General features: G+C 41.7%; 57 protein-coding genes (1 of these 57 running past the window's edge). 45 read left to right on the forward strand and 12 right to left on the reverse strand.

Annotation, left to right across the window (positions count from 1 at the left end):
• The 9 genes from dinG (at position 1) to JSY38_RS00045 (ending at position 9,520) form a co-directional block, all read left to right on the forward strand.
• Entirely contained in the window at positions 1–2,124 is a 2,124-nt protein-coding gene (dinG, locus tag JSY38_RS00005; protein WP_114411959.1) for an ATP-dependent DNA helicase DinG, read from the forward strand.
• A gap of 108 nt (positions 2,125–2,232) precedes the next feature.
• Positions 2,233–3,594, forward strand: coding sequence for a DEAD/DEAH box helicase (locus JSY38_RS00010; RefSeq protein ID WP_205114634.1), 1,362 nt, complete (start codon positions 2,233–2,235; stop codon positions 3,592–3,594).
• Between the two features lie 28 nt (positions 3,595–3,622).
• Positions 3,623–5,044, forward strand: a complete 1,422-nt coding sequence (locus JSY38_RS00015) for a protein adenylyltransferase SelO (RefSeq protein WP_114411961.1) — start codon at positions 3,623–3,625, stop codon at positions 5,042–5,044.
• Positions 5,045–5,081: 37 nt separating this feature from the next.
• A complete protein-coding gene (locus JSY38_RS00020; RefSeq protein ID WP_239544073.1) occupies positions 5,082–6,110 on the forward strand; it encodes an NAD(P)H-dependent glycerol-3-phosphate dehydrogenase in 1,029 nt (342 codons plus the stop codon).
• Positions 6,103–6,387, forward strand: a complete 285-nt coding sequence (locus JSY38_RS00025; protein WP_114411963.1) for a DUF4389 domain-containing protein — start codon at positions 6,103–6,105, stop codon at positions 6,385–6,387. Before JSY38_RS00020 ends, JSY38_RS00025 begins: the two co-directional genes overlap by 8 nt.
• Complete coding sequence (gene sixA / locus JSY38_RS00030; protein ID WP_114411964.1) at positions 6,374–6,853, forward strand: phosphohistidine phosphatase SixA; 480 nt, start codon at positions 6,374–6,376, stop codon at positions 6,851–6,853. The genes JSY38_RS00025 and sixA overlap by 14 nt, the downstream gene beginning before the upstream one ends.
• Before the next feature lie 42 nt (positions 6,854–6,895).
• Complete coding sequence (locus JSY38_RS00035) at positions 6,896–7,759, forward strand: alpha/beta fold hydrolase (protein ID WP_239544076.1); 864 nt, start codon at positions 6,896–6,898, stop codon at positions 7,757–7,759.
• A 39-nt stretch (positions 7,760–7,798) separates the two neighbouring features.
• Positions 7,799–8,593: a DUF4892 domain-containing protein gene (locus tag JSY38_RS00040; RefSeq protein ID WP_205114636.1), complete on the forward strand. Its 795-nt coding sequence runs from the start codon at positions 7,799–7,801 to the stop codon at positions 8,591–8,593.
• 9 nt (positions 8,594–8,602) lie between these two features.
• Positions 8,603–9,520 carry a patatin-like phospholipase family protein gene (locus JSY38_RS00045; RefSeq protein ID WP_114411967.1) on the forward strand — a complete coding sequence of 306 codons (918 nt, stop codon included), beginning with the start codon at positions 8,603–8,605 and terminating at the stop codon, positions 9,518–9,520.
• Here JSY38_RS00045 and JSY38_RS00050 read toward each other — a convergent pair.
• Positions 9,517–10,119 carry a Maf family protein gene (locus tag JSY38_RS00050; protein WP_114411968.1) on the reverse strand — a complete coding sequence of 201 codons (603 nt, stop codon included), beginning with the start codon at positions 10,117–10,119 and terminating at the stop codon, positions 9,517–9,519. The genes JSY38_RS00045 and JSY38_RS00050 overlap by 4 nt on opposite strands.
• A gap of 116 nt (positions 10,120–10,235) precedes the next feature.
• Here JSY38_RS00050 and JSY38_RS00055 point away from each other — a divergent pair, with 116 nt between their 5' ends.
• From JSY38_RS00055 to fabF, 7 genes are all read left to right on the forward strand, one after another.
• Entirely contained in the window at positions 10,236–10,778 is a 543-nt protein-coding gene (locus tag JSY38_RS00055; protein ID WP_239544078.1) for a YceD family protein, read from the forward strand.
• A gap of 18 nt (positions 10,779–10,796) precedes the next feature.
• Positions 10,797–10,976, forward strand: coding sequence for a 50S ribosomal protein L32 (rpmF, locus tag JSY38_RS00060; protein ID WP_072839128.1), 180 nt, complete (start codon positions 10,797–10,799; stop codon positions 10,974–10,976).
• 11 nt (positions 10,977–10,987) lie between these two features.
• Positions 10,988–11,935 (forward strand): fatty acid synthesis protein, encoded by a 948-nt coding sequence (locus tag JSY38_RS00065; protein WP_205114638.1) that lies wholly within the window; start codon positions 10,988–10,990, stop codon positions 11,933–11,935.
• Positions 11,932–12,855, forward strand: a complete 924-nt coding sequence (gene fabD, locus JSY38_RS00070; RefSeq protein WP_114411971.1) for an ACP S-malonyltransferase — start codon at positions 11,932–11,934, stop codon at positions 12,853–12,855. The genes JSY38_RS00065 and fabD overlap by 4 nt, the downstream gene beginning before the upstream one ends.
• Positions 12,856–12,900: 45 nt before the next feature.
• Entirely contained in the window at positions 12,901–13,635 is a 735-nt protein-coding gene (gene fabG / locus JSY38_RS00075; RefSeq protein ID WP_205114640.1) for a 3-oxoacyl-ACP reductase FabG, read from the forward strand.
• 135 nt (positions 13,636–13,770) lie between these two features.
• Positions 13,771–14,004, forward strand: coding sequence for an acyl carrier protein (acpP, locus tag JSY38_RS00080; protein ID WP_012069834.1), 234 nt, complete (start codon positions 13,771–13,773; stop codon positions 14,002–14,004).
• A gap of 104 nt (positions 14,005–14,108) precedes the next feature.
• Positions 14,109–15,350 carry a beta-ketoacyl-ACP synthase II gene (gene fabF / locus JSY38_RS00085; protein ID WP_114411973.1) on the forward strand — a complete coding sequence of 414 codons (1,242 nt, stop codon included), beginning with the start codon at positions 14,109–14,111 and terminating at the stop codon, positions 15,348–15,350.
• A 32-nt stretch (positions 15,351–15,382) separates the two neighbouring features.
• Here fabF and JSY38_RS00090 read toward each other — a convergent pair whose 3' ends face one another.
• Positions 15,383–15,790, reverse strand: coding sequence for a PA2817 family protein (locus JSY38_RS00090; RefSeq protein ID WP_114411974.1), 408 nt, complete (start codon positions 15,788–15,790; stop codon positions 15,383–15,385).
• A gap of 61 nt (positions 15,791–15,851) precedes the next feature.
• Here JSY38_RS00090 and JSY38_RS00095 point away from each other — a divergent pair, with 61 nt between their 5' ends.
• Genes JSY38_RS00095 through queF form a run of 3 tightly spaced genes read left to right on the forward strand, consistent with a single transcriptional unit; the run spans position 15,852 to position 18,371 of the window.
• Positions 15,852–16,766, forward strand: coding sequence for an ABC transporter ATP-binding protein (locus JSY38_RS00095; protein ID WP_114411975.1), 915 nt, complete (start codon positions 15,852–15,854; stop codon positions 16,764–16,766).
• Positions 16,767–16,770: 4 nt separating this feature from the next.
• The gene (locus tag JSY38_RS00100) at positions 16,771–17,544 is read left to right on the forward strand and encodes an ABC transporter permease (RefSeq protein ID WP_114411976.1); all 774 of its coding nucleotides are present in this window, start codon (positions 16,771–16,773) and stop codon (positions 17,542–17,544) included.
• Positions 17,545–17,555: 11 nt separating this feature from the next.
• Positions 17,556–18,371 carry an NADPH-dependent 7-cyano-7-deazaguanine reductase QueF gene (queF, locus tag JSY38_RS00105; protein ID WP_205114642.1) on the forward strand — a complete coding sequence of 272 codons (816 nt, stop codon included), beginning with the start codon at positions 17,556–17,558 and terminating at the stop codon, positions 18,369–18,371.
• A 102-nt stretch (positions 18,372–18,473) separates the two neighbouring features.
• Here the strand turns inward: queF and choX are convergent, their stop codons facing one another.
• Positions 18,474–19,418 carry a choline ABC transporter substrate-binding protein gene (gene choX, locus JSY38_RS00110; protein WP_114411978.1) on the reverse strand — a complete coding sequence of 315 codons (945 nt, stop codon included), beginning with the start codon at positions 19,416–19,418 and terminating at the stop codon, positions 18,474–18,476.
• A gap of 36 nt (positions 19,419–19,454) precedes the next feature.
• On the reverse strand, positions 19,455–20,978 hold the full coding sequence (betC, locus tag JSY38_RS00115; protein ID WP_205114644.1) for a choline-sulfatase: 1,524 nt from the start codon (positions 20,976–20,978) through the stop codon (positions 19,455–19,457).
• A gap of 129 nt (positions 20,979–21,107) precedes the next feature.
• On the opposite strand from betC, the gene JSY38_RS00120 reads away from it, so the two are divergent.
• Positions 21,108–22,001, forward strand: a complete 894-nt coding sequence (locus JSY38_RS00120) for a choline sulfate utilization transcriptional regulator (RefSeq protein ID WP_114411980.1) — start codon at positions 21,108–21,110, stop codon at positions 21,999–22,001.
• A gap of 1 nt (position 22,002) precedes the next feature.
• Here the strand turns inward: JSY38_RS00120 and JSY38_RS00125 are convergent, their stop codons facing one another.
• Both JSY38_RS00125 and JSY38_RS00130 read right to left on the reverse strand, forming a co-directional pair.
• Complete coding sequence (locus tag JSY38_RS00125; protein ID WP_114411981.1) at positions 22,003–22,890, reverse strand: AEC family transporter; 888 nt, start codon at positions 22,888–22,890, stop codon at positions 22,003–22,005.
• 26 nt (positions 22,891–22,916) lie between these two features.
• A complete protein-coding gene (locus tag JSY38_RS00130) occupies positions 22,917–23,822 on the reverse strand; it encodes a LysR family transcriptional regulator (protein WP_114411982.1) in 906 nt (301 codons plus the stop codon).
• Between the two features lie 107 nt (positions 23,823–23,929).
• Here JSY38_RS00130 and JSY38_RS00135 point away from each other — a divergent pair, with 107 nt between their 5' ends.
• The gene (locus tag JSY38_RS00135; protein WP_205114646.1) at positions 23,930–24,910 is read left to right on the forward strand and encodes an aldo/keto reductase; all 981 of its coding nucleotides are present in this window, start codon (positions 23,930–23,932) and stop codon (positions 24,908–24,910) included.
• A 52-nt stretch (positions 24,911–24,962) separates the two neighbouring features.
• Here JSY38_RS00135 and bcp read toward each other — a convergent pair whose 3' ends face one another.
• Entirely contained in the window at positions 24,963–25,412 is a 450-nt protein-coding gene (bcp, locus tag JSY38_RS00140; protein ID WP_114411984.1) for a thioredoxin-dependent thiol peroxidase, read from the reverse strand.
• A gap of 226 nt (positions 25,413–25,638) precedes the next feature.
• On the opposite strand from bcp, the gene dapA reads away from it, so the two are divergent.
• The 5 genes from dapA (at position 25,639) to JSY38_RS00165 (ending at position 30,329) form a co-directional block, all read left to right on the forward strand.
• Entirely contained in the window at positions 25,639–26,520 is an 882-nt protein-coding gene (gene dapA, locus JSY38_RS00145) for a 4-hydroxy-tetrahydrodipicolinate synthase (RefSeq protein WP_114411985.1), read from the forward strand.
• The gene (locus JSY38_RS00150) at positions 26,517–27,581 is read left to right on the forward strand and encodes a hypothetical protein (RefSeq protein ID WP_205114648.1); all 1,065 of its coding nucleotides are present in this window, start codon (positions 26,517–26,519) and stop codon (positions 27,579–27,581) included. Before dapA ends, JSY38_RS00150 begins: the two co-directional genes overlap by 4 nt.
• Before the next feature lie 41 nt (positions 27,582–27,622).
• Complete coding sequence (gene purC / locus JSY38_RS00155; RefSeq protein ID WP_205114650.1) at positions 27,623–28,339, forward strand: phosphoribosylaminoimidazolesuccinocarboxamide synthase; 717 nt, start codon at positions 27,623–27,625, stop codon at positions 28,337–28,339.
• Between the two features lie 66 nt (positions 28,340–28,405).
• Positions 28,406–29,650, forward strand: a complete 1,245-nt coding sequence (locus tag JSY38_RS00160) for a lipoprotein-releasing ABC transporter permease subunit (RefSeq protein ID WP_205114652.1) — start codon at positions 28,406–28,408, stop codon at positions 29,648–29,650.
• Complete coding sequence (locus JSY38_RS00165; protein WP_205114654.1) at positions 29,643–30,329, forward strand: ABC transporter ATP-binding protein; 687 nt, start codon at positions 29,643–29,645, stop codon at positions 30,327–30,329. Before JSY38_RS00160 ends, JSY38_RS00165 begins: the two co-directional genes overlap by 8 nt.
• A 46-nt stretch (positions 30,330–30,375) precedes the next feature.
• On the opposite strand, the gene JSY38_RS00170 is transcribed toward JSY38_RS00165, so the two are convergent.
• Positions 30,376–30,900 (reverse strand): DUF2062 domain-containing protein, encoded by a 525-nt coding sequence (locus tag JSY38_RS00170; protein WP_114411989.1) that lies wholly within the window; start codon positions 30,898–30,900, stop codon positions 30,376–30,378.
• A gap of 571 nt (positions 30,901–31,471) precedes the next feature.
• Between JSY38_RS00170 and JSY38_RS00175 the strand changes: the two genes are divergently transcribed.
• From JSY38_RS00175 to murI, 8 genes are read left to right on the forward strand one after another with little or no spacing between them, the layout of a single operon-like run.
• Complete coding sequence (locus tag JSY38_RS00175) at positions 31,472–32,890, forward strand: ComEC/Rec2 family competence protein (RefSeq protein WP_205114656.1); 1,419 nt, start codon at positions 31,472–31,474, stop codon at positions 32,888–32,890.
• A gap of 13 nt (positions 32,891–32,903) precedes the next feature.
• Positions 32,904–33,530 carry a MotA/TolQ/ExbB proton channel family protein gene (locus JSY38_RS00180; protein WP_114411991.1) on the forward strand — a complete coding sequence of 209 codons (627 nt, stop codon included), beginning with the start codon at positions 32,904–32,906 and terminating at the stop codon, positions 33,528–33,530.
• The gene (locus JSY38_RS00185) at positions 33,527–33,949 is read left to right on the forward strand and encodes an ExbD/TolR family protein (protein ID WP_114411992.1); all 423 of its coding nucleotides are present in this window, start codon (positions 33,527–33,529) and stop codon (positions 33,947–33,949) included. Before JSY38_RS00180 ends, JSY38_RS00185 begins: the two co-directional genes overlap by 4 nt.
• A complete protein-coding gene (gene lpxK, locus JSY38_RS00190; protein ID WP_205114658.1) occupies positions 33,946–34,983 on the forward strand; it encodes a tetraacyldisaccharide 4'-kinase in 1,038 nt (345 codons plus the stop codon). Before JSY38_RS00185 ends, lpxK begins: the two co-directional genes overlap by 4 nt.
• Positions 34,976–35,173: a Trm112 family protein gene (locus tag JSY38_RS00195; RefSeq protein ID WP_114411994.1), complete on the forward strand. Its 198-nt coding sequence runs from the start codon at positions 34,976–34,978 to the stop codon at positions 35,171–35,173. The genes lpxK and JSY38_RS00195 overlap by 8 nt, the downstream gene beginning before the upstream one ends.
• Positions 35,170–35,646, forward strand: a complete 477-nt coding sequence (locus JSY38_RS00200; protein ID WP_205114660.1) for a low molecular weight protein-tyrosine-phosphatase — start codon at positions 35,170–35,172, stop codon at positions 35,644–35,646. The genes JSY38_RS00195 and JSY38_RS00200 overlap by 4 nt, the downstream gene beginning before the upstream one ends.
• An 8-nt stretch (positions 35,647–35,654) precedes the next feature.
• Positions 35,655–36,728 carry a UDP-N-acetylmuramate dehydrogenase gene (gene murB, locus JSY38_RS00205; protein ID WP_114411996.1) on the forward strand — a complete coding sequence of 358 codons (1,074 nt, stop codon included), beginning with the start codon at positions 35,655–35,657 and terminating at the stop codon, positions 36,726–36,728.
• A complete protein-coding gene (gene murI / locus JSY38_RS00210) occupies positions 36,725–37,534 on the forward strand; it encodes a glutamate racemase (RefSeq protein WP_205114662.1) in 810 nt (269 codons plus the stop codon). Before murB ends, murI begins: the two co-directional genes overlap by 4 nt.
• Here the strand turns inward: murI and JSY38_RS00215 are convergent.
• Positions 37,524–38,663 (reverse strand): patatin-like phospholipase family protein, encoded by a 1,140-nt coding sequence (locus tag JSY38_RS00215; protein ID WP_205114663.1) that lies wholly within the window; start codon positions 38,661–38,663, stop codon positions 37,524–37,526. The genes murI and JSY38_RS00215 overlap by 11 nt on opposite strands.
• Before the next feature lie 257 nt (positions 38,664–38,920).
• On the opposite strand from JSY38_RS00215, the gene JSY38_RS00220 reads away from it, so the two are divergent.
• Together JSY38_RS00220 and pgm are read left to right on the forward strand one after the other, a co-directional pair.
• Positions 38,921–40,045, forward strand: coding sequence for a beta-ketoacyl-ACP synthase III (locus tag JSY38_RS00220; protein ID WP_205114665.1), 1,125 nt, complete (start codon positions 38,921–38,923; stop codon positions 40,043–40,045).
• A 115-nt stretch (positions 40,046–40,160) separates the two neighbouring features.
• Positions 40,161–41,804 carry a phosphoglucomutase (alpha-D-glucose-1,6-bisphosphate-dependent) gene (pgm, locus tag JSY38_RS00225; RefSeq protein WP_205114667.1) on the forward strand — a complete coding sequence of 548 codons (1,644 nt, stop codon included), beginning with the start codon at positions 40,161–40,163 and terminating at the stop codon, positions 41,802–41,804.
• A gap of 79 nt (positions 41,805–41,883) precedes the next feature.
• Here pgm and JSY38_RS00230 read toward each other — a convergent pair whose 3' ends face one another.
• The 3 genes from JSY38_RS00230 to JSY38_RS00240 form a co-directional block, all read right to left on the reverse strand.
• On the reverse strand, positions 41,884–42,612 hold the full coding sequence (locus JSY38_RS00230; RefSeq protein ID WP_114412001.1) for a spermidine synthase: 729 nt from the start codon (positions 42,610–42,612) through the stop codon (positions 41,884–41,886).
• Positions 42,613–42,681: 69 nt separating this feature from the next.
• Positions 42,682–45,756: a D-2-hydroxyglutarate dehydrogenase YdiJ gene (ydiJ, locus tag JSY38_RS00235; protein ID WP_205114669.1), complete on the reverse strand. Its 3,075-nt coding sequence runs from the start codon at positions 45,754–45,756 to the stop codon at positions 42,682–42,684.
• 688 nt (positions 45,757–46,444) lie between these two features.
• A complete protein-coding gene (locus JSY38_RS00240; RefSeq protein WP_205114670.1) occupies positions 46,445–47,317 on the reverse strand; it encodes an aldo/keto reductase family oxidoreductase in 873 nt (290 codons plus the stop codon).
• Between the two features lie 117 nt (positions 47,318–47,434).
• Between JSY38_RS00240 and JSY38_RS00245 the strand changes: the two genes are divergently transcribed.
• The 9 genes from JSY38_RS00245 to metH all read left to right on the forward strand — a co-directional run.
• The gene (locus tag JSY38_RS00245; protein ID WP_205114672.1) at positions 47,435–48,328 is read left to right on the forward strand and encodes a LysR family transcriptional regulator; all 894 of its coding nucleotides are present in this window, start codon (positions 47,435–47,437) and stop codon (positions 48,326–48,328) included.
• A gap of 231 nt (positions 48,329–48,559) precedes the next feature.
• Positions 48,560–49,519, forward strand: coding sequence for a 1-aminocyclopropane-1-carboxylate deaminase/D-cysteine desulfhydrase (locus JSY38_RS00250; RefSeq protein WP_420844533.1), 960 nt, complete (start codon positions 48,560–48,562; stop codon positions 49,517–49,519).
• A gap of 132 nt (positions 49,520–49,651) precedes the next feature.
• Positions 49,652–50,533, forward strand: coding sequence for an NAD(+) kinase (locus JSY38_RS00255; RefSeq protein ID WP_205114674.1), 882 nt, complete (start codon positions 49,652–49,654; stop codon positions 50,531–50,533).
• 57 nt (positions 50,534–50,590) lie between these two features.
• Complete coding sequence (locus tag JSY38_RS00260; protein WP_205114682.1) at positions 50,591–51,460, forward strand: rhomboid family intramembrane serine protease; 870 nt, start codon at positions 50,591–50,593, stop codon at positions 51,458–51,460.
• A 66-nt stretch (positions 51,461–51,526) separates the two neighbouring features.
• Positions 51,527–51,808, forward strand: coding sequence for a YeaC family protein (locus JSY38_RS00265; RefSeq protein ID WP_110572475.1), 282 nt, complete (start codon positions 51,527–51,529; stop codon positions 51,806–51,808).
• The gene (locus JSY38_RS00270; RefSeq protein WP_205114684.1) at positions 51,808–52,632 is read left to right on the forward strand and encodes a DUF2797 domain-containing protein; all 825 of its coding nucleotides are present in this window, start codon (positions 51,808–51,810) and stop codon (positions 52,630–52,632) included. Before JSY38_RS00265 ends, JSY38_RS00270 begins: the two co-directional genes overlap by 1 nt.
• Positions 52,633–52,645: 13 nt before the next feature.
• On the forward strand, positions 52,646–55,279 hold the full coding sequence (gene pepN, locus JSY38_RS00275) for an aminopeptidase N (protein WP_205114686.1): 2,634 nt from the start codon (positions 52,646–52,648) through the stop codon (positions 55,277–55,279).
• Between the two features lie 180 nt (positions 55,280–55,459).
• Positions 55,460–56,995, forward strand: a complete 1,536-nt coding sequence (locus JSY38_RS00280; RefSeq protein WP_205114687.1) for a coiled-coil domain-containing protein — start codon at positions 55,460–55,462, stop codon at positions 56,993–56,995.
• 161 nt (positions 56,996–57,156) lie between these two features.
• Positions 57,157–57,671: the 5' portion of a methionine synthase gene (gene metH / locus JSY38_RS00285; protein WP_205114693.1), read on the forward strand. The gene runs 3,223 nt beyond the window's last position; the window shows 515 of its 3,738 coding nt (coding positions 1–515); it begins with the start codon at positions 57,157–57,159; the stop codon falls past the right edge of the window.

A 57,671-nucleotide genomic window follows, 5' to 3' on the forward strand; every position in this document is an offset into this window, starting at 1 on the left:
ATGCTTTCAGATGAACTAAAAACACAAATTCAACTTGCATACCGAGCATCCTTGGATGCGAAGTCCCATAAACCAAGGGCTGGACAGCGCCAAATGATTGGTGCGATTGCTCGTACCTTAGGTAATATAAAACGAGGTTCAGAAGGTGAGCGCCTTGATGAGAAGCATGTTGCTGTAATTGAAGCAGGAACAGGGACAGGCAAAACCTTGTCTTATTGCCTTGCAGCTATCCCCATTGCAAAAGCACGCGGTTTAAAATTGATTATTTCTACTGCCACTGTGGCTTTGCAAGAGCAGATTTTGCATAAAGAGCTGCCAAATCTACTTGAACATACGGATTTGTCATTTAAGTACACACTCGCTAAAGGTCGAGGTCGTTATCTTTGCTTAAATAACCTTGAAGGCTTTTTAGGTGCTGAAGAACAGGCTATCGAAGATATGTTTGCGGGTCTATTTGAGCAGCACCTTCACTCAGATGACGTCAATACTGTTCTTTACCAAGAAATGGATGCTGCGTTATCAAAAGGTGAATGGGATGGTGATAAAGATAATTGGGCTGGCATAGTGCGCGACCAGGATTGGCGGCGTTTAACAACCGATCACCAGCAATGTACCAACCGTAACTGTGCTAATTATTCGGCTTGTCCTTTTTTTAAAGCTCGAGCTGAAATCGAAGTGGCGGATGTTATTGTTGCTAACCATGACTTGGTGCTTGCAGATTTGTCTTTAGGTGGCGGCGCGATTCTTACTCCACCAAAGGAAACGATCTATGTCTTTGATGAAGGGCATCATCTTCCAGACAAAGCCATTGGGCATTTTCGCCATGAGGTTCGTTTGCAACAAAGCATTACTTGGTTGCGACAATTGGAGAAAAATCTTGTTAATCTTAAGCAAGAGCTAACCGATGATGTGAGTCTTACAGGGCAGCTTTTGCTAAAAATCCCACAGCAAATACAAAGTATTGTTAACTTTATTCAATATGCGCAACAAGGCTTGGCTCCTTATATTCAGGGGTTAGGCTTAGACCAAGAAAACAATCAACATCGGTTTGAATTTGGTCAGGTACCTGATGAATTACGTCAGTTGGCATACAGTTTACAAACGTCATACCAAAAATTATTTAATAACATAGAAAGCATTCAAGACGAATGTAAAAAAACCAAACAAAATGAAGGTATGGGTGTGACGACCGAAACAGCAGAAACTTGGCAGCCTATTTTGGGGGTTGTTTTGGGACGTCTGGAGCAATGTGTTGGCTTGTGGCGACTGTATTCAACTGTGGATGATCAAAATTATCCTCCTAATGCGCGTTGGTTAGTTTTGTCGGGGCAAGGCATGGAGCAAGATATTGAACTAGGCGCTTCTCCAATACTCGCAGCTAATACATTGAGGCAGCAGCTTTGGGATAAATGCTTTGGTGCTGTGGTGACATCGGCAACATTAACAGCATTGAATCAATTCCATCGCTTTAATATGCGCTCTGGGGTACCGCGGGAAAGCGAATATCTGCGTGTTTTAAGCCCTTTTGATTTTAAAGAGAATGGCCTTTTGGTTGTGCCTGATATGGAGCATGAACCCAACCGTGTCGAGCAGCATACGGCTGAAATAGTGCGCTATCTTGATGAGCATGTTGATACAAAAAAAGCCAGTTTGGCGCTGTTTTCGTCACGCCGTCAAATGGAGGAGGTGGCAAAATCACTTTCTTCTGACTTGCAGGAAATATTACTAATGCAGGGAGAGCAATCTAAGCGCGTTATTTTAGATTCTCATAAAGCAAAAATAGATGAAGGAAAAGGAAGCCTATTGCTAGGGCTGGCAAGTTTCGCTGAAGGGGTGGACCTTCCAGGAGACTATTTAACCTGTGTTTATATAGCTAAGATTCCATTTGCAGTGCCCGATGACCCAGTTGAAGCGACCTTGGCTGAATGGATAGAAAAGCGTGGTGGTAATCCATTTATGGAAATTACCATTCCTGATGCGTCTTTACGCTTAGTTCAGGCAACAGGGCGGCTATTGAGAAGCGAAAGTGATAAAGGTGAAATTCATATCTTAGATAAACGATTACGCACCAAGCGTTACGGTGCTCAGCTCATTAATAGTTTACCGCCATATCGCTATCAGTAATGTAAATCAACAAACCGTAAGCAAGGGGTGATAAAACCGTATCATTTAGGTACACTCCTTGCACTGATAATTAACCTCAAAACATAATAGAAGCGTATAGATTCCAATATGGAAAACCAAAATCAAGAAGTGCCATCAGAAACCTCTACAAAACCTAAGCGTACTCGTCGTCCTAATAAGCGCCCAAAAAGCAGCAATGATGAATCAAGCCGTTCAAGTCAAGCCAATACAAAAGCAAATAATGTGACAGATACTGCTGAAAAAACAAAAGGCCATATTTGGTCGATTGACGATTTCCCTGTTGCTGAAGTAGAAGGTAAATTGCGTTTCCATGATTTAAACCTTCCAGACCGAGTTATTAAATCTATCTCTGAAATGGGCTTTGAGTATTGCAGTGAAATTCAAGCTGAAACTTTACCTATGACATTGCTAGGCTATGACATTATTGGTCAAGCTCAAACAGGTACAGGTAAGACGGCTGCTTTTTTAATTGCAATGATTAGTGATTTTCTTGATTACCCGCTTGAAGAAAAGCGAGCAAATAACTTTGCCCGGGGTTTGATAATTGCGCCAACTCGTGAATTGGCCATTCAGATCGCTGATGAAGCCATTAAACTAACGTCCAATTGTCACTTAAATGTTGTGACCTTGGTGGGTGGGTTAAGCTACGAGAAGCAAAAGATTGCTCTGGAAACCGAGAATGTAGATATTCTGGTCGCAACGCCAGGTCGCTTATTGGACTTTGCTCGTAGCCGAAAAGTGCAATTAGGCAAAGTAGAGTGTTTGGTTCTTGATGAGGCTGACCGCATGCTCTCTATGGGGTTCATTCCTGATGTGAAAAGCATTATTCGTATGACACCACATAAAGAAACAAGACAGACCATGCTGTTTAGCGCGACTTTCCCCAAGGATATCCAAGCTTTGGCTCAGCAATGGACTTACTTCCCTAAAGAGGTGTCTGTTGTGCCAAAAGAAGCGACTAACAAGAATATAGATCAAGTTATCTATACTGTAGAAGCAGACCAAAAATGGCCAGTGTTACAACAATTGATCGAAAAAAATGGTGGGCAACGTACTATTATATTTGCTAACCGTCGTGATGAAACGCGCGATCTTTATGAACGCCTACGTAAAGCCAATATAAACTGCGCAATTTTATCTGGGGAAGTCGCCCAAGATAAGCGTGTGAAAACTTTGAAAAACTTCAAAGATGGTGTTATTCAAGTGCTTGTTGCAACCGATGTTGCAGGACGCGGTATTCACGTGGATAACGTGGAGTTAGTTGTTAACTACTCACTACCAGAAGATCCAGAAGATTACGTACATCGTATTGGTCGTACTGGCCGTGGCGGTGAAACGGGAAAATCCGTTAGCTTCGCTAGCGAAGACGATGCTTTCATGATTCCTGAAATCGAAAGGGTTGTTGGCGAAAGTATCCGCTGTGAGTATATGGTCGATACATCGCTATAAACATCGCTTAACTTTTAAGTGAGATAAGATGAATTTAGAGCACCACTTTGCAAGTTTGGGAGAGGCGTTTTCTTCGAAAACTCTCATCCAGCCACTCCATGAGCAGCGATTGGTAGAATTTAATCAATCGCTCGCTACATTTCTGTCTATCGATATCAAATCTACTGAAACCAAGCGTATTTTAAGTGGTGAAGAACCATTACCTTCTAGCCTGAGTATGGTTTATGCAGGTCATCAGTTTGGCGGTTTCTCACCTCAACTCGGTGATGGACGAGGCGTTTTGTTAGGTGAGGTTCGTGGTCTAGACGGTCTTTTATATGACTTACATATGAAGGGTGCTGGTCCAACACCATATTCCCGTCGTGGGGACGGGCGTGCAGTTTTACGCTCTTGTATACGAGAGTATTTGGCAAGTGAGGCGATGGTAGCTTTGTCGGTGCCTTCCTCTCGCGCTTTGGCTCTGTACGATAGTCGTGAAGCGGTATATCGAGAAACGCCGGAAGCTGGCGCCATGCTACTTAGAACTTCACAAGGTCATATCCGCTTCGGTCACTTTGAGTACTTTTTTTCACAAGGTAAGCAGGAAGAGCTCGATCAGCTTATAGAATATTGCCTTAAGCATTATTATCCAGACAGCCTAAAGTCAGAGTCTCCATTAGAGGACATGTTAACCGAGGTGGTTAAACGCACGGCAAGAATGGTAGCTAAGTGGCAGTCAGTTGGATTTCAGCATGGTGTGATGAACACGGATAACTTTTCTTTTACTGGCGAGACCATAGATTATGGTCCGTATGGCTTTATGGAAGATTATGAGCCTAATTGGGTGTGCAATCACTCTGATCATGAGGGTCGCTATGCATTTTCTCGTCAGCCAGGTGTAGGGCTATGGAACTTGAACTGCTTGATGCGCTGTTTTTCAAAACACCTTGAGAGAGATCAGCTGATTGCTATCCTTCAGTGTTATGAGCCAGAGCTTCAATCTCATTATGATGTCTTGATGATGCAGAAAATGGGGTTAAGCTCAGTTGAAGTGCTGCATGAATTATTGCCTCCATTGTTATTGATTTTAACAGCTGAAAAAATGGATTATACGATCTTCTTTCGCCTTTTAAGTCATCTTGAGAAAGACAACTTCAACCCCTTGTTGGATGAAGTGGTTGACCGTCAGCGCTTGTCCCAGTGGCTTAAACGTTACCAATCGGCAAGATTGTCTGAATCTACTAATTGGGAACAGGCAGGCCATGAAATGCTGCAGGCAAATCCAAAATTTGTCTTGAGAAACTACTTGGCACATGAGGTCATTTTGGCGGCAGAGCATGGAGATTATTTACCATTCCGACGTTTGTTAAATGTGCTTAATCAGCCATTCAATGAGCATCCAGAGTCAAATGCTTTGGCTCAAAGGGCCCCTGACTGGGGTAAGTCTTTAGAAGTTAGTTGTTCGTCCTAGTATTATTTGACGATTTTCAAAAAGAGAAATAATCATAATGAAGCATTCGGTTTGTGTGTTAGGTGGTGGTAGTTTTGGTACAGCATTGGCGAATATCATGGCGAATAATGGCCATCAGGTTAGTCAGTGGATGCGTAATGAAGAGCAAGTAGAGGAAATCAATTTAACAGGATTAAATAGTCGTTATTTACCTAATGCACCATTGCACAGAGAATTACTAGCGACAAGCAACCTTGAGCAGGCTATTCGAGAAAGTGATACGGTCTTTGTATCAATTCCATCAAAGTCATTTGAACAAGTTGTGCAGCGAATAGAGCCATTATTGACTGCTGATAAAATTTTAATTAGTACTACTAAGGGGTTTAATCCAAATCGTTTTGAACTTATGAGCGATGTTTTGCGTCGAAACCCTATCACGCAAAAAATTGGCGTTTTGAGTGGACCTAATCTTGCTAAGGAAATCGCTGCTGGGCAGATGACTGGATCAGTTATTGCTAGCGCCGATGATTTAGTTCGCCAACGTGTTATAGAGTTGCTGAAGTCCCCAACTTTTCGGGTTTATGAAAATCGCGACTGTAAAGGGGTAGAGTTAGCTGGAGCATTAAAGAATATCTATGCCATTGTTTGCGGACTTGCTAAAGCAATGAACGTTGGTGAAAACACGATGTCGATGATAATGACTCGCAGTCTAGCTGAAATGAGTCGCTTTGCGGTGCACTTTGGTGCAAACCCAATGACTTTCTTAGGGTTAGCTGGAATGGGAGATTTGATCGCAACTTGTACTTCACCACTAAGTCGAAATTATCGAGTCGGCTTTGCTATTGGTTCTGGAGAAAATCTAGAAGAAGCGGTGGGCGGCATTGGTGAGGTGGCCGAAGGTGTAAATACATTGAAAATGGTGGTAGAAGAAGCCCATAAACATGGTTTGTATATGCCACTTGCGGAAGGTCTTTCTAAATTATTGTTTGAGAATGCCAAGCTAGAATCATTGATTGGATCAATGATGACAGGTGAACAAAAATGGGATGTCGAATTTGCGACAAATGAGGAGAGTGACAATGTCTAAGCCAGGTTATGCCGATCAGGGATTTTGGTTTCGTGTTATTTTTATGTTGTTGTACTGGGTTGTATTGAATATTGCTGTGACGGTATTCGGGGTGCTGCTGATAGTGGTGAGCCTGATTAAACTTGGCTCTAAGCACAAGCCAGTTATGCTCTCGTCATGGTTGAGCCGCTTGGCTTCATTTATCCAGCAAATTTTTTCGTTTATGGCTTATAAAACTGAAGAAAAGCCGTATCCGTTTCAACCTTGGCCGTATGTAGAGGCGGATGATGAAGCTTAAGCGCTTATACGTCTTACGTCATGGTAATGCCCAGCCTTATGGCTACGACCTTGATGAGCGTAGGGAGCTAACTGAGCTTGGTGTGGCAGAAGTTAAAATGGCGGCACTTGCTTTTAAATCAAGAGCGGAAACATTAGATGTGGTTTTGGTTAGCCCTTACGTTCGCGCTCAGCAAACGGCTAAAGTGTTTTTATCAAGCCTTGATGTATCGGTCGAACAACAAAACTGCCCTTTGATTACACCGGATGGCCGTTGTATGGATGTAGCGCTTTGGTTGAACGAGCAGCCTTACGAGTCTATTTTATTGGTAACACATCAGCCTTTCGCTCACCAATTTGTTGACTTTTTAGTAGATGAGCCATTGCCGGTTAGTTTTGCTATGACAACAGCGGCTTTGGCTTCTGTTGAAGGTGAGCTATTTGCGAATGCTTGCTGTCAGTTTCGTTGGAGTGAGTCTCCTTCGTAACAATCTTCTCGAATTATTATTATCGGTAAAGATAGAATTTCTATGGGAAATGAAATTGTTTATAAGCTGCCGCATACCGAGTTATCTGGTATGCAATGGTTGCCAAAGAAGACATCTGATCTAAAAATATTATCACTTCATGGGTGGCTGGATAACGCTGCTAGCTTTTCGAATTTATCACCTCATTTATCTGACTTTTCCCATGTGGCATTAGATTTTGCTGGGCATGGTTTATCTTTGCATCGTCCTGCCGGCAGTTTTTATCACCTGTGGGATTATGTGTTAGATGTTGTGTCTATACTGAATCAATCAAAGCAAAGTGTTTGGTTAATCGGTCATAGTATGGGGGGCGCTGTGGCGATGTTGGTGGCAGCTATAGCTCCTGACAAAATTCGCGGTTTAATAATTTTAGATAATATGGGGCCATTAAGTGGCAGCCCTGAAAACCGTGTTGCAACCATGCAGCGTGCTATTAATAAAATGTCCAAATATCGTCATGGCAGAGAAACTAGTTACCCGACAAAAGAGACCATGATAACGGCTCGAATGGAGGGTTTTACCTCTATTTCAAACGGTGCTTCTAGGCTGTTGGTTGAGCGAGGAGCTAAACAATCCGCAGATGGTGCTTGGTCTTGGCGCCATGACGGTAAATTGACTTTTCCGTCTCCTTTGCGAATGGATGAGGCTAGTGTAGAAGCATTCATTCAAGAAATTAAATGCCCAACATTGGCTCTGGTTGCAAAAGGTGGAATTTATCAAAATGACCATCAATTAGTTGAAAAGCGAGCTGCTCAATTTCCATGGATTAAGTTGAAGTGGCTAGAGGGAAATCATCACTTTCACCTTGAACCGGATAGCTGCTTTTCTGTAGCAACTGAAATTCAGCGGTTTATTGACCAAAACTAATACGTTAGTACATCCTGTTTAGGGTGATAGGAAGGTTATATGGTTAAGTTTCGTGGGATTCTTTGTTCTTTATTGTTAGCTAGTAGCGCTTCTTTTGCTGCTTTATTAGATATCGAGCCTTATCGTGATGCTCAACTAGTTAAAAGTTATTCTAAAGCTGAGGAGTTGGTTGAAATACCTCTTAGTAAAATACGCAGGGCAGGCAGTGGCTGGGAGCCTGAGTCGGTTATCCGCCTAAAAGGAGACTATTTTTCTTCTTTGTATAAGGTTAATCGAAACGCGCTTTTACCTGATGTGTATGAACACTACCGGGAACAAATGCTATTAGATGGCCGTACTGTTTTGTTTGAATGTGAAAGTCGCAGTTGCGGTAGCAGTAATGCCTGGGCAAATAACTTTTTCAAGGACTACTTATTGTATGGGGCAGACCAAAGTCAGTACTTATTAGTCGTTCAAAATCAACAGGATATATATCAGGTTTTGTATCTTAATCGCCGAGGCGCTGGTGATGTGATGATTCGCTTAGACGAAGTTAAATCAACAGAGGCACAAGATACAGAGTTGAATATTATTGCTCAGATGGATGTTCGAGATATTCCTCGTATTCGTCGTTTTATTAATGACTTACCGTCCGGACAAAATGTCGTTGGTTTTGTCACCAGCGAAAAGAGTAATATTTTTAGTGCAATAGAGGCTGGTGATAGGCTAATTTCAGAGGTTTCTGCTGGAATTGGCGAGCGTCTACAATCAAGAGTGCGTTTTATTAATCTTGCGGATCTTGGTCGTGAAGCTCTTGGAGTAAACCGAATTTCCTTTGTTTATGTTCGTCGTTAGGTGGTAGTTGTGAGTTCAAAAAAAGGGACAATTGCTCTTGTCTTAGGGAGTGGTGCGGCTCGTGGTCATACGCACATAGGTGTTATTCAGGCTTTTGAAGATCGTGGTTATGAGATAATCAGTATTTCAGGTTGTTCGATAGGGGCTATAGTTGGCGGTGTATATGCGGCAGGGAAGTTGTCCGAATATCGCGAATGGGCAGAGTCATTAGATCGAATTAACGTTCTGCGCTTATTAGATATGTCGCTTTTAAAAGGCGGCTATGTAAAGGGAGATCGCTTTTTTGAAAAGATCCAGGAAATCATAGCTACTCCAACTATAGAATCACTACCCATAGATTACACATCCGTTGCTGTTGACCTCCTGAATCAAAAGGAATTCTGGTTCCAGAGGGGGGATTTAATCAGCGCTATGCGAGCATCCTCAGCAATACCGTCACTTGTTTCCCCTGTCGAGTTTAATGGCAGAATGTATGTTGATGGTGGCGTGTTAAACCCTTTACCCATTATTCCATCCGTACCTGCTGGTGCGGATTATATTGTCGCTGTCGACCTTAATGGTCCTGCGGAAGTTTTACTTGATAAGACGGCAGAGCAGGATTCTACAGGCCCTGCTTGGTGGCTTAGTACAAAGGACTTCTTCGCAAAAGGTAAGGAGCCAGATAAGGCTAAATACTCTCCTGAGAGCTGGGGGCGTCTACAGACAATTAATATGATGTTTGAGACGATGCAAGAATCGTTAACTCAATACAAGTTGGCGGGCTATCCGCCAGACTTGTTAATTTCTATTCCGAAAGACGTTTCTGGATTCTATGAATTTTGGCGAGCAAAAGAGTTAATCGAATTTGGTTATGACGTTGCCTTAAAAGCGATTGATGGACTTGAGTCGCCGATATCAAGCTACCATTCGTTTCCAAAAGGTTATTAAGAAATCGGATTAACCCCGGCTTTCCTTAGAAAGCTAGATAGCATAATAAGTGGGAGGCCTATGAGGCTAGTAGGGTCATTGCCTTCCATCTTTTCAAATAAGCAGACTCCCAATCCCTCACATTTGAAGCTTCCAGCACAGTCTAGCGGCTGTTCAATAGCGACATACCGACTGATTTCCTGATGCGTTAAATGTCTGAAGTAAACATGGAATTCATTCAATTCGTATTGATATGTTTTATTTTCTTGGTCGAAAAGACAAAGCCCTGTTAGAAAACTGACCTTCTGTCCGCTAAATGAAGTGAGTTGCTTTATTGCGTTTGCTTCAGTATGAGGCTTTCCTAGAACTGTTGAATTCAGTACTGCGATTTGATCAGAGGTAATGATTAAGGCGTTTTCAGTTGAATCTAGTGCTAAACGTTCCTCATGAACTGCTTTTGCTTTTGATAGTGTTAGCCGCTGAACTAGGTTTTGGGCTGATTCTTGAGCCAAACGGCTTTCATCTATGTTTGGAGAGTGGCATTCAAAATGTAGGTTTAATCGCTGTAAGAGCTCCTTACGATAAGGAGAGGAAGACCCTAAAATAATTTTTTTGAGCATTGTTTTTCGGCCATTTTGTTCAAGTTTGACGGCATTTTACTTTTTTTTCTCTCGAATAGCTTAAATTTCTAAAAAAAGCCACTTTAAAGTCACTTAGACTTTGACAAAAAGGGTCCTTGGCAATATTATTCCCCGCCATGTTGAATGACTCATTACCTAAATATTTTGACCCTCGAAAGTACGCTCATAATGAGATGTCTTTCGAAGGGAACGTGCCCCTTAATGAATTTAAGGAGCTTTGTGCTATATTAGCCTCTGATGAGGGTAATGCATTTATTCATCTAGACTTTAGAGTTGATGAGGATAGGCGTTATATTGCTACCGGATCATTAACAGCTCAAGTGCAGGTTGTATGTCAGCGTTGCATGGGGGCAGTTTCCCATGATTTGGCTTTAGATTTATCTCTTGGCTTTGTCTATGACGAAGATCATGCGAAGAATCTACCGGAAAGTTACGATCCTGTTGTCATGACCGATGGTGAAGTAATTTTAGCAGATATGGTAGAACAAGAAATTATACTTGCCCTACCAATTGTCGCTTATCACGAAGAAAGTGGTTGCAACCCAACAGCTGTAAAGTATGCCTCGTCTACCGATGACGCACCGGATGACGAAAAACCGAATCCATTTAGTATATTGGCCCAATTAAAGGCCAAGTAAAGTTAGGAGCTCCAAAAAATGGCAGTACAAAAAAGTAAAGTTACTCGTTCACGTCGCGGTCAGCGTCGTTCACACGATGCCTTGACTGGTCCAACTCTTTCTGTAGAAAAGACAACTGGTGAACTTCACCGTCGTCACCATATTTCTGCAGATGGTTTCTACCGTGGCCGTCAAGTTATCACCCCTAAAGGTGAGTAACTAAGATACCCATGATCAGGGTAGCTTTAGATGCTATGGGCGGGGACTTAGGTCCCCGCATTGCATTAGATGGTGCGGTAGAGATACTCTCTCGCCATCATGATGTATTTATTACTGCGTATTATTCTCCTTATTCCGGCCTGGAACTTCCTGCAACCCATGAACGCTTATCTCTGATTTCTTGCTCTGATGTTATTGATGGAGACGAAGAAATAGTCTTGTCTTTATTCAAACGGCGCAATAGCTCACTCTATCAATCATTGAATGCGCTGAGCCAAAAATCATCAGATGTGGTTGTGACGCTTGGGAATACTGGCGCTATGGTTGCTTTAGCTCGACACATATTAGGTGTGCTGCGACCAAAACTGTATCCGGCTTTAATTCGCGAATTGCACTCGAATCCTTTACGCTGCTTAGTGGATTTAGGAGCAAATGTTCATTGCCCTCCCTCAATGTTGGTTGGCTTTGCTGAATTAGGTGCAGCTTACATAGAAGCGTTGAGCGATGAAACGCCTGTAGTGGGTCTATTGAATGTTGGAGTTGAAAGTTCGAAAGGCAGCGCGGTAATACGTGAAACAGATAGGTTACTGATAAGCAATAAATGGTTGACTTATTTGGGCTACGCTGAAGGCACAGAGTTATTTGAAGGCGATAAAAATGTTATCGTGTGTGATGGCATGGTAGGTAATGCTGTTCTAAAGGCATCTGAGGGACTCTTATCCTTTATGATGGGTAAGTTTAAGGAAATTAATGGAGCCTCATCACTGTTTGAGACTTTTTACCAAACTGAACGCAGGCATGGAGCCTGTCTAGTCGGTGTGCGTGGCAATTTGGTAAAAGGTCATGGTCGTTCTGATTTGCAAGCTATGATTGGTGCGATTGAATATGGAATTGATATTGCGCGAGCTGACTTATGTTCTGCTATAGAAGCGCGTCTTTGTAATGAGGAAGTAAAATGAGCAATAAATTAGCTTTTGTTTTTCCTGGGCAGGGTTCTCAGCAGTTGGGGATGTTGGCAGATTTGGCGGAGAAACACGAAATAATAAAGCAAACTTTCGTTGAGGCATCTAATGTACTTGGTTACGATTTATGGGACCTTGTACAAAATGATGCAGATAAACTAAGCCAAACAGACAAAACACAACCGGCTCTTTTAACTGCTAGTGTTGCTTTATGGCGTCTTTGGGGCCAGCAAGGTGGCGCTAAGCCTGCTTATGTTGCTGGACATAGCTTGGGTGAATATTCAGCGCTAGTGTGTTCTGGTGTTATTGCATTTGCTGATGCAGTTGAGCTTGTTAAGTTACGTGGTGAATACATGCAGCAAGCTGTACCAGCGGGTGAAGGTGCAATGGCTGCCATTATTGGTCTTGATGATGATAAAGTGGTTGCCGCTTGCGAAGCGGCGTCTGGTATCGTTAGTGCGGTGAATTTCAACTCTCCTGGACAAGTTGTTATAGCAGGTCATGTTGCAGCTGTTGAGTCGGCAATGGTTAATGCAAAAGAAGCTGGTGCTAAGCGTGCATTACCTTTGCCTGTCAGCGTGCCTTCTCATTGTGAATTGATGATTCCTGCTGGCGAAAAGCTGGCTGGAAAACTAGAATCGATCGTATTCAATAAACCTGACTGTGTTTTAGTTCAAAATGTCAGTGCGCAGGCTGTTTCTGATCCTTCGGTCATTAAGGCGAATTTGGTCTCACAGTTGAGCGAGCCTGTTTTGTGGACTCAATCTGTCATGCATCTTGCTGAATTAGGTGTCACAACTACGATTGAATGTGGGCCAGGCAAAGTGTTGAGCGGACTTAATAAGCGTATAGTAAAAGGTTTGGATGCGTCGTCTTTAGGTGATGCTGCTGGATTCGAAGCAGCGTTGTCTGCTTAATTATCGCTTTATATTTATTTGTATATTAAAAAGTTGGAGACAAGCATGAGTCTTGAAGGAAAAATCGCTCTAGTCACAGGAGCTACTCGTGGTATTGGTAAGGCGATAGCCACCACACTGGTCGAGCAGGGTGCTACTGTAATCGGCACGGCAACCAGTGAATCTGGCGCTCAAAGCATTAGCGACTATTTAGGTGCTAATGGTAAAGGCTGGGTGTTGGATGTATCCTCAAGCGACTCCGTAGACGCTGTGATTAAAGAAATCACTGCAGAATATGGCGCGCCGACAGTATTGGTTAATAATGCAGGCATTACTCGTGACAACCTAATGATGCGCATGAAAGAAGATGAATGGGATCAAGTGATCAACACCAACTTAACTTCCGTTTTTCGCGTAACAAAAGCTTGTCTACGTGGCATGACTAAAGCAAAATTTGGTCGTGTTATTAGTATTAGCTCTGTTGTTGGCTCTATGGGTAATGGTGGCCAAACAAATTATTCAGCAGCTAAAGCTGGCTTAGAAGGCTTTAGCCGCTCTTTGGCTGCTGAGATAGCTTCTCGTGGCATCACAGTAAACTGTGTCGCTCCAGGCTTCATTGAAACAGATATGACTAAGGTGTTACCGGAAGAGCACAAGGCTAAATTGGTCGAAAAAGTGCCTTCTTCGCGTCTTGGTCAACCAGAAGAAATTGCAGCAGCTGTTGCATTTTTGGCGTCAAATGGCGCTGCTTACATCACCGGTGAAACATTACATGTCAATGGCGGTATGTATATGTCGTAATTTGAGTTGAATTTTATGTTTAATTCAACGAAAATACGTCTCCGGTTCATGTCGAGAATCATACCTTTTTTTAGGTGATCGAATTTTTATAATATGCTCACACTGAGCTGTTAATGAGTAGAGTAGGAACTTCTAATGAGTAGCATTGAAGAACGCGTTAAGAAAATCGTTTGTGAACAACTAGGCGTTAAAGAAGAAGATGTTGTTGCTTCAGCATCTTTTGTTGATGACCTAGGTGCAGATTCCCTAGATACAGTTGAGCTAGTAATGGCTCTTGAAGAGGAATTTGATACTGAAATTCCTGATGAAGAAGCTGAAAAAATCACTACCGTACAAGCAGCGAACGACTACATCAACGCTAACTTGTAAGATATTGGTGAACTGAGTTTTCCGAAAAGCCGCTTGTATTCATTACAGCGGCTTTTCTTATTAATAGCTCTTAACGAATAAGAGCGATTTGCTGGAGAAACCTTATGTCTCGTCGTCGGGTAGTAGTCACAGGAATGGGAATGGTGACACCCCTTGGCAATAATGTGAAAGATACGTGGGATAATATCTTGGAAGGCAAGAGTGGTGTGTCAGAAATCACCTCTTTTGATGCTAGCCAGTTTTCCACTCGTTTTGCGGCTCAAGTAAATAATTTTGATGCGACTCAGTATATGAGCGTGAAAGAAGCTCGCAAGATGGACCTTTTCATTCAATATGGCATTGCAGCTGCAGTACAAGCGTTGGACGATGCCAACCTTAATGCTGATACAGCGGATTTAAGCCGCGTAGGGTGTGCTATAGGTTCAGGCATCGGTGGATTACCGATGATTGAAAAAAATCTAGAGCTATTGAATGAATCTGGTCCGAAACGTATTTCTCCTTTTTTTGTGCCAGGCGCGATTATCAATATGATTTCTGGTCATGTGGCGATTCGTTTTGGTTTTAAAGGACCAAATATATCCATCGTTACAGCATGTACGACTGGTACTCATAATATTGGTATGGCAGGTCGGATGATCGCATATGGCGATGCCGATGTAATGATTGCTGGCGGTGCTGAAATGGCGATTACACCTTTAGGCATCGGTGGTTTTGGTGCCGCAAGAGCGCTATCAACACGTAATGATGACCATAAAACAGCAAGTCGTCCGTGGGACAAAAACCGAGATGGTTTTGTTATGGGTGACGGTGCTGGTATTCTGATACTAGAGGAGTATGAGCACGCGGTTGCTCGTGGCGCCACTATTTATGCAGAACTTGCAGGTTTTGGCATGAGCGATGATGCATATCATATGACGGCACCTCCAGAAAATGGTGAAGGTGCAGTTTTAGCTATGAATGCAGCCCTAAAAGATGCGCATCTAACCGCTCTTGATGTAGATTACATTAATGCTCACGGCACCTCTACACCCGCAGGTGATTTGGCAGAAACGCAAGCTGTGAAAACTCTAATGGGTGATGATGCTTCTGATGTGGCTATTAGCTCAACGAAATCGATGATAGGCCATCTATTGGGCGCTTCTGGCGCAGTAGAGTCAATATTTTCAATCTTAGCTATCCGTGATCAGGTTGCACCGCCTACGATTAACCTTGAAGAGCCTAGCGAAGGCTGTGATCTGAATTATGTTTCAGGAACACCGCAAAAACGCAAAATAGACGTTGTTCTTAACAATTCGTTTGGCTTTGGTGGCACTAATGGAACACTAGTCTTTAAGAAAGTTTCTTAAAGACTAGTTAGGTTTTTAGCCCAGCATCACTACTAATGAATCTGGTTAGGTAGACCACGTAAAGTGTTGATCTCTTTTGAAATGTCGTATTGTTTGTTTTGACTGTCGAGCTCGTATAGGTGGTCTTCTAATTGTTGATATAATGCTATCTCCTCGTCACCAAGAAAGTGCAAGCATTCTCCACCTACAAACCACAGTAGCTCGCGTTTTATTAAAGGGACGAGGTTTGCGTAGCAACGAATGAAACGCGATAATATCTCTTGAGCATCAAACGTATAATCATGAGTGTTTTCCTGAATTTTTTTTGTCAGGTCATCCCACTTACCTAAGAAGTCTAATTCTTCTTCTGCCAATTCTGGCTGATTAAAGGGATCATGTTCTGCGATTCTTTGGCGTAAATCTGCAAAGGCGTCAAGTATGTATTGTGTGCGTGATTCCACGTAAAACCCTATTCAAGTAAGTAACTATATTAGTCGGCAATGCCGTATGAGAATTTCAATTATGACATATGCAATCGAAATTAGTGACCTTAAAAAACGTTATGAAGGTGGATTCGAAGCCTTAAAAGGTATTGATTTAAAAGTTGAAAAGGGAGATTTCTTTGCGTTACTAGGTCCTAATGGTGCAGGAAAATCTACCACTATCGGCGTTTTATGCTCCTTGGTTAATAAAACATCTGGCAGTGTGTCCATTTTTGGCAACGATATTGATAAGGATTTTGCAAAAGCTAAGAAGTTTCTTGGAGTCGTACCGCAAGAATTTAATTTTAATGTCTTTGAAACTGTGTTTAATGTCGTTGTAACACAAGCAGGCTTTTACGGCATTACTAGAGCGGTTGCTGAAGAACGTGCCGAAAAATATCTTAAGCAGTTAGATTTGTGGGATAAGAAGGATGCGCAATCTCGCATGCTTTCTGGCGGCATGAAACGCCGCTTGATGATAGCAAGGGCGCTGATACACGAGCCAGAAGTGCTTATTTTAGATGAGCCAACTGCCGGCGTTGATATCGAATTACGCCGCTCTATGTGGGAATTTATTAAAAAACTGAATGAGCAAGGTACGACAATAATCTTAACAACACATTATTTAGAGGAAGCTGAGCAGTTATGTCGAAATATTGCCATCATCAGTGCCGGTGAAATAGTTGAAAACACCAGTGTTAAAGCATTATTGAAAACTCTAAATCAAGAAACCTTTATTTTGGATCTTGATACTAGCTTACCAGCAAATTGGTCTTTGCCTGGCTTTAACGTTGTGGTGAGTAAAGATGCAACGACGCTGGAAGTAGAAGTGGTCAAAGGGCAATCGATTAATGTGATATTTAAAGCACTAGATGACATCTCTATTAATGTCGTTAGTATGCGCAATAAGTCAAACCGACTCGAAGAGCTCTTCGTGAAACTAATTAAAGGCTAACAAGATGAAAAACTCAGAAATTTGGGTCGCATTTTACACCATCATTGTAAGAGAAATACGCCGCTTTACTCGTATATGGCCGCAAACATTACTGCCTCCAGCCATCACTATGTCATTGTATTTTGCTATTTTTGGCAATTTAATAGGTGATCGGATTGGTGAAATGGGTGGATTTAGCTACATGCAATACATTGTTCCAGGTCTAATCATGATGTCCGTGATCACTAACTCCTATTCGAACGTTTCATCATCGTTCTTTTCTGCAAAGTTTCAGCACAGCGTGCAAGAGTTGTTGGTGTCACCGACGCCAAATTGGGTGATTTTATTGGGTTATACCTTGGGTGGTGTTGCGCGTGGCTTATTCGTCGGCCTAATTGTTACCATACTGTCTCTGTTCTTTACGCATTTAGCCTTAGAGAATTTATTTTTAACCATTCTAGTTGTGAGTTTAACCGCTGTAATGTTTTCTCTTGGCGGCTTTGTAAATGCAATATACGCAAGAAGCTTCGATGATGTTTCGATTGTCCCTACTTTCATACTCACGCCATTAACTTATTTGGGCGGCGTGTTTTATTCTATCGATTTATTGCCTGACTTTTGGCAATCTGTTTCGATGTTGAATCCTGTTCTGTATATGGTTAATGCATTTCGATATGGCATCCTTGGCGTTTCTGATATTAACGTGTATTGGGCTTTAGTGATTGTGAGTGTATTTATTGTTGTGTTGTTTGGATTCGGTCTACGTTTGCTCAATCAGGGCAAAGGTATTAGAAGTTGAGGTAGTGTTATATGGGCTTTTTACCCTTAGGTCAGCAAACAGAATATGTTTCTGAGTACGATGCAGGGTTGCTTTATCCCATTGCGAGAGTGGATAAATGGACTGAAATGGGCATTGAGTCCGAACGCCTTCCATTCTATGGGGAAGATGTTTGGAATGCATATGAGCTTTCATGGTTAAACTTGAAAGGCAAGCCTATTGTTGCCTTGGCTGAGTTTCGCTTGCCGTGTGATTCACCCAATATTATCGAGTCTAAATCATTCAAGTTGTATTTAAACTCGTTAAATCAAATGCGTTACGAATCACCAGAAGAAGTTCAGGCCATTCTAGAACGTGATCTTTCTCATGCTGCTGAAGCTGAAGTAACCGTCATTATTCGTGATGTTGATTCTATGTCATCCTTAGTTGTATTAACGCCTGACTACTGTATAGATGATTTAGATGTTGATGTGACGGAGTATCATCCTAATGCTGGACTTTTAGCAATCGATGATTCTATGGGCATTGTTGAAGAGCGATTGGTGAGTCATCTTTTGAAATCAAACTGTCCTGTTACCAATCAACCGGATTGGGGTTCAGTATTTATTGATTACAAAGGGTCCAAAATTGACCATGAAAGCTTACTTAGATATGTAATTTCATTTCGTGAGCATACGGATTTTCATGAGCAATGTGTAGAGCGTATTTTTATTGATATCATGCGCCACTGCCGTCCTGAAAGTTTGACGGTATACGCACGTTACGTGAGACGAGGTGGCTTAGATATTAATCCCTATCGTTCATCAGCCCCAGTTGTCCTGGGAAATGATCGTTTAACTCGCCAATAAGCCCTTTACTACGAGAAGAAAAAAGCCACATGACTATTGAGTCATGTGGCTTTTTTTGTAACTAATCTTACATCTTTAAAAAAAGCAATTTGTGAGACTAAATTACATGGAGCTTAGCTGTTTTTTAACTGTATCTAAAGCTGGTTGACCTGTGAAAGTCGTAACACCTTCTAGCCACTTGTCCAGCACTTCAGGATGTGCCTTTATCCAATCGGCTGCTGCTTTTTCTGGCTTTTCTTCAGAGGCGATTATTTCGTTCTCCATAGTTAAGCCAAATTCGAGGTTGCTAAGCAACTTACCAACGTTCGGGCATTCATCACTATACCCTTTGCGTGTTAATGTTCTAATTGTTGCACCACCATAATTCGGACCAAAATATTTGTCACCGCCACTTAAATATTTCAGATCATAATTCACATTCATTGGGTGTGGTTCCCAAGCAAGAAAAACGATAAAGTTATCGCGCTTTATAGTTCTAGAAACTTGAGAAAGCATGGCTTGTTCACCAGATTCTACAACCTTCCAATCACCAAGGCCGAAGTCATTAGTATCAATCATGTTTTGGAGCTTTTGATTAGCCGGTGCGCCTGCGTCAATGCCATATACACGTTGACGAAACTCTTTTCCAAATTTTGATAAGTCAGCAAAATCTTTTACGCCTGCTTCATAAACGTACTCAGGTACTGCTAGGGTAAATTTTACGCCTTCCAAGTTCGTTCGCACTACATCTAAATCGTTCTTGTATTTATCGATAAATGCAGATTGAGCTGGCATCCAATTTCCCATGAATGCATCAATTTCACCATTCTTAATGCTTTCAAAGCCAACTGGAACACTTAGTAAATACACCTGTGTTTCATATCCCATTGCTTTAAGTAGGGTGGTTGCTACGCCATTAGTTGCACCGATGTCAGTCCAACCTGGATCGCTAAGAGTCACTTTTTGGCATTGCTCTGGCTCTGCAGATAAGGCGAAGCCACTACCAATAAGTAGACTTGCCATGGTGATGGTTTTTAGACCTGTGCTACCGAAAGAAAGTGCTTTCATTTTTTGCTCCTGTTGTGATGATCATTATTAGTATGTTTACTCTGCTTTAGGGAAGCGTGATCGACTCTCCAAATCGTCTAAATCAATATGATTTCTCATGTACATTTCGCTGCTATCAAATATAGGTTGATGATCCCACGGTAGTTTTTTGCCTACATTCATTGCTTTTACTACCAAACGACGGCGACGCTGACTGGTCAAAACATCTTGTGTTAATGCATCTGAGTCCCATCGCTCAAGAGCTTCTTGTCTGAAACTGTGAAGGATTTCTTGGTATTCTGGATTGGTAGCTAGATTGGTAAGTTCATCAGGATCTTTGTCTAGATCAAACAATTGGTCAGGGTCTATGTGGCAATGAACATATTTGTATTGGGCGCGACGTATCATGAATAAAGGCGCTATGGCACCTTCACCAAAATATTCACCAATGACCTCGTTATGGCCACTAGCTTGTCCTTGTATATGAGGCATTAAGCTTCTACCTTGAATGGGCATGGCGTATTTATGATCTGATAAGTTTGTTGCCATTTCAAGAAAGGTTGGCAATAAATCCATAGTAGACACCGATTCTTTAACTCGTTTTGGTGTGAAGCGTTTAGGGGCGTGTACTATCATTGGAACACGCGCAGAGCCTTCAAAGAAAGACATCTTGTACCAGAGGTTTCGCTCACCAAGCATGTCACCATGGTCTCCAGAGAAAATAATAATCGTATTTTCGTCTAAGCCGGTTTCTTTCAGCGCTTTTAAAAGCATACCAACTTTATCGTCTACATAACTTATAGCGCCATAATAAGCACGACGTGCATTACGTACTTGCTGCTCAGTAAGTTCTTGGTCATGATAAGCATACACTTCTTGTAAGCGTGCAGAATGAGGGTCTTGTTGACCTTTAGGGATGTTGATTCTGGGCAGATCTATTTCATCATCACTGTATCTATCCCAATATTCTTGTGGAATCGCATAGGGGTCGTGAGGGTGGGTCATAGAAACGGTTAAGCAGAATGGTCTGTCTTGCTCTCTTCTTACGTAATCGTACAAATAGCGTTGAGCATGGAAAACCACTTCATCATCAAAATCCAATTGATTGCTCCGTACACAGGGTCCGGCCTGGGTAACAGAAGACATATTGTGATACCAGGTGGGGCGTGTAGTTAAATCATCCCAATTTGGGAACCAGCCGTAATCTGCTGGATAAATATCCGTTGTGAGCCTTTCCTCAAAGCCATGAAGTTGATCTGGGCCGCAGAAGTGCATTTTTCCAGAAAGTGCTGTTTTGTAATTTTGAGCACGTAGATAGTGAGCAAATGTTGGGATGTCAGCTGGAAAATCTGCTGCATTATCATAAGCGCCTATTTTACTAGGTAGTTGTCCTGTCATTAATACATATCGTGATGGAGCACAAAGTGGGCTGTTGCAATAAGCAGAGTCAAATACAACACCTTGCTCAGCAAGCGCGTTCAGGTTTGGTGTTTTCACTATGGTGTTGCCATAAATGGGAAGAGCAGAGGTTGTAAGTTGATCTGCCATAATAAATAGGATATTTGGTTGTTTTTCTGACATGATTATCTCTAATGCATAAAAAGTGAATGAGAGGCAAATACAGATAAATTGCCTTGTTTTATAAAGATTGCGCTATCGAAAACTTGTTGTAAACTGACTGAAATTTTATACATGGGATAAGTTAAGATTATGCTAGATGATTCTGACCTTCCGCCTCTGCAGTCACTTGTCGTTTTTGAAGCCTCAGCAAGACTGTTAAGTTTTACTGCGGCGGCACGTGAGCTTGGCACCACTCAGCCAGCAGTAAGTCAACAAATACGGGGGCTAGAAGAGTCTCTTGGGGTTACCTTGTTTGATCGAATATATCGTGGTGTTGTGTTAACCGATGCTGGTTATGTTTTGCTAAAAACGACACAGTCTAGCCTCAGAGATTTACGAGATGTATTGCAAAAAATTAAACAAAAGCCCAAGACACAGCGAATTACAGTTGCTACGGATTTTGCTTTTGCGGCTTTTTGGTTAATGCCGAGACTGCCAGAATTTCGCAGATTACATAAAGATATTGATATTCGAATTCAAACATCGCAATCAGAAGTGGATTTAGTCTCACTGGAGGCGGATGTGGCCATTCTATTTGGAGGAGGGCAATATCAAGGCTATTACAGTGAAAAGTTATTGCCAGAAGTTGTCTATCCAGTGTGTAGTCCAAAACTGTTTAGTGAATTTTCTGGATTTAATAGTCTGGCGGATCTAGTGTCAGCACCACTTTTAAAGCTAAATGCAGATATGGGACAACAGTGGGTGGATTGGGAGCAATTATTTCAACTCAATGATTCCCTCTGGCAGCCTTCAGAGTCAGTGATGGAATTTGATAATTATACCTTGCTGGTACAGGCTGCCATTTCTGGACAAGGGGTTGGTCTGGGTTGGTCTCCCTTGTTAGATGATTATATTCAAAATGGTGTATTGGTTTCATTACCACACTTTACCGTGGAATCTGACAATGGCTATTATATTGTTTTATCAAAACAACACGCCCCAAGTGCTGCTGTTTCAGACTTTCTTGAGTGGCTGAGAACTTGATTTACGATAAATAAAACCACCAGAAGGCACCAGCAAAGCAAAGTGATAAGGGCAGAGAAATTAGTATCATAAGCGCGATTTCATCAGTTGGTCCTTTAAACTTAATAGCTAACATATAACTGATTACGGCAACTGGCATTATGCTTAGTACAATTAACACCGAGCTTTCTAAGTGTGTTAACGGAAATAAACTAACAATCAGAATTGCGCTTAAGCCTCCAATAAAAGGCCGAAATACTGATAAAACAGTTGCTCGGTATACCTTATTACCCTCTTGAATTGAGAGGTTGCTCAGAGACTTACCCAACAGCATTAGCATAATAGGCAAAGTGATGTGGCTGAGCATGTTCAGCGTATTCATTAATGGCGTAGGTAAACTAATGTTGAAGCTTAATAAAAAAGCACCAACTACTAAGGCTATGACAGGGCCATTTTTTAGTAATTGTTTCACACTATAAGAGCCGGACATAAATCCAACACCCAAGGTAAAATGGCTAATTTGAACAACCGATGATATTACTACCGCAATAGCCATTCCTTCTGTACCAAATAATGCATAAGCAATTGGAATGCCTAGATTGCCTGTATTTGGGTTAACTAAAGGGGCGAGATAAAATTGTGTTGGTAGCTTTAGTATTTTTAAAAAAATAAAAGAAATCACCCCAGCTACAACCAATACAGAGGCTGTAGCGCTAATTATTTTGAGCATGCTAAAAACTTGCATTTGCATCGATAAAACAGAGTAAAGCAGTAAAGCAGGCAAGCCTAAATTGGATACCAAAGCACCCAATGACGGACTTTCTAAATAGTCGGTTTTTTTGCCAAGGAAAAATCCTAAACAAATAAGCAACAGAATAGGGGTGAGCGAACTAGCCAATGCCGACAGCATATAAATCCTTACAGACACGTGTTTATCTATGAATTTTTACTGGCGCTCATCTTAAAGCCTTCTATTAAATAGTGCACCAACGCTTTTACTCTGAGGCTGATATTTCTTGACCGAGGGTAAAGTAAAGTGACATCAGAATGAGCTATATGCCAGTCAGGTAGCAGCTCTATCAAGTGGCCAGACTCAATATCTTCTTTTACGTAATACGCTGGCTGTCTAGATATCCCTGCTCCTTCTAGGGTTGCCTGCTTAACAACGTGACCGTTTGAGCATTTCAGCTTTCCTTGAACTGGTAGGTCGTATTTTTCTTTACTAGTAGCGTGGGTGAATAGCCAGCGCTTTACTGATCCATTAATTAATCCATGTTCAAGCAAGTCTTTAGGGCTTTTTGGTTCGGGTCGGGTTTTAAAGTAGGTTGGGCTTGCCACAAGGTGATTTGTATACTGGGTAAGCTTTCGGCCAATTAGGTTTGAATTGATCAAGGCTCCCATTCTTACAACAAGATCATACTGTGATTCGATCAAATCTTCTCGAGTACTAGAGAAGCTAAGCTCAATTTCTATCTTAGGGTTTTCATGCATAAACTGAATCAACATTGGCGCCAGTATTTTTTCTCCAAACATCCCACCCACGGAATTAATTCTGATTTGGCCACCAATACTTGAATGAGCGTTTTGAGCAGACAATACGGCATGCTCTAGTTGGTTAACACCTTGACGCGACAATTGATAAAAGGTTTCACCTGCTGGAGACAAAGAAAGGGAGCGAGTGGAGCGATAAAGAAGCTGAACGCCCATTTCTTTTTCTAAACGGCTGATGATTTGTGAAATGCGTGCTCGGGAAAGGTTAAGCTGCTCCGCTGCTTTTGAAAAGCTCTGTGCCTCTACAACCGTTAAAAACTCACGTATGCCTTCTGGAAAATGTGTATTCATACTGTTAAGCCTTGTTAAACAATGAGTTCAATATATCGATAATTATAAACAGTAAAAAGGCCCGTATAGTAGAGCTATTCACTATAAATTGAACTGTAGGAGTATTTATGAAAACGAGGGCGCTAGGTAAATCTGGATTCGAAGTATCAGAAATTGGTTTGGGCTGCTGGCAGCTTGGTAATGATTTTGGACCAGTGGAAGATGAAGAAGCGACAAAGATACTGCAAACAGCAACGGGTGAAGGTATTCACTTTTTTGACACAGCAGATGTTTACGGTGGCGGCTTAAGTGAGGAAAGAATAGGCCAATGGCGAAAAACATTGAGTAAACCGCCAATAATCGCCACTAAAGTCGGTCGCAATGGTGAACTTTATCCAAATGGTTACAGTAAGGTCAAAGTAAAACAAAGCTTGCAGGCTTCTGCTAAACGTTTGGGAGTCGAAGCAATCGATTTGGCTCAATTGCATTGTGTGCCTCGTGATGTCTTGTTCTCAGGTGATATATTGGCATGGATGGAGGACTTAAAACAGGAAGGTGTTATCAAGCACTTTGGCGCCAGTGTAGAGATGCTAGATGAGGCGATGTTTTGCTGTGAGCATGCTGAACTTGCCAGCTTACAGATTTTGTTTAATGTATTCCGTCAAGACGCAGTTGATTCATTGTTGCCGTTAGCTGAAAAAAATGATGTCGGTATCATTGTGCGTTTACCATTAGCTAGTGGATTGCTGACCGGTAAAATGGGGCTTAACCACACATTTAATGCGCATGATCATCGTTCATATAACAAAGACGGTGCGGCATTTCACGTAGGTGAAACCTTTAATGGTATTCCTTTTGAAAAGGGGGTTGCGTTAGTGGAAGCGCTTAAAGAAAAACTACCTGAAGATCAAAATATACTGGATGTGTCTCTGCGTTGGATTTTAGATCAACCGCAAGTTTCAAGTATTATCGCTGGAGCGAGTCGCTCCTCTCAAGTGATGCGCAACGCTGCAGCATCGAATTTGCCTCCTTTAAGTAAAGAGTTACATAGCTTGTTAGCGGATTTTTACCGTGCAGAAGTTAGAAATGAGATTCGAGGTGGTATTTAACTTTAATATAAAGAATGGCGCGATCATTATTGCGCCATTCTAGTTGTACTGTTTATTTTAGGATTTGCTCAGCGTGAACTTTGGTTTTTACTTTGCTGATAATCTCTGAAATAACGCCATTTTCATCAATAATAAAAGTTGTTCTTACAGTCCCCATTGACTCTCGCCCCATAAACTTTTTTAGCTGCCAAGTACCGTACAGCTCATGTACTTCTTTTTCTGTATCTGCAATTAATGGAAATGGCAGGTCATATTTCTCAATAAAATTTTGATGCTTTTTTTCTGTATCAGTACTAATCCCCAAAACAACAAAACCTTGATCTATTAATGCCTGATAGTTATCTCGCAAATCACATGCTTGAGCCGTACAGCCAGGCGTGTTGTCTCTTGGATAGAAATATAAGACAACTTTCTTACCTTTAAACTGACTAAGTGTAATGGTGTCGCCGTTTTGATCTCTAGCTCTAAAGTCTGGTGCAATTTGTCCAATTTCAATAGTCATATGGCTGCTCTCTGTTTAATTAAATGGAGTTTGTAGATGGTAATTTGTTCATTATTTACTCTATATGTAATAGCTCAATAAATGGTAGCTTAACAAGAGCTTAGTGAAAAATCCCTTTGTCATAAGTTTCTTGCTAATTTACGTCTGCTTTACGTCCCCGAATTATTGTTAAACCATTGTCTGGGCGTTACTATAGGCGCGCTTATAATTTTAACGGAGACTCGAAATGATCACAGGTAGTTTAGTTGCGCTTATCACACCTATGTCACCAGATGGCGCTGTAGATACCCAAAAATTAGATGATCTAATAGAGTTTCACATAAACGAGGGAACTCATGGCATTGTAGCCGTGGGTACAACGGGAGAGTCTTCGACACTGACAACTGAAGAACATGCTAATGTGATTCGTCAGGTGGTTAATACCGTTAAAGGTCGAGTGCCTGTTATTGCAGGAACTGGTGCTAATGCAACACATGAAGCTATCGACCTTACTCGTAGTGCAAAAGAAGCAGGCGCCGATGCTTGTTTGCTGGTGACACCTTATTATAATAAACCAACCCAAGAAGGTTTATTTCAACATTTTAAAGCCATTGCTGAAGCCGTTGATATCCCACAAATTCTATATAACGTACCCGGTCGAACGGCTTGTGACATGCAAAATGAAACGGTTGTACGTCTATCTGCAATTAAAAATATCGTTGGAATTAAAGACGCGACTGGTAATCTAGAGCGAGGAGAAGCCTTAATTAATGCTCTACCGAATGATTTTGCTGTATATTCAGGTGACGACCCAACTGCCGTTTCACTTATGCTGCTTGGTGGTAAAGGGAATATTTCGGTGACAGCGAATGTTGCACCTAAGGCCGTTGCGCAGGCCGCAGAGGCATCTTTAGCGGATAACGCGGATCTAGCACATTCAATTGATACAACCATTTCATCTCTACATAAAAACCTATTTTTAGAATCCAACCCAATTCCTGTTAAATGGGCATGTAGTCAATTGGGTTTATGTGAGGATGGTATTCGTTTACCTCTAACCCCGCTTTCTGAACAGCACCACTCTGCTGTTCGACAGGCAATGATAGAAGCTGGAGTTTTATTAGTATGAGCAAATTAGCTTTACAGATAATCGGTGCAGGCTCAATGACACTTTTGTTGTCTGGTTGTAGCACATTTTTCACTGACCATTCAGATGATTATCAAAAAGAAAAAACGACAAGCACATCCATAGTAATGCCAGATGGATCTCAGCCAGCAAAAGATATTTTGGTTATTCCAAATGAAAACAATATTGCAGATTTGGATGGCGTTACACCTTATGAGACGCCAAGAGCACCGTTTATTTATTATCCCATGGTTGCTGTAGGTGTTGTTGAAAGAACAGAGGCTATTGAATTTTCAGTGCCTGCTAATATAAGTCAATCTAAACGCATTGTGTCTGATTTTTTAACGGCGCTTCATGGCGCAGGCTTACCAATAGCATCACAAACTGAGAGTCAAATTGTTAGTGTTCCATTTGATTTTCACCCACAAGGTTGGTGGTCATCTTTGTGGAGTAATATCACACGCGTACATCCGGCGAACCCAGCATTTTCTTTTGATTTTAGTGAAGCTGATGATAAAACCTTGGTGTCAGTTCGTTTCCGTGATGAGCAAGAAGGTGCTGAGCCAAGCAATTGGATGAGTCCTGTGCAAAATGCAGACGCCTATTCTGTTGCTGTACGCCTTTGGGGGACCATCGGGCGTCAATTAAACCAAACATCCGCTTATCTTTCCAACCGTGAATCGACAACAGCATTCCCTGTTTGGGTCGACCATCAAGGTATTTTCGCTATACATTTGGGAGTTAACTCTTCACCAGCAGAGATTGAAGCAAAACTAAACGCAGCTGGTATGTACTTGATACCAGGTGAAGATAACATGCTTGCGCCTGTTCCTTCTGAAGACGTAGCACGAATTGGTGATGTTGTTGACTTTAATATCCCTGGGAGTGAGCAAAAGCTATTTAACGTATACCGTCGAAATCTTGATGACGTTAGCTGGGAAAACCGAGAATACGCCTACAAGATTTCACGCCAAAAAGCAGGCGACTTTTTAGTGATTGATGTTTCTTCTATGGAATTTCCAGAAGTGACTTCGTTCCACTTAGTTCAACGCTTTGTAAATTAATTAAGATTAACCCCTCATAAAAGAAGACCGGAGACTCTCCAATGGAAAAACGACAAGAGCTGTATGCAGGTAAGGCAAAATCTGTATTTCGCACAGATGATCCTGACAAGATGGTTCTAGTATTTCGTGATGACACCTCTGCATTTGACGGAAAGCGAATAGAGCAGCTTGATCGTAAAGGCATGGTGAACAATAAGTTTAATGCTTTCATCATGAGCAAATTACAAGAAGCTGGTATCCCAACTCACTTTGAGAAGCTTTTAAGTGATACAGAGTCGCTCGTAAAATGTCTTGATATGATGCCGGTTGAGTGTGTCGTTCGAAATGTTGCTGCAGGTAGTCTTTGCCGTCGTTTAGGCGTAGAAGAGGGGGTTGCATTAACACCGCCAACTTTCGAATTATTTTTGAAAAATGATGCTTTGGGTGACCCAATGATCAACGAATCTCACGTTGAATCATTTGGTTGGGCAAACGCTGTAGACTTGGCAAAAGCAAAAGAGCTTACATACAAGGTGAATGATGTACTAAAAGCGATTTTTGCTGAAGGAGGCATGATTCTAGTTGATTACAAATTAGAATTTGGTCTATATAAAGGTGAAGTTTTATTAGGCGATGAGTTCTCTCCAGATGGTTGCCGTTTGTGGGATGCGAAAACCAAAGAAAAACTTGATAAAGATCGTTTCCGTCAAGGATTGGGTGGCGTAATTGAAGCTTACGAAGATGTTGGTCGTCGTATAGGTATCGATTTCGACGCCTAAAGAGATTGGCGAATAAATCCATAATGGAGGGGGTGTTCCCTCCATTTTGCTATGCAAGGATACACATTGATTAATTTCCTCCCTGTTGCCATCGGGCTTCGATATGCCCGTGCTAAGCGCTCTAATCATTTTATTTCGTTCATCAGTTTTTCCTCTATCGCAGGTCTCGCTCTAGGAGTGATGGTTCTTATCACCGTTTTGTCTGTGATGAATGGATTTGATCGTGAATTACGTCAACGTATTTTAGGTATGGTTCCACACGCTACTTTATGGGGTGGCCCAGTTTTAAATGATTGGCGTGAAACCGCCAAGCTTGTTGAAACAATGCCCAATGTTATTGGTGTTGCACCTCATACTCAGGCCCAGGTTATGTTTCAGTCTGGTTCAAGCGTGCATGGAGCTATCCTTAATGGCATTAATCCAGAAATGGAAAAGAAAGTGTCCATCATTGGGGACAACATGGCTTCCGGGTCACTTAGTGCATTAGACGACACAAGCTTTGGTATCGTACTTGGTGCTCAATTAGCCAAAATGTTGAGAGTAGACCTTGGCGATAAGGTGACTGCAATATTACCAAAAGCAAATGTGTCTATTGCTGGTGTAGCACCTGTATTAAAGCGCTTTACCTTAGTGGGTACTTTTGAGGTTGGAGCTGAACTTGACAGCAGCTTAGCTTATATAAATATCAAAGATGCCGCTAAACTTAAGCGATATAAAGCAGATGAAGTTGAAGCGCTAAGAATTTCATTTGATGACTTATTTGTCGCGCCATCGCGTATTTGGGATATCGCTAGAGCAGTGCCTGGGCAGAATAGAGTGAGTGATTGGACTCGTACCCATGGTAGTCTTTTTCAAGCCATAAAGATGGAAAAAACCATGATAGGCTTGTTATTGCTACTTATTGTGGCAGTCGCTGCATTTAATATTGTTTCTACCTTGGTAATGGTGGTAACAGATAAGCGTAATGACATCGCCATCCTTCGCACAATGGGATTAACATCTGGTCAAGTTATGTGGGTGTTTATTGTTCAAGGAATGTTTATTGGAATGCTAGGCACTTTAATCGGTGTGGTGTTAGGTGTTGCATTGGCATTAAACGTCAGCGAACTAATTGCCGCGTTGCAGACATTGCTAAATGTGCAATTCTTAAGTTCAGATGTCTACTTTATTAATTATCTTCCATCTGAACTTCAGTGGTCGGATGTTGAGTTAATTGTTATTTCTGCTTTTATCATGACTGTTACTGCGACAATTTATCCTGCTTGGCGAGCATCTAAAGTAGAACCAGCGGAGGCATTACGCTATGAGTAATAATATTGTTTTGGAATGCCGTCAATTGTCGAAGCAATATCAAGACGGCAAGCAAGTAATCGATGTTTTTCAATCTATTGACCTTGCGTTAAACAAAGGTGAGGCCTGTGCTATCGTGGGAGCATCAGGGTCAGGCAAAACCACCTTACTTAATTTGTTGGCAGGTTTAGATTTGGCTACCACGGGTGATGTCAAGCTGGCGAATATTTCATGGTCCAGCATGAAAGATGCTAAGCGCGCGAAGATGAGAAATAAAGAAATGGGCTTTGTTTACCAGTTCCATCATTTGCTCGCAGAATTTTCTGCATTAGAGAATGTATTAATGCCAATGTGGATTGCTGGGCTTAATACAAAAGAAGCTAACCAACGTGCTAAAGAGTTACTAGGGCAGGTTGGTTTAAAAGATAGGTTGCATCATAAACCATCGCAACTATCTGGCGGCGAAAGGCAGCGTGTTGCTATTGCGCGAGCGTTAGCAAATCGTCCTGCTTGTGTTCTGATGGATGAGCCAACAGGCAACCTTGATGAAACAACTTCGATGGAAATCCAAAGACTTATCAATGAGCTAAAGGCTAGCTATGGTATGGCATTTCTCGTTGTTACACATGATGAAAAAATGCTTGGTTGGATGGATTCAGCTTATCGATTATCAAAAGGAACTTTGCAGCCACTGAAGTAATAATATAGCTAAATCGAGATTAGGAGCTTTGGTTCCTGTTCTCGACTTACTTTTTGTCTATGCTATTACGGAGTTTACGCTCTTTCCAACGCTTGATTACATGTAAACGCCATAGTATGGAAATAACTGCATAACTGATTGCGCCAGCAACAAGCCCTGAAGTAATCGACCCGACATAGAGTGGAACCCATATGTGTTCCATTTTATCCCATATCCACTCAACGGAAAGATGGAAATTTTTCTCGTGATGCGTGTCTAAAATAAGCGAACCAACTTTATAGTTGAAGTAGAACACAAAAGGCATGGTTAGGGGGTTTGTAATCCAAACCAGCGCTATTGATAGAGGTATATTTGCACGTAGTGGAATGGCTAGCAACGCCGAGGCTAGCATTTGAAATGGCATTGGGATAAATGCCCAAAATAGGCCGTTGAAGAATGCTCTAGCAACAGATTTCCTGTTTAAATGCCACAAGTTGGCCTCATAAATTTGAGAACCTAGTAAATTCAGCGCTTTACTTTGTTTGAGCTTTTCAGGATTTGGTATGAATTTTTTTAGACAATTCTTCGGCATAATCAGGTATTAAAAAATTAGCAATTTAAGACAAGGAGGTCTTATGTTACTAAGTAGTTTGTCCATATTGATGGGCGCCATATTGGTGCCGAGCGATTATTTATGGGTGTATTCTACTCATATCATCATGGTGTGTCTCTACTTAATATGGACAAAGCGCTTACTGCCCCTCTTTTTGACACTTGTGTCCTTAATATTTCTTGCATTTCATGAGAGCAAAACCTCACCAATAATCTCGCTCAAATCCAATGATACGGTTTATATTGATTTTCAAAAAAGAACATTGGAACCCACTAGACTAATAACAGCTGAATTATCGGGTAAACCTAGGTATCAATATAGAAATCAAGCAGTTGAAATCATGTACTTCAATCAGAATAATGAACGGAGAACACATAGTGATTTTGTATTGTTAATTGATAATCAGCTAGAGCAACCTAAAAGACCTCCATCACCACAACGCTTTAAAGGCATTGTGACAAATGTGCTGTTATCGGATAAAGAGGGAAGTTGGTGGCAAAAGAAACTATATATCAATAGACACATAGCCCAAATCACGGTCGAGCTGTCAATGGATGATGTTAGATTGTTAGCGTTATCTAGCCCATCGCCAAGAGATCAACTTCTGGACGCATTAGACGCGAGATTATCAACCTATAACTATTGGCGCTTTTCTAAAGCATTATTATTAGGTCAAAATGATCTATGGAGCCAAAAAGATACTTGGGTCATTCGTACACTAGGTTTGGCGCATCTTTTTGTGGTTTCTGGTCTTCATACGGGCTTTATGTTTGTCATCGGAAGCTTAATTAGCCGTGCTGTGTGGCAACTTCTCCCGGGGCATTTGCTGCTATCAGGTTTAACTCGTTGGCACTGTGATGCCATGATTATTGTCCCGCTACTGTTTGCTTATGCTTATTTTACAAACTGGGGAGAACCTGTTGTAAGGGCAGCTATTATGCTCAGTTCGTATTTGTGCGCTCGCATGTTAGCTATGCAGTTTTCTGCTTACAGTATAATAACGTTTGCTCTGTGGGTCGTATTATTAGCTAATCCTAGAACGGTATTAAGTCCTGGATTATGGCTTTCTTTTAGTTTGGTATATTTACTTATTGGCTACTGCCAAACAACCAAACTATCTCGCTTAATTATGGGGCAAGTCATGCTGAGTACAGCATCTATGGTACTGATTCTTGGTTGGCAAGAAGAAATATCCAGCGTATCTGTTTTAGTCAACATGCTTATGATTCCATTTGCTGGCTTTATTTGGTTTCCATTGGGGTTGCTTTCGTGCTTTGAGGTCTTGTTGATTGGTTCAACCTACAGCTATAAATTCTTGGAGCTGCTGCTTTTTTGTGTGGATGAGTTTCTTAATTGGGTAGTCTTTAGCCTGCCATTACTCACATTCGAAACCTTTGCTACCAGCGCCCCTAAAGCTTTGATGCTTTTATTGATCGTTTTTTGGGTTTATCAAAGCCCTCTAAAACGTGGGGTTCTGAGTATATTATGCGTTTGGTGCTTGTTATTTTCCTCCACGTTGTTTTATAGCAGTAAACCTGACTATACGATACTCAATAAAAACAACAAGTTAGTCTTGAAAGATAAGGAGCAAATTTTAATGGTTAACGCATGGGCTGGGAGCGATATTGGGCGCCTGTTGTTTGACCCGAATGTTGATTTCAATCCATCTGGCAGGTATTTGCTATCTCCAGCAAAGCTATCAGATCTTACGCCTAGGCGACTCCTTACTGTAGACACATCTTGGGTGTTTCTACAAAAAATGGAAGCTGATAAAACTATTACTATGCTAGATGCATTAAACGTTAATTGGCTAATTATTTCTGATGGGGAGTTTTTAGAATTTCACTTTCAAGACAAGCAGCTATCACTGCGGCACTCGTCGTGCCTTTATTCGTTTTTTCTCTTAAAATCTGACACTTGCAAGCGTGTTGAAAAGCTAGAGAGTGTGTTAAATTACTTACAAACTTAAATTGGAGTGCAAAGTGTTAGCCTTTATTCAAACTGGTGGTTTTTTCATGTGGCCGTTGCTGGCCTGTTCCATTCTTACTCTGGCTATTATTATTGAGCGTTTTTGGACTCTTCGCCAATCGGGCGTTGCTCCCAAAGGCCTTTTATCCGATGTAATGACACGATTGCGTGACGACAGAATGACTATTGAATACATTCGTTCAATGCAAGGTCAAGCAGGACTTGCTTCAATTTTTGCTGCAGGTTTATTAAATTCAAAGCATGGACGTAGTGCCATGAAGGAAAGTATTCAAGAAGCGGCAAGCCATGTTATCCATGAACTAGAACGTTTTATGAATACATTGGGCACCATTGCTGCAATTTCCCCATTACTTGGTTTGCTCGGTACCGTAGTTGGTATGATTAAAGTGTTCTCTGTTCTAATGGAAAGCGGGGCAGGTAATACAGCATTGTTGGCTGGCGGTATTTCAGAAGCCTTACTGTCGACTGCAGCAGGGCTTGGTGTTGCTATTCCAGCTTTAATATTCCACCGTTTTTTTAGCCGTAAAATTGATGTTCTTGTTGTTACTATGGAGCAGCAGTCTACAAAATTAATAGATTCGTTACATGGTGATAGAGAGAAGACAGGAGTGGCACAGTGAAATTCCGTCGTCAAAAAATAGATGACGTTCAAATCAATTTAACGCCTCTGATCGACGTCGTTTTCTTATTGCTAATATTTTTCATGGTTAGTACAACGTTTAATCAAAGTACAGAGCTAACAATAGATCTTCCAACAGCGACATCTAACGCTCCCACTTCCGATCGAACAAAGAATATTGAACTTGTTATCACGGCTGATGGGCAATACGTCATTAATGGTCAAACACTGATCAATGAGAAAGTCAGCACTTTAATCCAAGGTTTAAAAGAGGTTGGCGAGGGGGATTTAACTCGTCCGCTGATTATTACAGCAGATGCAAAATCATCATATGATATGGTTCTGAGGGTCTACGATGCGGCAGCAAGCCTGGGGATCACTAAGCTAGCTCATACAGCTCAGAAAGAGCCTAACTTGTGAATTTAGAGTCTCTATTTAATCAGTCTTGGTATACCCATTATGGTTGGACGCATATATTTCGACCACTTCAGCCTTTGGTAAAGAAGGTGGTAGCCAATAAACGGCGCACCTTCATTGAACATCCAGAACTATCTTATAAGGCGCCAGTACCCGTTGTAGTTGTAGGTAACATAAGTGTCGGAGGAACCGGAAAATCGCCGATGGTGGTTGCGCTATGCAAGCTATTAATTGAAAACGGATATCGACCGGGAATTGTGTCCCGTGGTCATGGCGCAAAACTTGAAACGCCAACGTCTGTTTATCCAAATAGCCTAGCGAAAGAAGTAGGTGATGAGCCGGTTATGCTTGCAAGGCGTGCTGCTTGTCCTATGGTCGTGTTTCCCAAGAGGGATGAAGCGGTTAAATACTTACTCAACACCACAGATGTTAATATTGTTATAAGTGATGACGGCATGCAGCATTACCAACTTAATCGAGATATTGAAGTTGCGATGATCGATGCTTCTCGTGGGGTTGGCAATGGTTATTTACTTCCTGTTGGCCCATTAAGAGAGCCGATTGAACGACTTAATAACGTCGATTTTATTGTCAGTGTATCTAATAAAACGACACATTCGTTAGACATTTTGAACCAAACTATTACACTGGCGCCGCTTATACCGACTAAATTGGTATCATTGGATGGAACTAAGTCCATGGATTATCAATCCGCTTTTACGCCCGAATCAAAGTGGCATATTATGGCAGGTATAGGAAATCCGGAACGATTTCTGACAACATTAGAAAATCTGGGGTTACAAAGAAAGAACACAACTCACCACTGGTTTTCAGACCATCATGCATTTGAAGAAGCAGATATTCCAGCTAATGGTGCTGTGGTAATGACAGAAAAAGATGCAGTGAAATGCCAGACACTTCTACCAACTAATACTGATGTTTGGTATTTACCCGTATCATTACAATTACCCATAAGCTTTCAGCAAACTTTTTTAGAAAAACTTAATCAAATTAAAACGGACTATTCCAATGAATAAAACTTTACTAGATATCCTTGTGTGTCCAGTTACCAAAGCAGCTTTAACTTTGAGCAAAGATGGAACAGAATTGATAAGCAAAGTCGGTGGTATGGCGTACCCAGTTAGAGATGGAATCCCTGTTTTATTAGAAACAGAGGCGCGCACACTGACAGCTGATGAACGCTTAGATTCTGATTCTTCAAAATGAGAACCTATAAGGTATTAACTGTTTGCTTAGGTAATATTTGCCGATCACCTGCAGCACAAGGCATTTTAGAAAGTACTGCGGATAAACAAAATATATTTCTAGAGCTTGATTCTGCAGGAACGGCAGCTTATCACATTGGAAATTCGCCGGATTCTCGTTCAATTGCTGCTCTTCATCAAATTGGTATCGATATCTCTCGTCAAAAAGCTCGCCAAGTGACTAAAGATGACTTTTGTGACTTTGATTGGATTCTAGCGATGGACAGAGAAAACCTGTCTAACCTTAAAAAAATCCAACCTAAAAACAGCAAAGCAACATTGGTTATGTTTGGTGAGTTTTATGATTCTGTTGCTTTTGGTGAGGTGGCTGATCCATATTATGGTGATGACAAAGGCTTCATTGAGATGAGAGAGCACCTTATTCAAATTGCTGATAAATTTATACATCACTTACACTCCAATAGAGAAGATTAAGTCCGACAATGAAAATGCGATTCAACACCGAAGATGCTTTTGAACAGCGCATTGAACGTTCCATTCAAGAAAATGTTTCCCTCGCCAGTTACAACACCTTCCGCTTTGATTACTCTGCTGAATACTTTGCAATAGCCGAGACTTTAGATGCTTTAAGAGAATTACTCGTTTGGGCAAAGCAGAATCAGAAAATGGTTACTATGATCGGTGGTGGAAGTAATTTACTTATTTCGGCAGATGTAACGGGCCTTGTTATTATTAATCGGTTATCTGGCATTAATGCTCGCGAGCTCCCTGGAAATCTCATAAGCGTAACCGTAGCGGCTGGAGAAAACTGGCATCAAGTAGTGGAATATTCTGTCGAGCAAGAATGGTATGGAATTGAGAACCTTGCCTTAATTCCAGGCACTGCTGGTGCAGCTCCTGTACAGAACATTGGCGCTTATGGTGTTGAGATAAAGGATGTTCTTGCTCGTGTGCAAGTTATTAATAGAAATACAGGTGATGTCTACTGGGTAAACGGTAGAGACTGCGGATTTACTTATCGCGATAGCCATTTTAAAGGTCAATGGAAAGATTTGTTATTCATTACTTCTGTTGAACTGTCACTGAAGAAACAGTCAGAACTTTTATTAAGCTATGGTGGCTTGTCCGAACGAATTGACGGTAAACCCAATTTAAGGTCTGTTTTCAATACGGTATGCAACGTTCGCAATGAAAAGTTACCTTCCCCAGCAGTGTTAGCAAACTCGGGAAGCTTTTTTAAAAACCCGATCGTTAGCCAAAACCAACACACTGAACTGAAACAACACTTTCCTAATCTTGTGTCTTTTCCGTTTAATGGAGGGTTTAAGCTGGCAGCGGGCTGGTTAATAGATCAAGCTGGTTGGAAGGGAGTCCACTATCAAGGTGTTGGTGTATATGAAAAACAGGCTTTGGTGTTAGTGAATTACTCAGAGACTAATGCGATAGCCTTGCTGGACCTAGAAGCTCAGATTAAGCATTCAGTCTTTGAAAAGTATGGTGTTCTATTGGAGCGAGAGCCAGTTCAACTACCTCTTGCTTCGGAGTTAGTGAAGTGAAAATCGGAGTAATGGATTCTGGCGCTGGCGGTTTAACCATTCTTAATGCAATACACCAAAAATACCCAGGTCTTGATTTGGTGTATTTGGCGGATGATGCATTTGCTCCATACGGTAGCAAAAGCATTACTCAGTTACAGGATCGATTAGTCAAAGTGGGTCGTTTCTTTGAAAGGGAAAGTGTTTACGCTATTGTGGTTGCTTGTAACACTGCAACTGTCGCAGCTATTGATACGCTTCGAGCTAGTACCACATTACCTATTATTGGGGTAGAGCCTGCAGTAAAGCCGGCTTTTCGACTTAGCAAAAAACGTCGAGTGGCTGTATTAGCAACGCCTGTTACTGCGCAAAGTCCACGCTTAAATCAGCTTATTGAACTTTGGAAAGCAGACAGTCATGTCGCTATAATGTCTAGTTCCACTTTGGCCTTCGATATTGACGCATGGCCCGAAACAGAAGAGAAAGTGAAGCTTACTATTCAGCAATTGAGCGACAATATGCTGGCTCAAAATATTGACACGTTAGTTCTAGCCTGTACCCATTATCCTTTGGTGAAAAAGCTATTTGAGAAAGCACTAGGTAAGGAGTGTGAAATAATAGAGCCTAGCGAAGGGGTAACAGCGCAATTAATTCGTCGCCTACTAGAGTCTTATCCAATTGAAAGCCAGCATGCATTAGCTGCTAATCAAAGTAATACTGGTCGCATTGATTTGTGCTGCACAAAAGAAACCCATTGCATGCAGCGCCTAACTCAGTGGGTTGATGATTCAGACGCTATTAGTCTAAATAGGGTTATTAGTCTCTAAGAAAAGCGATAATGCGTTCTTTTTCCCACATAGCATCTTGATAACCCAAATCCATAAGCGCCTTGCAGTACTGCGGGGTAAATAACAAATAACTGGCAGCAGAACTTATTTTTTCAGAAGTGGATCCGCCAGCTGCTTTCAGCAGCACTCGGATATTTTTGGGTAACGTCGATAAATGCTGATGGGCGATGGCATTCAGCTCTTGTGACGGTGAAATAATCAAAGTTTCAGTAGGAAGATTCTGGTGTTGTGCTTTTTTTTCTTCTGGAAGATCCCTGATAAGATTGTTCATTATCTCTAATTGATAAATATCGTCTTCTAAATTATCAATAAACGCACTGTTCAACAATTGCCCCAAAATTTGAGCCATACTTGGTGCGCTAGAATCAATGACTGTATCAGGTGCGGACCATTTTTTGGCACTTCGGTTTCCGCTGACTCCGATGATAAAGAGCTTATTTGCTCCTAATTTTAAAGCTGGGTAAATAGCCGATTTTTGTCTAATAGCACCATCACCATAATAATGTTCGTCTATCTTGTGAGCTGGAAAAATTGTTGGTATCGCACTTGAAGCCAAGAGGTGATCAACCCCTAGATTAGCTATGACACCTTTTCGTCGATTGCCTTGCCAAGGATTAATTTCTGGTGTTCCTTGAAAAAAAGTGGTCGACTCCCCAGTGCTGTAACTCATTGCTGTGATGGCGAGTGCTTTTAACTGTTGATTATCTATCGCATGGCTGATCCTAGAGAAGTCGAGGTGATTACGCAGCAACTCCTCTAATGGCGCGTTGTCCATAAGAGCAATGGAACTGTCGTGATTGTGAAGATGGAACAGCGACATTAATGTTTTGGTTAAAGAGCTGGCAACTGGCCAACGCCCAACGTTATAAATCTGATCGGGAGTAAGGTGACGCCAAACAAAAGCAAGAGTAGAGACTGCTTTGGAAAAATTGTCCGCATACGATGCGAGCATGGTTGCATTAAGAGCACCAGCAGAAGTACCGCATAAAATAGAGAAAGGTAAAGGAGAGTGCTTAGGAAGAATACGCCCCATCGCAGACAAAACGCCGACTTGATAGGCTGCGCGAGCCCCTCCGCCGGACAAAATTAGTGCATTGTTATTGTTCATAAAGGCTCACTTTTTCAACCCTGATTAAGCAAAAAAACCTATCTCATTTTGGAACACTTTCTGCTATTAAAACAACTATTCGTTTAAGAAAAAAAGTGTCTAGTGCCCATTAAAAGCGTCAGAAATAGATATTACTAAAACACATAATCAACTCAGTTTGTTATTACATTATGTGGACTGTTCTAACATTGTGGTTCACAATCAAGCATATAGGCTTAATAATCACTTATAGTAAAAATAATAAAAAGGTAAATTCCATGAATTCTTCAGTTGTCATTAGCGGAGTTGGTCTATGGACTCCGGCACACAGCATCAGCAATGAAGAGCTAGTAGAGAGCTACAACGCTTGGGCTGAGCAATTTAATGCCAAAAACTCAGCCTCTATTGAAAAAGGTGAAGTAGAAGCAAAACCTCTTTCAAGTGCTGCTTTTATTGAAAAAGCATCTGGTATCAAAAGTCGTTATATCTATTCAAAAGAGGGCGCGTTAGACATTAACCGTATGCGTCCTGTGCTAGAAGTTCGAACTGACGAGCAAATTTCTCATCAAGCAGAAATGGCGATCGCAGCGGCTAAAAAAGCATTAAAAGCAGCCAATAAAAAAGCCAGTGATATCGATATGGTGATAGTTTCCTGTGCTTATACTCAGCGCTCTTATCCTGCTATTGCAATTGAAGTGCAAGGCGCATTAGGCATCGAAGGCTTTGGTTTCGATATGCTGGTTGCTTGTTCTGCGGCGACTTTTGGCTTGCAGCGAGCCGTTGATGCCATAAAAGCAGGCTCGTCTAAAGGCGTTTTGGTGATCAACCCAGAATTAACGTCTCCCCAAGTAAATTACATGGATCGAGATTCTCACTTTATATTTGGTGATGTCGCAACGGCCATAGTCGTTGAAAGCAGCGAGACATGTCAGTCTGCTCATTCGTTCGATGTTCTAAGTACTAAGTGCATTACGTCCTATTCAAACAATATTCGTTCGAACTTTGGCTATACGACTCGTGTAACAGATGAGGATCCTTACTCTGCGGATATGCTTTTCCATCAAAATGGCCGCAAAGTTTTCAAAGAAGTTTGTCCCATGGCTGCTGAGCATATTGAGAATCACTTGAAGAGCCAAGGCATTCAGGTATCGGAGTTAAAACGTTGGTGGTTACATCAAGCTAATATCAATATGAATTTGTTAATTAGTAAGCGCTTGTTGGGACGTGACGCCACGCTTGAAGAAGCGCCAGTGGTACTTGATGAATACGCTAATACGGCTTCTGCAGGTTCTATTATTGCTTTTGCCAAATACCATGAGGATTTGGCAGTAGGCGATATTGGTGTGATTTGTTCCTTTGGTGCTGGTTACTCGATAGGCAGTTTGATCCTTCGTAAACGTTAATTGCTTATTCTTTTATCATGCTTGAATAAGTTGCTCAGTTAAGTCATTGAAACAGATCTGATTATAAGGGAGACTAATCATATTGGTTTCAATGACTTAATAGGGCATTTAAAATATGGCAATTCATCCTCAAGCAGGGCAGCTTGCTTCTCATGATATTCTTGTAAACCTACCAGAGCTGATGTCAGCTTATTACTTAAAAAAGCCTCGTGTTACAACACATCCAGATGAGCGTGTTAGCTTTGGTACATCAGGTCACCGTGGCAGTGCTTTATTAAGCAGTTTTAATGAAGATCATATTTTAGCTATTGCTCAGGCTATTGCGGAATACCGTTTATCTCAAAATGTGTCCGGCCCATTGTATTTGGGGAAGGATACACACGCTTTGTCTGAAGCGGCTTTTCAAACAACAGTGAGCGTGCTCATTGCCAATGGTGTTCGGGTTCGCACCCAGTTAAATGGTGGTTATACACCAACCCCCGTTATTTCTCATGCAGTGTTAACCCACAATAAAGCAGAGGCTGATGTTAGTGATGGTATTGTTATTACGCCTTCCCACAACCCACCAGAAGACGGCGGCATTAAATACAATTCAAGTAAAGGCGGTCCAGCAGACAAAGACATTACCGACTGGGTAGCGAAAAGAGCGAATGCGTTACTTGAAGCTAACCTTGAAGGTGTAAAACGTTTATCTCCAGATGAAGTGGATGCCAGTGGTTTAATCGAACCGTTTGATTTCATTAATCATTACGTTAATGACCTTGAAAATGTCATTGATATGAAGGCTATCGCGGATAAAAAAATTCGTATTGGCGTGGACCCAATGGGTGGCTCAGGCATTCATTATTGGGAACCTATTGCAAAAAAATACGGTTTAGATATTACCGTCGTTAATGAAGAAGTAGATCCTACTTTCCGCTTTGTGCCGCGTGATAAAGATGGCCGTATTCGTATGGATTGTTCATCACCTTATTCCATGCAGGGATTATTAAAACTCAAAGACGATTTTGATATCGCGGTAGGCAATGATCCAGATTATGACCGCCATGGCATTGTTTGTGCGGGCTTTGGATTGATGAACCCAAATGCGTATTTGGCTGTGGCAATTGAATATTTGTCTCAGCATCGCAAACAGTGGCCACAAGATATTCAATTTGGTAAAACACTTGTTTCAAGCGGCATGATAGATCGTGTTGTAGCGGGTCTTGGTCGAAAGCTTTGTGAAGTGCCGGTTGGCTTCAAATGGTATGTAGAAGGTTTGTACGAAGGCACAATGGCGTTTGGTGGGGAAGAAAGCGCGGGGGCGTCTTTCCTCCGCAAAGATGCAAGCGTTTGGTCGACAGATAAAGACGGTTTTATCATGGCACTTCTTGCCGCTGAAATTTTAGCCGTGACAGGTAAAGATCCACAGAGTCACTATGACGCACAAGTGGCTAAATATGGTAACCCTTATTACAAGCGTATTGATGTTGCCGCAACATCAGCTCAAAAAGCCTTGTTGGGCGCTTTGGATACCAAAGATGTCACGCAAACGGAATTAGCAGGCGAAGCGATTACTTCAGTCTTAACCAATGCACCAGGTAATGGCGCTGCAATTGGCGGCCTAAAAGTGTCAACAGAAAATGGCTGGTTTGCTGCTCGACCATCGGGCACAGAAAACGTTTATAAAATTTACTTAGAAAGCTTTATATCAGAAGCGCATCTTGCTGAGCTTGAAAGTGAGGCGAAAGCCTTGGTGGACAGTGTGCTAGGAAGCTAGTAAAGCAATTTGATCTTTTAAAAAAACGCCGCTTATTGTTAATAAATAAGCGGCGTTTATTTTCGTAAAGTACGTTTTACTAAATATCTGATAATCTAGACAACCATTTTCCTAACTGAAAGCCCATTTTATCGCTGAGCTTTTGCGCGGCGGCTTTTAGTTCTTTGGCATTATTGTTGTTCATTCTTTTGCCTGCGATGATCACCCAGTTACCACTTCCCGTATCTAAGGCTCTAACATCGTTAAAGTGCTGTTTAATCACCGCGGTGAGGTCATGGTTATTCTTTTGATCAATCCAGCAGTTTAAGGCTAACCAACCATCTTCCTTAATGTTTTTGGCGCAGTTTTCAATGAAGCTTGTCTGGAGGACGGCGCGATCCATTCCCTCGGTGTTATAAAGGTCCGTCATTAATAAGTCGACTTTCTTGGGTAAACCTTCTTCCATGTAATCAATGCCATTGGCGACTTCTAAACTAATGCGTTTGCCTCTGGGTAATTTGAAATACATTTCCGCCGCGTCCATGACTTCTTGGCGTAGTTCTACAGCAGTTATATGAATAGCTGGAACCGTATGGTGAAGGGCATTAAGCAAGGTGCCACCTCCAAGCCCTAAAATGCACACTCGTTTTGGTTCACAAAACAACAAGGGAAGCATCATGGCTTGGGTGTATTCGTGTTGCAAAATGTGGGGCGTAGAAAGGCGAATACGACTTTGTTCATCGCCATCGGCAAAAGACAGGATGCGGTATTGGCCATCATCAAATATGCGAATAGGGCCAAGTTCATCGGCGCTGTCATGTATTAACATAGTGTTCCTTGATAAAAATAGATAAGGCTCGAAGGTCGAGCCTTATTGATAAATCTTTAGTATTTTAAATTACTCGACTTTTGCTTCTCGAAGATGTCTCAAGATAGCTTGCACTGGATGAGGTATAGCGACATCATCAAAACGCTTTGCTTGGCTGCGACAAGAGTAGCCAGTTGCCACTAGTTTTCCGACCAGCTCTGGATCAGTAACTTTTTCTTTCCACGACAAATTATAAATGGTTTTCGAGGTTTCTTTATTCGCGGTTTCATGGCCATAGGTCCCCGCCATGCCACAACAACCGACGTTTTCGATTTTTAATTCAAGCCCTAAAATACTATAGACTTTTTGCCAGTCTTGAAGAGATGCTGCGGCATTGGTTTTTTCAGTGCAGTGAGTCATTAAATGGTAAGTGGAGCTATCGCACATTAAAGGTTGTTTAATAAGGTGTGCGCTTTTCTTCATTAGCCATTCTTGCATCAATTGAATGTTAGGGATTTGTCGAGTATCGCTAAAGGCTTTGCTGTATTCCGCTCGATAAGTCAACGTCATGGAAGGATCAATCCCGATAAAAGGCAATCCATAGAAAGCCAAGCTTTGTAGCATATCTAAGTTCTTACGCGCCGTGCGGTTAAATGCTTTCATGAAGCCGTTTACATGCAATGGTTTGCCATTAGGCATATAAGGGGCAAGGTAAGCTTGAAACCCCAATCGACTCAACGTCTCCATCGTATCCAGAACTAATTCTGTTTCAAAATAACTAGTGAAAGCATCTTGTACGACAATAACGGCGCGAGATCTGTCTTTTGGGCTCAAGGCTTCAATCGCCAATGGCGTGGCCAAACGAATACCACGGCGTGACATTTCTTTTTTTAGATTGAGCTTGCTCAGTTTTGGATTGTCGGCCAAACCTATGTATTTGCTACTGAAGTGATTCACCCAACTACGGCTTACCAACCAATTGTATGGCTGCGGAAATATCGCCATGGTTGGCATCATAAATTCTAGCGAGCCAATAAGGTAATCCTTAGCAGGTCGCAAATAGCGACTGTAGTAAAGCTCTAAGAATTTCGCTCTAAAATCTGGAACATCAACTTTTATTGGGCACTGTCCGACACATGATTTACAGGCCAAGCAGCCCATCATGGATTCATGAACTTCATTCGAGAAGTCATATTCCCCACGACGTTTTGCTAGGGTGTTTTTTAGTCTTGGTAAGAAGTTGAAAAAGACATTGCTGTGTTTAGCGTCTTTGCTTGCTTTTACGGTATCCACGCCTTGTTGGCTCATGCCACGAAGCCATTCACGCATTAAAGAAGCACGACCTTTTGGCGAGTGGCGACGATCTCGGGTGCCTTTCCAAGAAGGGCACATGGCATCATTTGGATCGAAGTTGTAACAGGCTCCATTACCATTACAGTACATGCCTTCTTGAAATTGATCACGGTTCTGAAGCGGAATCTGACGGTCAAATTGACCTCGTAATGGAACCGCATCTATCTTTAATAAATCTACACCGAGTTCAAATGGTGTGGCGATTTTGCCAGGGTTTAATTGGTTTCTTGGGTCGAATGCTGCTTTCACTTGCTGGATACTGGGATAGAGCTCACCGAAGAAGGCTGGAGAATATTCCGAACGGACGCCTTTGCCATGTTCACCCCATAATAAACCCTTGTATTTCTGGGTGAGCGCAACTACTTTGTCGGTGATTTCGCGGATCATGGGCTCTTGGGATTCATCTTTAAGATCAAGCGCAGGGCGAACATGCAGAACACCGGCATCCACATGACCAAACATGCCATATTGCACCTTGTAGCTGTCTAGAACTGCACGAAATTCCATAATGAAATCGGCAAGGTTTTCAGGAGGAACGGCGGTGTCTTCAACAAATGGAATAGGGCGTCTTTCTCCCTTAGCGTTCCCAAGCAGACCAACCGACTTTTTACGCATTGCCCAGAGCTTGTTAACGTTTTCATGCCCCATGGCAATAGTGTAACCAAGAGCGCTACTACCGCCTTGTTCAACTAAGGCGTCAAGTTTGCCAGTAAGCACTTTGATTTTGTTGGCAACGTCTTGTTCATCATTGCCAGTGTATTCGACTAGATTAATCCCTTGGATATTTTCTCCCGCTTTTTCTGGGAAAAATTCAGCAACAGAATTCCAAACGATATCGCCTTTTGCAAGACCGAGTACTTTCGAGTCGACGGTTTCGATAGAGGTTGGCTTGGCGGCGAGCAGCTCACGAGCATGACGAAGTGAGCCTTCAAAGCTGTCATAGCGAATATTGACTAAGGCCGCATAAGTAGGAATAGCCAGAAGATTTACCTTGGCTTCGACGATAAAACCTAACGTGCCTTCTGATCCACAAAGCACCGAGTTCATATTGAATTGGCCATTTTCTGTGCGAATATGAGCCAAGTCATAACCAGTTAAACAGCGGTTAAGTTCAGGGAAGGTGTCTTTGATCTCTTGAGCTTTGCTTTTTTGAATGCTATCGACAACACGGTGCGCATGAGCGGAATAGTCACTACCACTTTGTATGTCGGCCAGTGTTTTATCATCAATGGGGGCTGATTCTAGTAGATGTCCGTCTAACAGCACGGTTTTCAATTCAAGAACATGATCGCGTGTTTTCCCATACATTACCGAACCTTGTCCGCTGGCGTCGGTGTTGATCATACCGCCAATAGTCGCTCGGTTGCTGGTCGATAACTCTGGTGCAAAGAATAAGCCGTGAGGTTTAATCGCTTTATTAAGTTGATCTTTTACTACGCCAGCTTCGACACGAGCCCAACCTTCCTCAGCGTTGATTTCCAGAATTCGATTCATGTACTTGGATAAATCAATCACCAAACCATCGGTTAACGACTGGCCGTTAGTACCAGTACCGCCGCCTCGCGGGCTTAACACTACATCGATATATTCTTCTTGGTTGGATAACTGCACCAATAACTGAATGTCTTGGGTGTTTTTAGGAAAGATAACCCCTTGAGGCAAGACTTGATAAATGGAGTTATCAGTTGAAAGAACCACACGGTTGGCATAATCAGGATTGGTGTCTCCTGAGAATCCTGAAGCTTTCAGGCGTTCGATGAAAGAAAGGTATTTGGCCTGAATGGGCGAGACTTCAGAAAGCTTTGGAATCATGTTTCATCTCCACAATTGATGAGTGTGCAGATTTTAACAAACAACTGAGTTCTAAAGGGATATTTTTATGGTTCTTCGTCGTCTCTAAAGATATCTTCTATGAATTAGCTAAACCAACTTGAGGGCTTTCATCTAGCTAAAATACCTACACTGTAATTGGGGACAGAGAAAACTAAATAGTCTCCCTAGCTAATCCCTCTCCATGCTATCCTTTTTTATCTTAAAGTATATGAGAAAGGAGTCTCCATGCCACGCCGTGCGGTTGGCGTAAAAATAGGGATGATGGCTGATTGTAGAAATTTAATTTTACTCTGACCCGAATTATTCCCTGGCTATGCGGGGATATCGTCCAGAGAGCATTTAATAGGTATCCTATCCACACTGTCCATATACACTTCCTGCTTTAAATCCAGCCGATTTCAGAATAACTTTCCTGAAACTGGCTGTTTGTTTGTTCATTTCTTACGATTTTTTTCAGAAAAAATCAGCTCGAAAATAAATACTGGTTAATAATTAATCTGTTTTCCGCTCAAATTATGTGGCTGCTTCTCCAAACGTGTCGAATAATTGTAATGAATAATTGGGGGCAGGTCTTTTTTTGCCTTTTAGTATTGAGCCTGATCATAAAACTACCCATCTAGAGATAGTTGGGTAGTTTTAATTCACCTACAGGCTTAACGCTGATATTTTAGATATTAACGGCAATGTTATTTAATTTGGCTATGGCCTCACTCGGTAAAATCAACTCTGCTGCGGCTAAGTTTTGTTGTAGATGTTTAGTTGAAGATGTTCCTGGTATTAATAGAATATTAGCTGAACGCTGAAGCAACCAAGCCAAAGCGACTTGCATTACTGTCGCGTTTAGCGATATCGCAACTTCTTCTAAAATGGATGATTGTAGTGGTGTGAAGCCGCCAAGTGGAAAGAAAGGTGTATAGGCAATGCCTTCTTTTGCAAGCAGATCAATAAGTGCATCGTCTCTTCTGTGCACTAGATTGTACTGGTTCTGCACGCAAACAATTGGTGCGATACTGCGTGCTTCTTCAATTTGATTTGCAGTAACATTACTGACACCTAAGTGATTTATCAGACCTTCTTTTTGTAACTCGGCAAGTACGGAAAATGGTTCTGCAATAGAGCCTTCGGCTGGGCCATGAGCATCAAACATAGCTCGCAGATTGACTACCTCGATTTGTTCTATGCCAAGGTGGGTTAGATTATCATGTACGGCTTGAATAAGTTCAGGCTTTGAAAAAGCGGGCAACCAATCGCCTTTCTCATTGCGAACAGTACCAACCTTAGTCACCAATGCTAGTTCTTTAGTATAAGGGTGTAATGCCTCACGAATGATTTGGTTCGTTATGTGTGGGCCGTAAAAATCGGAGGTGTCGATATGGTTAATGCCACTTTCTATTGCGGCTTGAAGGACTGCAATGGCTTCTTTTTTATCTTTAGGTAGACCAAAAGCACCGGAGCCAGCCAACTGCATAGCACCGTAACCCATTCGGTTGATTGTTTTATTACCGAGCTTGAATGTACCAGCTTGTTGAATGTTAACCATGATGATTTTCCTATGTGAGATGTTGGTTAGGTGGTCTATTCTAAGTTGCATCACTTTGTGCGACAATCCCATTTAATCAGAACGTGTTGTGCGAGATTTAGAACAATGAAGGCATCTATGAATGACATTTCGGCATTTGTTGCTGTTGCTAGAGCTGGTGGTTTTCGTGAGGCCGCAAGAGTAGAAAATATAAGCGCTTCACGTTTAAGTGATGCCATACGACGCTTAGAAAGGGAGTTGGGAGTACGATTGTTTCATCGTAATACTCGCAGTGTTGTCCTTACGGAAGTCGGTTTGGTTTTGTTAGAACGTATGAATCCTGTTATGAATGAATTTGATTCAGCGTTAGATATGGTCAATCTATATCGTGATAAACCCTCGGGTAAACTTCGTCTTAACGTACCTGTTAGTGCCGTAAAATTAATATTGCCAGCTATTGTCCCTGAATTTTTGGAGGCCTATCCTGATATTGAACTTGAAGTGACGGCGGAGAGCGATGCTATCAATATTATTGATGCAGGTTTCGATGCTGGTATTCGTTATGACGAGCGACTAGAACAGGATATGATTGCTGTGCCTATAGGACCACGTCAACAACGATATGCATTAGCCGCAGCGCCTAAATTATTAGATAGGTTAGGTCGACCAGCTCACCCTCGTGACCTATTGAATTATCCTTGTTTAACGGGTCGGTTTCGATCAGGGTTAGCCAACACTTGGGGATTTGAGAAAGATAATGAAGTTATAGAGATCAAAGTTTCAGGTCCTTTAGTGGTTAATATAGGTAGCGTTCTAGATCTTGCTGTTGATGCAGCTGTTGCTGGCACGGGTGTTGTTTATTTGTTTGAAGAATGGCTACAGCCTTATTTTGACTCAGGGCAACTTGAACCTATTCTTGACAATTGGTGGTTGTCTTTTAGCGGGCCGTATTTGTATTATTCTGGTCGAAGATTAGTGCCAACTCCCTTACGAACATTTATTGATTTTGTAAAAAGTAGGGATATAAATTAAAAATGCGTCTGCATACTCTCCTTCAAAGGCTGCGAACGTATTTACAGAAAAGCCAAACTAGGGCTCGGATAATTATCCGCACGGGTGAATGTAAAGGCGTAAAAATAGTGACAATGGCTGATCGAGATTTAATTTTACTTTGTCCCCAATCAATTCTAGTTGAAAAAGTAAGTGATAACGGGTTTAAAGCTCATGTTAATATGAAAAGCATGTGCATTTTTTCAAATGAGTATGCTTGTGTCTTGCATTCAGTCAATCGTCCTTCCACCAGCCTTTCTTTATTCGTCTGGTGCTCAGCCTTCAGATATTCAATACGAGTTAGACATCTACCGTGGTGACCTCGAACACCCGAATGCGCCGGGAAATAAATGGCATAAGCTCCAACACCACCTTAAAGCCGCCAAGGAACAAAACACCTCTGTCATTGCGACTTTTGGTGGGCCGTTTTCGAATCATCTTCATGCTTTTGGCGCTACGCTCAAAGATTTGCCGTTTAGAGCGGTTGCTGTCGTAAGGGGGGAGCTTCAGCCTACACTCACTCCGACTCTAAAAGATTTGGTGTCTGCTAGTGTTGAGTTATGGCCTTCATCAAGATCGGATTATCGTCTTGGAATGGATGCACAAGTCGTCAGCAAAATAAACCAGCTCTACAGTAATGTTTACTGGATTCCAGAAGGTGGCGGTGGTGAGCTTGGCGCCATGGGTTGTCGTGATTGGGCGGATAATATTAGTGCCATCGATGATGCTTATGATGCGTGGGTGGTATCGTCTGGTACAGGCACAACCGCATCGGGCTTGTTGGCAAATGCCAATACGCCAGATTTGCATGTGTTTAGCGCATTAAAAGGTGAGCCCGCTCAGCGAGATTTGATTTTAGATTTGGCTGATGGATTAACTCTAAAATCTATAACTAAAGAGCGGCTTGATGCCAAGTTTTTCTTCCATTCAGACTGTCATGAAGGTGGGTATGCTAAACAAAGTCCAGTTCTAAAGTCCTTCATATCAGAATTTGCCCGTGCAAACCCCAATCATCCACTTGATCCTGTTTATACCTGTAAAAGCATGTTTGCTGTTTTGAGTGCCATGAAAGAAGGTTCATGGCCATATCGTCGTACATTATTTATTCATACTGGTGGTTTGCAAGGCTGGCGAGGGTTTTCAAAAGATACTAATCCCTTTACGTACTCTTAACGAGATGGCGATAGTCGACGTCTTCATGTTAAAGTTGCCCAACTTATGTAAAACCCACATGAAAATAAAAACCGTTATACATACTTTAGTGGGTTGATTTGTTGACATCGATAAACGGGAAGAGAATGACACATGAGTCTTTTTAGACGTGTTGGTATTATTGCTCGATTAGATAAACCTCAGATTCTTGATACGGTTAAGAAACTGATGGAGTATCTACAAGAAAAAGACATCGCTCCGGTGCTTGAAGACCAATTGGCAACCATGATGCCTGGTGTGAAAGTCGCCTCATCGGCACTAAAAGAGTTAGGTGATCATTGTGACTTGGTCATGGTAGTGGGAGGTGACGGAAGTTTCCTTGGTGCTGCTAGAGCAATCTGTAATTACGACATTCCTGTATTAGGTATCAACCGAGGTACGTTGGGGTTTTTAACCGACATCTCGCCACACAATCTTCAAGAAGAATTAGACCCTATTTTTCGTGGCGAATACCATGAAGAAAAGCGCTTTATGATTGAAGCGAAAATCAAGCGTCAGAATCGTCCTAGCGGCGAAGGTATTGCGCTCAATGATTTGGTTCTTCACCCTGGTAAATCTGCTCGAATGATTCGTTTTGACTTGTTCATAGACGATCAATTTGTCATGAACCAAAAGTCAGATGGTCTTATTGTCGCCACGCCGACAGGATCAACCGCTTATGCGCTGTCTGCTGGTGGTCCAATTATGCTGCCGAAATTAGATGCTTTGGTTCTAGTGCCCATGCACCCACATACGTTAAGTAATAGACCTATAGTAATTGATGCAAATGCCAATATTCGCATTGTTGTATGCGAATCAAATCTAACGTATCCAAGTGTGAGCTGTGATGGCCAGCTTAATATTACCGCGGCACCAGGGGATGAGATCCACATCTCTAAAAAAACGGGTGGAATTCGACTAATACACCCTAAAAACCATGATTTTTACAATGTGTGTCGTGACAAGCTAGGTTGGCAATCCAGTTATCGCGCTTAATATATTGGGTTCTGGTTAAATTTTATTATTTTGTAAACAAATCCTTTTAGGGGCTGCATGTATTTTGTTTATCAGTTCAAAGAAACAGAAGACCCTAAAGGGTTAACCGAAGCTTTGTGGCATCATAAAGTGGCACATCAAATTCTGTTCAAAGATGGCCATAATGAGTTGTGGGTATTGGATCCAAGCCAGCTACCAACCGTTGAGCAGCTTATGACTATTTGGAAGGGTGATCCGGCTTTGTTGCAGCAAGCTCAACCCGCTACGGTGACCAGAATAGCCACTAAAGGTGGAATACTTTCTCAGCTCAAACTCTCGCCAGTAACAACAATCTTATTACTGTTAACCTTATTAGTAGCGGTAATTACTCAACTTGGTGGCGACATCAAAACAGTCGGTTACTTTTCTATTAGTCCATTCGAGATTAGAAATGGTCATATTTATTTTTATGATTTATCTGAAGTGTTATCTAAAGGTGAGTATTGGCGTATTTTCACTCCTACATTATTGCATTTCAGCGTGCTACACATTGTTTTTAATACACTGTGGATTTGGGAAGTTGGCAGTAAATTAGAGCGTATTTTAGGGTCGATTATTTGGAGTGTTGGGGTTGTCATTATTGCGGTATTAAGTAACGTCTTACAGTACGAAATAAGCGGTTACCCATTATTTGGCGGCTTGTCAGGCGTGGTATACGGTTTAATTGGTTTTGCTTGGCTTTTACCTATTTTAAACAAGCGCTGGCCAATCATTATCAGCAAGCAGCTAATGCTGTTTTTTATAATTTGGTTAGGGGTAGGTTATACACCTTTCCCAGAAATGATAGGGCTTGGCAGTATTGCCAATACGGCTCATACCATCGGTTTGTTGTCAGGGTTAGTGCTTGGTGTTGTTTACTGGCTTACGACCAAACACCGTCATAAATAGTTCAATCAGTTTAAATTTTATCTTTTAATTATAGGCTTGGCCTGCTTCAAAGCAGGGAGATACAAAATGAATTTTAAAGAAATGATCGACAATATGTCGCCAGAAGTATATGTCAAACTAAAGCAAGCGGTAGAGCTTGGTAAATGGCCGAACGGTGTGAGATTGACACCTGAGCAAACAGAATTATGTCTACAAGCTGTTATTACTTATGACTACAGCAATAAAGAAGAAAAAGATCGTGTTGGTTACATCGACACCACAGGTCATAAAAACGTCGGTAAAAAAGATCCAGCTAAAGAGCAAGACACCATTAAATGGGTTGGCGATGGTCCTGAGGGACAAGCTTGATGTTGCAGGGTAATCTTAAAAAAATGTCGACAGAGGTTCGTGATGGACAAGTGTATTATCATCTGAATCTAGGCAACGATCGTGTACTGGTTAACGATTTGTTAGGTAAAAAAGTCTCTTTGCATCTTGATGGAACGATTCATTGTGTAAATTGTGGCAAGGTGACCAAAAAATCGTTCAGCCAAGGCTTTTGCTTTAATTGCTTTAGAAAGTTGGCCGCTTGTGACACTTGTATCATGAGTCCAGAAAAGTGCCACTTTCATCTAGGTACTTGCCGAGAACCTGAATGGGCTGAGCAGTATTGCATGCAAAGCCATTATGTATATTTGGCCAATTCATCGGCGTTAAAAGTCGGTATTACCCGTGGTGATCAATTACCCACGCGTTGGATAGATCAGGGTGCCACCCAGGCTAGAGCCTTGTTTAGAGTACAAAACCGAAGAATGTCTGGTTTAGTCGAAACCTTATTTAAAACCCAAGTGGCGGATAAAACCAATTGGCGCAACATGCTCAAAGGGTCGTCTATCGAAATGGATCTTGAGCAAGAGCAAGAGCGTTTAATTGATCGACTTTATGAAGGTCTAGACTCCTTGCAACATGAGTTTGGGTTGCAGTCCATCACCGATTTATCCGATGAAAATGAAACTCATGAATTTACCTACCCAGTTTTAGAATACCCAACCAAAATCACCAGCCTTAACGCAGAAAAAACACCGCACATTGAAGGCACTTTGATGGGCATAAAAGGCCAGTATTGGATGCTAGACACAGGCGTGATTAATATTCGTAAATACACCGGTTACCAAGCGACATTGACATTCTAGGAGATAAGAACAAATGAAAGAGAGTCAGCCATCAGCGATTTATTTAAAAGATTATAAAGTTCCTCCTTTTCTTATTGATAAAACAGAACTCACATTTGATCTAGACGAAGCGACAACCATTGTTACTTCACGCCTACATATGCGTCGCAACCCTGCATTTGGCAAATCAACAGCGCCTTTGGTTTTGGATGGCGGCGAAGACGTTAAATTGATTGGTGTTGCCATGGACGATTATGCCTTGCCACCAGAAGAGTACCGCATCAGTGAAGACAAACTAATTATTACAGCAACGGCGGACGAATTTGTTCTGACTTGTGAAACCTTAATTGAGCCACAAAACAACACACGCCTTGAAGGCTTGTATCGTTCGTCTTCTATGTTTTGTACTCAATGTGAGGCCGAAGGTTTTCGTCATATTACCTACTATCTAGATCGTCCCGATGTCATGTCTGTGTTTACCACGACCATTATTGCTGACGAATCGCGTTACCCTGTAATGTTGTCTAATGGTAATGAAGTTGAACGCGGTAAAACGGATGAAGGTAAAACTGTTGTTGTTTGGCACGACCCATTCCCTAAACCTGCTTATCTTTTTGCTTTGGTTGCGGGTGATCTTGCGGTAAAAAATGACGTATTTACCACGCAAAGTAAGCGCGATATTAAACTGCAAATCTTCACCGAGTCTCACAATATCGACAAAGTCGATTATGCGATGGAAGCACTAAAACGCTCTATGCGTTGGGATGAAGAAACCTATGGACGTGAATACGATTTAGATATTTTCATGATTGTTGCCGTCGATGATTTCAATATGGGTGCCATGGAAAACAAAGGGTTGAATATTTTTAATTCATCTTGTTTGTTGGCTAGTCCGGAAACCACAACGGACGATACGTATTTACGCGTCGAAGCCATTGTTGCGCACGAATATTTTCATAACTGGTCTGGTAATCGTGTTACTTGTCGAGATTGGTTCCAGCTAAGTTTAAAAGAAGGTTTTACTGTTTTCCGTGACCAGACTTTTTCCGCTGATATGCATTCAGAAACCGTAAAACGTGTGGAAGATGTTTCTTTTCTGAAAACCGCTCAATTCGCTGAAGATGCTGGCCCAATGGCGCATCCTGTGCGTCCGGCTTCTTTTATTGAGATATCCAACTTTTACACGCTGACTGTCTATGAAAAGGGATCTGAAATTGTTCGCATGATTCATACCTTGTTAGGCGCAGAGAAATTTCGTGCAGGATCTGATTTGTATTTCGATCGTCACGATGGTCAAGCGGTGACTTGTGATGACTTTGTTGCTGCTATGCAAGAAGCTTCTGGTTTTGATCTTTCTCAATTCAAACGTTGGTACTCTCAAGCGGGTACGCCGATTGTTACAGTGACAGACAGTTTTGATGAAGCAACGGGCACGTATCGTCTAGCGATGAAGCAAGATACGCCAGCCACTCCAGGTCAGCCAACAAAATTACCACTGCACATTCCTGTGCGCGTTGGTTTACTTGACGAGCAGGGTACTGTCGTATCCTCTGAAGTAAACGGTGTTGTGGCAGAAGATCACGTTCTGCACCTTACATCCAGTGAGCAAGAATTTGAGTTTAGTGGTTTGACTTCTAAGCCTGTACCATCTTTGCTAAGAGGCTTTTCGGCACCAGTTAAATTACGTTATGACTATTCTTCGAAAGATCTATTGTTACTACTGTCTTCCGATTCGGATGGTTTTAATCGTTGGAGCGCCTCTCAACAATTGGCAGTTAATGAGCTGACCACGCTGATTAATCAGGCAATTGAAGGGAAAGAATTATCAATAGATTCTCAGTTAGCTAATGGTTTTAAAGGTTTATTAGCTGATAAAACGCTAGACCCAGCTATGGTTGCCTTGATTCTTGCTTTACCGAGCCAGGCGTATTTGTCTGAGCTAGCGAATCCAATTTGCCCTGCGGCAATCAAGCAAGCGCGCCAATATTTAAAAGCTCAATTGGCTAATGCATTGTCAGCCGATTTTGAACGCGTTTACCGCGAACATAAAATCCAAGGTGAGTACCAAGCCACAGCGAAAGATATAGCGCATCGTTCAATTAAGAATATTGCTTTATCTTACTGGGTTGAAACAAACAGTGAGCTTGCTCAGCAAGAGGTAGTGACGCAGTTCCAAGCAGCAAATAACATGACTGATCAATTTTCTGCGCTGTCTATTGCTGTTAACTCACAGCACAAGCAAGCAGAAGAGCTATTGTCTGCATTCTATGAACAGTGGAAAGCGCAACCATTGGTAGTGAATAAATGGCTGATGTTAAGTGCTAGCCAAGATCAAGAAAATGCTTTGGAAACAGTACAAGGACTAATGGAGCATCCAGCTTTCGATCTGAAAAATCCAAATAAAGTGCGCTCTGTTTTAGGGGGCTTTGGTCAAAGTGTTGCGGGGTTCCATAATGCTGACGGCAGCGGTTATCGCTTTTTGGCGGATCAGATTATTGTGCTAAATAAACGTAATCCACAAATTGCTTCTAGGCTCTGTACGCCATTAACTCGCTGGAAAAAAATGCAGCCTGAGCTAAGTGCAAAAATGAAAGCAGAATTAGAGCGCATTTTAGCGGAAGATTTGTCAAAAGATGTTTATGAAGTAATTTCTAAAAGTCTTGCTTAATAGCTAACAGTACTTGTAGGTGTTAACTAAAGCCCTTGCGGAATTTTCCTCAAGGGCTTTTTTGTTGTTTCTTTGATATGGTTTAAATAGCTGTCTTTACTACTTCTTTGCATTCTATACTTAATTCTGGCATAAGAGTGGTAACCTATTGTCGACCTTGAGTTTATTAAGGAGCGAAAAATGAAAAGCAATACAACAAAGATTATTCCAATTGCTTTAGGATTATTACTATCTGCCTGTAGTACAACTTCTAGCCAGCAATCTACATCTTCTACGGAAAGTAATGCCGCTGAGCTAACATCTGCTGCAACAGTAAAACCACCTAGCAATGATTCAAATGCTGAACTTATTCAAAGTCTCCAGACTCAACTAGACAATAATAAAGCACAGCTTTCTAAGCTTAACCAATCTCTTGATGAAAAAGACAGGCTAATTGCTTCTTTACAAAAAACAGCACCAAATGCTGAAACCCTCGCAACGCTAGAGAAGCAAAAACAATCCCGAGCAGAACTCGAGTCTCAATATTCAGCTTTAAAATTGGATAATGAGTTATTGCGCCGTCGTATTAGCCAGCTTGAAAATGAAAATGTATCGCTAAAGCAGCAAGTCGCCAGCCTTGAAACGATGCCATTATCACAAGAGGGATTTAAACAAAGCTACCTTGAATTATTAGGTGAGCATACGGAGTTGCAGGAAAAATACTCGAATCTTCAAACAGATAACAAAGCGTATCAAAAGCAGTTATCTGACCTTAAACAAGAAAACACACTTTTAGCAGAGGAATTATCAGATGCCCGAGCTCGACATCAAGCGCTATCGGATAGAGTTCGTTCTTTAAATGATAACCCGGAACTACCGGATTCCACGGCACAAATTCTTGTACCTATTGATGAAAACGCCATATATGAGCGTAACAATGCTCAATGGCGCGCCGAGCTAATTAGCCTTCGAAACCAGGTCGCAGAACAAAAAGCACTTATTGAAGAATACAAAAATGATATTGTTAACTTAGAAGCAGCATTAGACGAGGGCGCTGCTTATGAGCAGCGCTGGAGAGCTTTAAATGCGAAGTTGTCTCAAGCTCAGCAAAATAATGCCACGCTGGCTGCTCAGTTAGAAGCAACTGAAAAGTCACTGAGTACAACTGAATCTGAGCTTAGTACCGTTTCAGCTCGACTTGCCAGTACTAAACAAGCACTTCAGATTAATGAGAACAGAGGTATTTCCGTTACTGCAACTATCGAAGCATTGCAGTCGCAATTGAGTTCGAGTTTGCATAATGTACGTTGGCAACTACCTGATGAAATGGCGTTACATAATAACTTTGAAATTTTAGTTTCTGCTGATGCTCAGCCATCTTTATCTGGCCAAACGTATCAAGCAGAGCTTGTTGTAGACAGTGACATTCAGATAATTAGCGATCGAGTTGCAAGTTCCATAGTGCAAAATGGTCGGTTGCAGTGGCGCTGGCGTGTAGCAGGATTAAATGAAAAACCAGACGCACAGCTAAATTTGTTTGTAAGACAGCAAATTAATTTCCAAGATCAAATTATTCAGAGACAGATTTATCGTGGCAACGAAACCTTATCTTTAATCAATACCAACTTGTTTGATAAATACGGTTATTGGGGTGTGGCAATTTTACTTGGTCTGATCGGTGGCTTCTTGATCGGGCGAATTAATAAGTCGAAAAGCAACCAAGAATTGAACTCTTAATATCACTAAGGCTTTCTTAAAAAAGCGAAGTTGACCTTGATTGGTTGGCTTCGCTTTTTTTCTTTCCTCGAATCATTCAACTCCGCATTACTTTTTTTCAACGCGACAAGCTCAACTTTTCGGTATAGTACCATTGCATATTATTTTTTGAGGTGGTGAGCGTGGTAAAGTCCGATTCGTATTCTATTATTGAGAAACGACTAGCTGAAAACGTATTGATTCTAGATGGCGCCATGGGCACCATGATTCAGGGATATAAATTAGAAGAACAAGACTATCGCGGCGAGCGCTTTGAAGATTGGGAAAGTGACTTAAAAGGCAATAATGACCTTCTTTCATTGACTCAGCCAAAGATCATTAAAGACATTTACTCCAGCTATCTTGCTGCTGGCGCGGACATCATTGAAACTAATACTTTCAATGCCAATTACATCTCCATGCTGGATTACCACATGGAAGATCTTAGCTACGAGCTAAATTTTGAATCCGCTCGATTAGCTCGTGAAGCCGCTGACGAATTTACCAAGCAAAATCCAAGTAAACCTCGCTTTGTTGCTGGAGCTGTTGGTCCGACTAGTCGTACTTGTACAATTTCTCCGGATGTTAACGATCCAGGTTTCCGTAATATACATTTTGATGAGTTAGTTGACGCTTATACAACGGCCGTTGATGGATT

Source organism: Marinomonas foliarum, from assembly GCF_016906065.1.
Classification (GTDB): Bacteria; Pseudomonadota; Gammaproteobacteria; order Pseudomonadales; family Marinomonadaceae; genus Marinomonas; species Marinomonas foliarum.

What these genes read in the sequence shown, in the direction of transcription:
- JSY38_RS00130 (WP_114411982.1), bottom strand. Translation starts at nt 23,822, where the DNA reads ATGAATACACATTTTCCAGAAGGCATACGTGAGTTTTTAACGGTTGTA.
- JSY38_RS00095 (WP_114411975.1), top strand. Translation starts at nt 15,852, where the DNA reads ATGACATATGCAATCGAAATTAGTGACCTTAAAAAACGTTATGAAGGT.
- pepN (WP_205114686.1), top strand. Translation starts at nt 52,646, where the DNA reads ATGAAAGAGAGTCAGCCATCAGCGATTTATTTAAAAGATTATAAAGTT.
- JSY38_RS00040 (WP_205114636.1), top strand. Translation starts at nt 7,799, where the DNA reads ATGGTTAAGTTTCGTGGGATTCTTTGTTCTTTATTGTTAGCTAGTAGC.
- JSY38_RS00100 (WP_114411976.1), top strand. Translation starts at nt 16,771, where the DNA reads ATGAAAAACTCAGAAATTTGGGTCGCATTTTACACCATCATTGTAAGA.
- JSY38_RS00255 (WP_205114674.1), top strand. Translation starts at nt 49,652, where the DNA reads ATGAGTCTTTTTAGACGTGTTGGTATTATTGCTCGATTAGATAAACCT.
- pgm (WP_205114667.1), top strand. Translation starts at nt 40,161, where the DNA reads ATGGCAATTCATCCTCAAGCAGGGCAGCTTGCTTCTCATGATATTCTT.
- fabF (WP_114411973.1), top strand. Translation starts at nt 14,109, where the DNA reads ATGTCTCGTCGTCGGGTAGTAGTCACAGGAATGGGAATGGTGACACCC.
- JSY38_RS00165 (WP_205114654.1), top strand. Translation starts at nt 29,643, where the DNA reads ATGAGTAATAATATTGTTTTGGAATGCCGTCAATTGTCGAAGCAATAT.
- JSY38_RS00200 (WP_205114660.1), top strand. Translation starts at nt 35,170, where the DNA reads ATGAGAACCTATAAGGTATTAACTGTTTGCTTAGGTAATATTTGCCGA.
- JSY38_RS00120 (WP_114411980.1), top strand. Translation starts at nt 21,108, where the DNA reads ATGCTAGATGATTCTGACCTTCCGCCTCTGCAGTCACTTGTCGTTTTT.
- JSY38_RS00135 (WP_205114646.1), top strand. Translation starts at nt 23,930, where the DNA reads ATGAAAACGAGGGCGCTAGGTAAATCTGGATTCGAAGTATCAGAAATT.
- JSY38_RS00230 (WP_114412001.1), bottom strand. Translation starts at nt 42,612, where the DNA reads ATGTTAATACATGACAGCGCCGATGAACTTGGCCCTATTCGCATATTT.
- JSY38_RS00150 (WP_205114648.1), top strand. Translation starts at nt 26,517, where the DNA reads ATGAGCAAATTAGCTTTACAGATAATCGGTGCAGGCTCAATGACACTT.
- JSY38_RS00170 (WP_114411989.1), bottom strand. Translation starts at nt 30,900, where the DNA reads ATGCCGAAGAATTGTCTAAAAAAATTCATACCAAATCCTGAAAAGCTC.
- JSY38_RS00010 (WP_205114634.1), top strand. Translation starts at nt 2,233, where the DNA reads ATGGAAAACCAAAATCAAGAAGTGCCATCAGAAACCTCTACAAAACCT.
- fabG (WP_205114640.1), top strand. Translation starts at nt 12,901, where the DNA reads ATGAGTCTTGAAGGAAAAATCGCTCTAGTCACAGGAGCTACTCGTGGT.
- JSY38_RS00195 (WP_114411994.1), top strand. Translation starts at nt 34,976, where the DNA reads ATGAATAAAACTTTACTAGATATCCTTGTGTGTCCAGTTACCAAAGCA.
- JSY38_RS00065 (WP_205114638.1), top strand. Translation starts at nt 10,988, where the DNA reads ATGATCAGGGTAGCTTTAGATGCTATGGGCGGGGACTTAGGTCCCCGC.
- purC (WP_205114650.1), top strand. Translation starts at nt 27,623, where the DNA reads ATGGAAAAACGACAAGAGCTGTATGCAGGTAAGGCAAAATCTGTATTT.
- betC (WP_205114644.1), bottom strand. Translation starts at nt 20,978, where the DNA reads ATGTCAGAAAAACAACCAAATATCCTATTTATTATGGCAGATCAACTT.
- rpmF (WP_072839128.1), top strand. Translation starts at nt 10,797, where the DNA reads ATGGCAGTACAAAAAAGTAAAGTTACTCGTTCACGTCGCGGTCAGCGT.
- JSY38_RS00220 (WP_205114665.1), top strand. Translation starts at nt 38,921, where the DNA reads ATGAATTCTTCAGTTGTCATTAGCGGAGTTGGTCTATGGACTCCGGCA.
- JSY38_RS00015 (WP_114411961.1), top strand. Translation starts at nt 3,623, where the DNA reads ATGAATTTAGAGCACCACTTTGCAAGTTTGGGAGAGGCGTTTTCTTCG.
- JSY38_RS00265 (WP_110572475.1), top strand. Translation starts at nt 51,527, where the DNA reads ATGAATTTTAAAGAAATGATCGACAATATGTCGCCAGAAGTATATGTC.
- murB (WP_114411996.1), top strand. Translation starts at nt 35,655, where the DNA reads ATGAAAATGCGATTCAACACCGAAGATGCTTTTGAACAGCGCATTGAA.
- JSY38_RS00020 (WP_239544073.1), top strand. Translation starts at nt 5,082, where the DNA reads ATGAAGCATTCGGTTTGTGTGTTAGGTGGTGGTAGTTTTGGTACAGCA.
- dapA (WP_114411985.1), top strand. Translation starts at nt 25,639, where the DNA reads ATGATCACAGGTAGTTTAGTTGCGCTTATCACACCTATGTCACCAGAT.
- fabD (WP_114411971.1), top strand. Translation starts at nt 11,932, where the DNA reads ATGAGCAATAAATTAGCTTTTGTTTTTCCTGGGCAGGGTTCTCAGCAG.
- JSY38_RS00025 (WP_114411963.1), top strand. Translation starts at nt 6,103, where the DNA reads ATGTCTAAGCCAGGTTATGCCGATCAGGGATTTTGGTTTCGTGTTATT.
- sixA (WP_114411964.1), top strand. Translation starts at nt 6,374, where the DNA reads ATGATGAAGCTTAAGCGCTTATACGTCTTACGTCATGGTAATGCCCAG.
- JSY38_RS00270 (WP_205114684.1), top strand. Translation starts at nt 51,808, where the DNA reads ATGTTGCAGGGTAATCTTAAAAAAATGTCGACAGAGGTTCGTGATGGA.
- dinG (WP_114411959.1), top strand. Translation starts at nt 1, where the DNA reads ATGCTTTCAGATGAACTAAAAACACAAATTCAACTTGCATACCGAGCA.
- acpP (WP_012069834.1), top strand. Translation starts at nt 13,771, where the DNA reads ATGAGTAGCATTGAAGAACGCGTTAAGAAAATCGTTTGTGAACAACTA.
- choX (WP_114411978.1), bottom strand. Translation starts at nt 19,418, where the DNA reads ATGAAAGCACTTTCTTTCGGTAGCACAGGTCTAAAAACCATCACCATG.
- JSY38_RS00250 (WP_420844533.1), top strand. Translation starts at nt 48,560, where the DNA reads ATGCTTGTGTCTTGCATTCAGTCAATCGTCCTTCCACCAGCCTTTCTT.
- JSY38_RS00215 (WP_205114663.1), bottom strand. Translation starts at nt 38,663, where the DNA reads ATGAACAATAACAATGCACTAATTTTGTCCGGCGGAGGGGCTCGCGCA.
- JSY38_RS00175 (WP_205114656.1), top strand. Translation starts at nt 31,472, where the DNA reads ATGGATGATGTTAGATTGTTAGCGTTATCTAGCCCATCGCCAAGAGAT.
- ydiJ (WP_205114669.1), bottom strand. Translation starts at nt 45,756, where the DNA reads ATGATTCCAAAGCTTTCTGAAGTCTCGCCCATTCAGGCCAAATACCTT.
- JSY38_RS00240 (WP_205114670.1), bottom strand. Translation starts at nt 47,317, where the DNA reads ATGGTTAACATTCAACAAGCTGGTACATTCAAGCTCGGTAATAAAACA.
- JSY38_RS00260 (WP_205114682.1), top strand. Translation starts at nt 50,591, where the DNA reads ATGTATTTTGTTTATCAGTTCAAAGAAACAGAAGACCCTAAAGGGTTA.
- JSY38_RS00245 (WP_205114672.1), top strand. Translation starts at nt 47,435, where the DNA reads ATGAATGACATTTCGGCATTTGTTGCTGTTGCTAGAGCTGGTGGTTTT.
- JSY38_RS00280 (WP_205114687.1), top strand. Translation starts at nt 55,460, where the DNA reads ATGAAAAGCAATACAACAAAGATTATTCCAATTGCTTTAGGATTATTA.
- queF (WP_205114642.1), top strand. Translation starts at nt 17,556, where the DNA reads ATGGGCTTTTTACCCTTAGGTCAGCAAACAGAATATGTTTCTGAGTAC.
- bcp (WP_114411984.1), bottom strand. Translation starts at nt 25,412, where the DNA reads ATGACTATTGAAATTGGACAAATTGCACCAGACTTTAGAGCTAGAGAT.
- JSY38_RS00050 (WP_114411968.1), bottom strand. Translation starts at nt 10,119, where the DNA reads ATGCTCAAAAAAATTATTTTAGGGTCTTCCTCTCCTTATCGTAAGGAG.
- JSY38_RS00125 (WP_114411981.1), bottom strand. Translation starts at nt 22,890, where the DNA reads ATGCTGTCGGCATTGGCTAGTTCGCTCACCCCTATTCTGTTGCTTATT.
- JSY38_RS00035 (WP_239544076.1), top strand. Translation starts at nt 6,896, where the DNA reads ATGGGAAATGAAATTGTTTATAAGCTGCCGCATACCGAGTTATCTGGT.